Source organism: Desulfobacterales bacterium, assembly GCA_030066985.1.
In the GTDB taxonomy this organism is placed as follows: Bacteria; Desulfobacterota; Desulfobacteria; order Desulfobacterales; family JAHEIW01; genus JAHEIW01.
Map to the genome: position 1 here is coordinate 1 of JASJAN010000005.1, position 57,671 is coordinate 57,671.

The 57,671-nt window shown below is 48.1% G+C and carries 49 protein-coding genes and 3 tRNA genes (1 of these 52 running past the window's edge); 16 read left to right on the plus strand and 36 right to left on the minus strand.

Going from position 1 to position 57,671, the window contains the following annotated elements; translation table 11 throughout:
* The 8 genes from QNJ26_03910 to QNJ26_03945 all read right to left on the minus strand — a co-directional run.
* A partial coding sequence (locus QNJ26_03910) for a hypothetical protein (protein MDJ0984669.1) occupies positions 1-803 on the minus strand: 803 nt, incomplete at its 3' end.
* A 187-nt stretch (positions 804-990) separates the two neighbouring features.
* Complete coding sequence (locus QNJ26_03915; GenBank protein ID MDJ0984670.1) at positions 991-1,503, minus strand: HAD hydrolase family protein; 513 nt, start codon at positions 1,501-1,503, stop codon at positions 991-993.
* A gap of 45 nt (positions 1,504-1,548) precedes the next feature.
* On the minus strand, positions 1,549-3,312 hold the full coding sequence (locus QNJ26_03920; GenBank protein MDJ0984671.1) for an ATP-binding cassette domain-containing protein: 1,764 nt from the start codon (positions 3,310-3,312) through the stop codon (positions 1,549-1,551).
* A gap of 117 nt (positions 3,313-3,429) precedes the next feature.
* Positions 3,430-5,214, minus strand: a complete 1,785-nt coding sequence (locus QNJ26_03925; protein ID MDJ0984672.1) for an ABC transporter ATP-binding protein — start codon at positions 5,212-5,214, stop codon at positions 3,430-3,432.
* A gap of 52 nt (positions 5,215-5,266) precedes the next feature.
* Positions 5,267-6,463, minus strand: a complete 1,197-nt coding sequence (locus QNJ26_03930) for an aminotransferase class I/II-fold pyridoxal phosphate-dependent enzyme (protein ID MDJ0984673.1) — start codon at positions 6,461-6,463, stop codon at positions 5,267-5,269.
* Positions 6,464-6,546: 83 nt separating this feature from the next.
* Entirely contained in the window at positions 6,547-6,792 is a 246-nt protein-coding gene (locus tag QNJ26_03935; protein ID MDJ0984674.1) for a phosphopantetheine-binding protein, read from the minus strand.
* A 134-nt stretch (positions 6,793-6,926) separates the two neighbouring features.
* The gene (locus QNJ26_03940) at positions 6,927-7,871 is read right to left on the minus strand and encodes an SDR family NAD(P)-dependent oxidoreductase (protein ID MDJ0984675.1); all 945 of its coding nucleotides are present in this window, start codon (positions 7,869-7,871) and stop codon (positions 6,927-6,929) included.
* Between the two features lie 145 nt (positions 7,872-8,016).
* Entirely contained in the window at positions 8,017-9,798 is a 1,782-nt protein-coding gene (locus QNJ26_03945) for a fatty acyl-AMP ligase (protein MDJ0984676.1), read from the minus strand.
* An 839-nt stretch (positions 9,799-10,637) separates the two neighbouring features.
* Between QNJ26_03945 and QNJ26_03950 the strand changes: the two genes are divergently transcribed.
* Together QNJ26_03950 and QNJ26_03955 are read left to right on the plus strand one after the other, a co-directional pair.
* The gene (locus QNJ26_03950) at positions 10,638-11,765 is read left to right on the plus strand and encodes an N-acetyltransferase (protein MDJ0984677.1); all 1,128 of its coding nucleotides are present in this window, start codon (positions 10,638-10,640) and stop codon (positions 11,763-11,765) included.
* A gap of 23 nt (positions 11,766-11,788) precedes the next feature.
* A complete protein-coding gene (locus QNJ26_03955) occupies positions 11,789-12,595 on the plus strand; it encodes a nucleotidyltransferase family protein (protein ID MDJ0984678.1) in 807 nt (268 codons plus the stop codon).
* A 66-nt stretch (positions 12,596-12,661) separates the two neighbouring features.
* Here the strand turns inward: QNJ26_03955 and QNJ26_03960 are convergent, their stop codons facing one another.
* The 3 genes from QNJ26_03960 to QNJ26_03970 all read right to left on the minus strand — a co-directional run bounded on the left by QNJ26_03960 (position 12,662) and on the right by QNJ26_03970 (position 16,375).
* Positions 12,662-14,131, minus strand: a complete 1,470-nt coding sequence (locus QNJ26_03960) for a hypothetical protein (GenBank protein MDJ0984679.1) — start codon at positions 14,129-14,131, stop codon at positions 12,662-12,664.
* Between the two features lie 160 nt (positions 14,132-14,291).
* Complete coding sequence (locus tag QNJ26_03965) at positions 14,292-15,236, minus strand: sulfotransferase (protein MDJ0984680.1); 945 nt, start codon at positions 15,234-15,236, stop codon at positions 14,292-14,294.
* Positions 15,237-15,442: 206 nt separating this feature from the next.
* A complete protein-coding gene (locus tag QNJ26_03970; protein ID MDJ0984681.1) occupies positions 15,443-16,375 on the minus strand; it encodes a metallophosphoesterase in 933 nt (310 codons plus the stop codon).
* Positions 16,376-16,619: 244 nt separating this feature from the next.
* On the opposite strand from QNJ26_03970, the gene QNJ26_03975 reads away from it, so the two are divergent.
* The 4 genes from QNJ26_03975 to QNJ26_03990 all read left to right on the plus strand — a co-directional run bounded on the left by QNJ26_03975 (position 16,620) and on the right by QNJ26_03990 (position 21,241).
* Positions 16,620-17,597, plus strand: coding sequence for an acylglycerol kinase family protein (locus QNJ26_03975; protein MDJ0984682.1), 978 nt, complete (start codon positions 16,620-16,622; stop codon positions 17,595-17,597).
* A gap of 2 nt (positions 17,598-17,599) precedes the next feature.
* A complete protein-coding gene (locus QNJ26_03980) occupies positions 17,600-18,550 on the plus strand; it encodes a hypothetical protein (GenBank protein MDJ0984683.1) in 951 nt (316 codons plus the stop codon).
* A 122-nt stretch (positions 18,551-18,672) separates the two neighbouring features.
* Positions 18,673-19,665, plus strand: coding sequence for a hypothetical protein (locus tag QNJ26_03985; GenBank protein ID MDJ0984684.1), 993 nt, complete (start codon positions 18,673-18,675; stop codon positions 19,663-19,665).
* A gap of 118 nt (positions 19,666-19,783) precedes the next feature.
* Positions 19,784-21,241 (plus strand): potassium transporter TrkG, encoded by a 1,458-nt coding sequence (locus QNJ26_03990; GenBank protein ID MDJ0984685.1) that lies wholly within the window; start codon positions 19,784-19,786, stop codon positions 21,239-21,241.
* 175 nt (positions 21,242-21,416) lie between these two features.
* On the opposite strand, the gene trkA (QNJ26_03995) is transcribed toward QNJ26_03990, so the two are convergent.
* The 14 genes from trkA (QNJ26_03995) to hemL all read right to left on the minus strand — a co-directional run bounded on the left by trkA (QNJ26_03995) (position 21,417) and on the right by hemL (position 37,680).
* On the minus strand, positions 21,417-22,823 hold the full coding sequence (trkA, locus tag QNJ26_03995) for a Trk system potassium transporter TrkA (protein MDJ0984686.1): 1,407 nt from the start codon (positions 22,821-22,823) through the stop codon (positions 21,417-21,419).
* Positions 22,824-23,090: 267 nt separating this feature from the next.
* Positions 23,091-23,168: transfer RNA gene (locus tag QNJ26_04000), tRNA-Glu, on the minus strand.
* A gap of 153 nt (positions 23,169-23,321) precedes the next feature.
* Positions 23,322-23,397 (minus strand) — tRNA-Lys (locus tag QNJ26_04005).
* 424 nt (positions 23,398-23,821) lie between these two features.
* A complete protein-coding gene (locus QNJ26_04010; GenBank protein ID MDJ0984687.1) occupies positions 23,822-25,270 on the minus strand; it encodes a TrkH family potassium uptake protein in 1,449 nt (482 codons plus the stop codon).
* Positions 25,271-26,635, minus strand: coding sequence for a Trk system potassium transporter TrkA (gene trkA, locus QNJ26_04015; GenBank protein ID MDJ0984688.1), 1,365 nt, complete (start codon positions 26,633-26,635; stop codon positions 25,271-25,273).
* A gap of 360 nt (positions 26,636-26,995) precedes the next feature.
* Complete coding sequence (locus QNJ26_04020) at positions 26,996-27,751, minus strand: energy-coupling factor transporter transmembrane component T (protein MDJ0984689.1); 756 nt, start codon at positions 27,749-27,751, stop codon at positions 26,996-26,998.
* Positions 27,739-28,488: an ATP-binding cassette domain-containing protein gene (locus QNJ26_04025; protein MDJ0984690.1), complete on the minus strand. Its 750-nt coding sequence runs from the start codon at positions 28,486-28,488 to the stop codon at positions 27,739-27,741. Before QNJ26_04025 ends, QNJ26_04020 begins: the two co-directional genes overlap by 13 nt.
* Positions 28,489-28,572: 84 nt before the next feature.
* Positions 28,573-29,136 carry a biotin transporter BioY gene (locus QNJ26_04030; GenBank protein MDJ0984691.1) on the minus strand — a complete coding sequence of 188 codons (564 nt, stop codon included), beginning with the start codon at positions 29,134-29,136 and terminating at the stop codon, positions 28,573-28,575.
* Positions 29,137-29,377: 241 nt separating this feature from the next.
* A complete protein-coding gene (locus tag QNJ26_04035; protein MDJ0984692.1) occupies positions 29,378-30,304 on the minus strand; it encodes a biotin--[acetyl-CoA-carboxylase] ligase in 927 nt (308 codons plus the stop codon).
* Between the two features lie 235 nt (positions 30,305-30,539).
* A complete protein-coding gene (locus QNJ26_04040) occupies positions 30,540-31,361 on the minus strand; it encodes a lysophospholipid acyltransferase family protein (GenBank protein ID MDJ0984693.1) in 822 nt (273 codons plus the stop codon).
* Between the two features lie 167 nt (positions 31,362-31,528).
* A complete protein-coding gene (gene mpl, locus QNJ26_04045; protein ID MDJ0984694.1) occupies positions 31,529-32,950 on the minus strand; it encodes a UDP-N-acetylmuramate:L-alanyl-gamma-D-glutamyl-meso-diaminopimelate ligase in 1,422 nt (473 codons plus the stop codon).
* A gap of 108 nt (positions 32,951-33,058) precedes the next feature.
* On the minus strand, positions 33,059-34,972 hold the full coding sequence (locus QNJ26_04050; GenBank protein ID MDJ0984695.1) for a PAS domain S-box protein: 1,914 nt from the start codon (positions 34,970-34,972) through the stop codon (positions 33,059-33,061).
* Positions 34,973-35,287: 315 nt separating this feature from the next.
* Positions 35,288-36,280 carry a cyclic nucleotide-binding domain-containing protein gene (locus QNJ26_04055; protein ID MDJ0984696.1) on the minus strand — a complete coding sequence of 331 codons (993 nt, stop codon included), beginning with the start codon at positions 36,278-36,280 and terminating at the stop codon, positions 35,288-35,290.
* Positions 36,281-36,393: 113 nt separating this feature from the next.
* Complete coding sequence (gene hemL / locus QNJ26_04060; protein MDJ0984697.1) at positions 36,394-37,680, minus strand: glutamate-1-semialdehyde 2,1-aminomutase; 1,287 nt, start codon at positions 37,678-37,680, stop codon at positions 36,394-36,396.
* 329 nt (positions 37,681-38,009) lie between these two features.
* Here hemL and QNJ26_04065 point away from each other — a divergent pair, with 329 nt between their 5' ends.
* A complete protein-coding gene (locus QNJ26_04065) occupies positions 38,010-38,771 on the plus strand; it encodes an RNA 2'-phosphotransferase (protein ID MDJ0984698.1) in 762 nt (253 codons plus the stop codon).
* Between the two features lie 330 nt (positions 38,772-39,101).
* Positions 39,102-39,178: transfer RNA gene (locus QNJ26_04070), tRNA-Lys, on the plus strand.
* A gap of 110 nt (positions 39,179-39,288) precedes the next feature.
* Here the strand turns inward: QNJ26_04070 and QNJ26_04075 are convergent.
* Entirely contained in the window at positions 39,289-39,507 is a 219-nt protein-coding gene (locus tag QNJ26_04075; protein ID MDJ0984699.1) for a VanZ family protein, read from the minus strand.
* Between the two features lie 234 nt (positions 39,508-39,741).
* Between QNJ26_04075 and rpsF the strand changes: the two genes are divergently transcribed.
* The 7 genes from rpsF to QNJ26_04110 all read left to right on the plus strand — a co-directional run bounded on the left by rpsF (position 39,742) and on the right by QNJ26_04110 (position 46,296).
* Complete coding sequence (gene rpsF, locus QNJ26_04080) at positions 39,742-40,296, plus strand: 30S ribosomal protein S6 (protein ID MDJ0984700.1); 555 nt, start codon at positions 39,742-39,744, stop codon at positions 40,294-40,296.
* Between the two features lies 1 nt (position 40,297).
* The gene (gene rpsR, locus QNJ26_04085) at positions 40,298-40,573 is read left to right on the plus strand and encodes a 30S ribosomal protein S18 (protein MDJ0984701.1); all 276 of its coding nucleotides are present in this window, start codon (positions 40,298-40,300) and stop codon (positions 40,571-40,573) included.
* A gap of 58 nt (positions 40,574-40,631) precedes the next feature.
* A complete protein-coding gene (locus QNJ26_04090; protein MDJ0984702.1) occupies positions 40,632-41,555 on the plus strand; it encodes a DUF2232 domain-containing protein in 924 nt (307 codons plus the stop codon).
* 86 nt (positions 41,556-41,641) lie between these two features.
* On the plus strand, positions 41,642-42,085 hold the full coding sequence (rplI, locus tag QNJ26_04095) for a 50S ribosomal protein L9 (protein ID MDJ0984703.1): 444 nt from the start codon (positions 41,642-41,644) through the stop codon (positions 42,083-42,085).
* A 112-nt stretch (positions 42,086-42,197) separates the two neighbouring features.
* Entirely contained in the window at positions 42,198-43,577 is a 1,380-nt protein-coding gene (gene dnaB / locus QNJ26_04100) for a replicative DNA helicase (GenBank protein MDJ0984704.1), read from the plus strand.
* Positions 43,578-43,868: 291 nt separating this feature from the next.
* A complete protein-coding gene (gene hflX, locus QNJ26_04105; GenBank protein ID MDJ0984705.1) occupies positions 43,869-45,524 on the plus strand; it encodes a GTPase HflX in 1,656 nt (551 codons plus the stop codon).
* Positions 45,514-46,296: an inositol monophosphatase family protein gene (locus QNJ26_04110; protein MDJ0984706.1), complete on the plus strand. Its 783-nt coding sequence runs from the start codon at positions 45,514-45,516 to the stop codon at positions 46,294-46,296. Before hflX ends, QNJ26_04110 begins: the two co-directional genes overlap by 11 nt.
* A 449-nt stretch (positions 46,297-46,745) precedes the next feature.
* Here QNJ26_04110 and dnaA read toward each other — a convergent pair whose 3' ends face one another.
* Entirely contained in the window at positions 46,746-48,089 is a 1,344-nt protein-coding gene (dnaA, locus tag QNJ26_04115; protein MDJ0984707.1) for a chromosomal replication initiator protein DnaA, read from the minus strand.
* A 535-nt stretch (positions 48,090-48,624) separates the two neighbouring features.
* Between dnaA and uvrA the strand changes: the two genes are divergently transcribed.
* Positions 48,625-51,435 carry an excinuclease ABC subunit UvrA gene (gene uvrA, locus QNJ26_04120; GenBank protein MDJ0984708.1) on the plus strand — a complete coding sequence of 937 codons (2,811 nt, stop codon included), beginning with the start codon at positions 48,625-48,627 and terminating at the stop codon, positions 51,433-51,435.
* A gap of 2 nt (positions 51,436-51,437) precedes the next feature.
* Here the strand turns inward: uvrA and QNJ26_04125 are convergent, their stop codons facing one another.
* The 9 genes from QNJ26_04125 to QNJ26_04165 all read right to left on the minus strand — a co-directional run.
* On the minus strand, positions 51,438-52,298 hold the full coding sequence (locus tag QNJ26_04125) for an HDOD domain-containing protein (protein MDJ0984709.1): 861 nt from the start codon (positions 52,296-52,298) through the stop codon (positions 51,438-51,440).
* A gap of 235 nt (positions 52,299-52,533) precedes the next feature.
* A complete protein-coding gene (gene atpE, locus QNJ26_04130; GenBank protein ID MDJ0984710.1) occupies positions 52,534-52,821 on the minus strand; it encodes an ATP synthase F0 subunit C in 288 nt (95 codons plus the stop codon).
* 68 nt (positions 52,822-52,889) lie between these two features.
* Positions 52,890-53,579 (minus strand): F0F1 ATP synthase subunit A, encoded by a 690-nt coding sequence (gene atpB / locus QNJ26_04135; protein ID MDJ0984711.1) that lies wholly within the window; start codon positions 53,577-53,579, stop codon positions 52,890-52,892.
* 2 nt (positions 53,580-53,581) lie between these two features.
* Entirely contained in the window at positions 53,582-53,968 is a 387-nt protein-coding gene (locus QNJ26_04140; protein MDJ0984712.1) for an ATP synthase subunit I, read from the minus strand.
* Positions 53,969-54,000: 32 nt separating this feature from the next.
* A complete protein-coding gene (locus QNJ26_04145; GenBank protein ID MDJ0984713.1) occupies positions 54,001-54,219 on the minus strand; it encodes an AtpZ/AtpI family protein in 219 nt (72 codons plus the stop codon).
* 231 nt (positions 54,220-54,450) lie between these two features.
* Complete coding sequence (locus QNJ26_04150; protein MDJ0984714.1) at positions 54,451-55,257, minus strand: dihydroorotate dehydrogenase electron transfer subunit; 807 nt, start codon at positions 55,255-55,257, stop codon at positions 54,451-54,453.
* Positions 55,258-55,368: 111 nt separating this feature from the next.
* Positions 55,369-56,187, minus strand: coding sequence for a peptidoglycan editing factor PgeF (gene pgeF, locus QNJ26_04155; GenBank protein ID MDJ0984715.1), 819 nt, complete (start codon positions 56,185-56,187; stop codon positions 55,369-55,371).
* A gap of 254 nt (positions 56,188-56,441) precedes the next feature.
* Positions 56,442-56,927, minus strand: coding sequence for a D-glycero-beta-D-manno-heptose 1-phosphate adenylyltransferase (gene rfaE2 / locus QNJ26_04160; GenBank protein ID MDJ0984716.1), 486 nt, complete (start codon positions 56,925-56,927; stop codon positions 56,442-56,444).
* A gap of 98 nt (positions 56,928-57,025) precedes the next feature.
* Positions 57,026-57,671 carry the 3' portion of a ComF family protein gene (locus QNJ26_04165; protein MDJ0984717.1) on the minus strand. Its footprint extends 212 nt past the window's final position, so 646 of the gene's 858 nt are visible here — the last part of the coding sequence; its start codon lies off the right edge, out of view; its stop codon occupies positions 57,026-57,028.

The window sequence follows — 57,671 nt, forward strand, 5'->3', positions numbered from 1 at the left end:
GGGCCGAGGAACCATCCGCGCGGCACTCCCACCGCAAGCTGAACATGCAAGTCGCTTAGCGCTATTCGCAACTCCTGAAAAAAACAGGTCAGGTATTCTCCTAAGAGGTCGCGCCATCGTTGTAAATCAAAATCTTCTGTTCGAATGTCGCTCCCATAGCGTCTTAAAAATTCGCTCTGAATGGGGTCATTAAACCCGTATTGATCCGCATGTTCTGCAGGCCTGGATTGTGAGCGCAGGCAGACGAACAATCCATCAAATTCCCCTTTTTGCAGAAGTCGAAGGTATCGCCGAATCATATGTTTGCGAACTTCAGCGTACGCCAAACATAACACTCCCCATTGCTTCTGATGCAATGAGCGATCAACCACCGTATATTGGGGATTCTTCCTGCTAAAATCGCTTTGCCAGCTCACATGTTGACAATGCATCCGATTGTGATAGCTAACCTCCCTTGTTTTTTTAGGTAGAAGTGGCCAGCCTTCATCAAACAAGGATACATATAAGTACACCTGCATGCCATGCTGGTGGGCGATTTCCGGTACGACCTTGAAATCATCCCAATCGACTTGCGATTTGGCAGCCGTATAAAAATGTTTGTAGCCCCGGCCCTGGTAAAATCGGCCATTTATTCGATCCCGAGTGCAGCGCCAGTGGATAATGTCAACATTTAACGCCTTTTGCCAGCATTTCATCCGCCGGGTTAGTGCTTCTACGGTTCTTAGCCGGCCATCGCCTTCTCCGAAAATTAGATGATCGCCCCATGAAACGCTGACGATATTGCGACGTTCAGCCGTTCGCATGCAAATCCTTTAACATAGAGAAACGAAACACTCTTCAAGAAAAGAATTCATCACGAAAGCACGAAAGTAAGGAAACACGAAACAAAAAATGTTTTCGTGCTTTAAGTGTTTCGTGTTTTCGTGAGTCATATTTGAATTCTCATCATTTAAATTATAAACGATTATTTAGGATCTAATTTCTAATTCTTCATTTGGCCAGCACTTGTTCAAATAGATCGCAAATCTCACGCACGGCGCCATGCCCGCCTAAATTTTTGGTCTGATAGTGTGCCATCGAGACCACATCCGCATGCGCATCTTTGACAACAATAGGCAGCCCCACATGTTTCAAGCACACTTGGTCATTAACATCATTGCCGACAAATGCGATCTCTTCCAATGAGATGCCGAGTTCGTGGGCAACGCTTTTTAGTTTCTGAAGTTTATCCTCACAATTTTGGTAACAGCGGATTTTCAGTTTCTGCGCCCGGGCCGACACCACCGGGTTGGCTTCGGTTGAAATAATAACCGTTTCGATACCCATTTTTTTTAATTTCTGCAAACCAATCCCATCACTGCGATTGCAGCGCACCGCCTCCGTGCCATCCTGCAAAACATATACCATGTTGTCGGTAAAGACGCCGTCAAAATCAAGTGCCACTAACCGAATCTGACGTATCGCTTCCTGTAAAACAGGATCAATGTCTTTATAATCAGTCATTTTTACAAACCGTTTACGATCGCCACCGTTTTGCAGGTCCAAGCACTAAACGATGGCCGTGGTGCCATCCAATTCTTGAATGTCGGTCGTCAACAAATCCGGTACCAACGCTGCTTTTCCGTCGATCAGGCGATACGCCCGTTCAGCTACGCCCAATATAGCCGGTTGGTGGGAAATGGCTAAGATGGTCAGTTGCCCTTTAAGCTTACGCAATGTTTCACAGATAATGGTTTCATTTTCCGGGTCAAGGGCGGTTGTCGCTTCATCTAGAATCAGCAACTTGGGTTTATGTACAAGTGCCCGGGCAATTGCAATGCGTTGCCGTTGCCCGCCTGATAGCTTGTGGCCGCGCTCACCAACTTGTGTAGCTATGCCTTTTGGAAGTTCTTGAACGAAATCCCAAGCCCCGGCAGCTTGCAAAGCGACTTTGGCATCTTGAAATTTGAATTCTTGTTCACCCAGCGTGACATTAACGAACACACTATCATGCAGCAACAGAGTTTCCTGGGGTACGTAACCGATCATCTTGCGCCAGTTTCTTAGATTGATTTCAGATAGAGGGATACCATCAATTAATATTTGGCCCTCTTGTGGCTGCAGCAATCCAGTTATCAGATCAACGACTGTTGTCTTACCGGCTCCAGAGGGTCCCACAATCGCTGTGAAGGAATTTGCTGGAATATCGAACTCGGCCTCTGCGAGTATCCAGCGTTCTGTGTAGGCGAAGTGAACTTGCTCCAGGCGAATAGAATGATTCAGAGAGGGTCGTCGTTTACCGGAGGTCGTTTCTTTCTCTGCTAAAGCACTTTTGAGTTTAGTCTCATAAGACCAATAGGCCGCTTCGGAGGCAACCACCTGCTGATACAGACTTTGGACCTTCTGAATTCTTTTCATCAACTTGGAAAACATATAAACTAAAACCAAAACGCTTGCTAAAGGCATTTTCCAGACAACTAGAACTGCATAAAGACCTACAGCCGTCAATGCCACCGTTGAAGGTTCTTGAAAGGCCGACAGCGCAACCTTGTTCAATACCTGCTTTTTGATGGTCCTTTTTAACTTTTCGGTTTTCTTTTCCAATGCAGCACGGGCCAGATGCTCGCGGGCCATGGTTTTCAGTGGTTTGATCATGATCAAGCTATCGGCCAAGTATTTCATTAATGATTGAGATATAGCGACCATACGCTGGCCTGCACGTTTTGACCTCCCAATGAAAGGTCGCACAATCAACGAGATTAAGATGCCCGCTATTATAGCCACCACAGTTGCCTTCCATGAAACCAGAGATACAATTACTCCGTAAACCACCGCTTGCAGGGCCACCGCCATCATTGTAACGCCGTTTAGATAGGCTCTTGCAGCTGATGCAGTCTCGCCTCTAATAGAATGGAGAATACTTCCGACCGGTTGGCGTATAAAAAATTCCCAGCGGGAGCCGAAAAGTGCTTGGAGCAATTCTAAGCGCAAATCGGTGCCGACTTGTGCGACCATAAAACCAACCCGCCTGTTCATAATCAGAGTAAAAAGTGCTTTTAGGGTCATGCAAACGACAAATATAATGAGCAGAATGCCAATTGTCGGCGTGATGTCGATCGTTTCAAATATATTGTAAACAATTTGACTAAGCTTTGAGCCAGCGCCACTAGCAATTTCGCCGCCCGTACCCGCGTTCACATCAGCAGCAATACTGAGCAACGGCAACAACATCGAAATGCCGACGCCTTCACTTAAACCGGCAAGAATTATGGCACCCAGTGTGATGGCACTTTGTATGGGATAGGCACGTAAAAATATGATTAATAAACGCATTCAAAAAGGTTCCTATTTGCTGTATCTGGGATTATCTCGCAATTTCGCCTGTTGTCTTAACCGTCAGCTTTCCGCCATCACCAGAACAATAATCGACAGACATGATGTTTAATACCGCTAATTGGGGTTATCGGCCGCTTTCAATTTTTGGTCCGTGCCCGACGCATTCTCCGCTAAATTCAGATTCGATGATGAATCCTCTTTGATAACCGGCACAGCTGAGCCATTTTGCATCTGATAAGCACGATCAGACACCTCTAATACTGCTGGCTGGTGTGAAATCGCCAGGATCGTTAAGCGGCCACGCAGCTCGCGCAGGGTATTGCAGATGGCCATCTCGTTTTCCGGATCCAAGGCGGTCGTAGCTTCGTCCAGAATCAACAATTTGGGTTGGTGAACCAGAGCCCGGGCAATGGCGATGCGCTGTCGCTGTCCCCCGGATATCTTACCGCCGCGTTCGCCGACAGTGCTGTTTATTCCTTGTGGCATTTTTTGTACGAAATCCCAAGCACCAGCAGCTTGCAGGGCCTGGATGGCATCTTCTGTCGACAGTTCCGGATCACCCAGGGTGACGTTGTTCAGCACGCTATCGTGCAGCAACCAGGTCTCTTGCGGAACGTAGCCGATCATGTGTCGCCATTTTCGCACATCGATCTGATCCAGCGGAAGATCATCAATCAAGATTTCACCCTGCTGGGGTCTCATCAGGCCAATGACGAGATCCGCAACTGTGGTTTTGCCCGAGCCCGATGGGCCCACAATGGCCGTCATCAATCCGGCCGGAAAATCGAATGACGCATTTCGCAACACCTGTCTACTTTCATAGGCAAACGAAATCTGACTTAGCTGAATCCCTTTATCCAAAACAGGCAATTGCGTGCCGAATTCAACTTCCCGATCTGCCAAAGCCTCATTGATCTTATTTCTCAATGATGAGTAGGCACTCTCGTAGGTGACCATTTTCTGGTATTCATCCTGCACTTTACCCAGCTGCATCAGAATGCGGGCAATCAAAAAGATAAACACCATCAGGGTTGTCACCGGCAGCTTCAGGTATTTAAAGGTAAAATAAAAGCCCAGCAGCAGGAAAATAAATCGCAACGGCTCGGAAAAAGCGCGCAAATATTCCTTGCTGAGAACTTGCTTGCGAAATGTTTTGTTGAGTTTGTTGGTTTCTTTGGCCAGCACCAATTCAGCCAATTTTTCAAGTGCCATGGCTTTCAGCGGCTTTATGGATTGCAAACTGTCAACCAGTTGCCCCACCAATGATTTCATGACCTTGGTCTGGCGCTTGCCGGCCCGTTGCGCCTTTTTGATCAAACGCTTCAACACAAAAAAAATAAAAAAGCCGCCTGCCAAAGCGGCTAAGGTTGCCTGCCAGGAAACCAAAAAAGACACAATGGACAGGATGATCACCTGAATTAAGAAGATGATCATGGAGGCACCGCTCAGATACGCTTTGCTGGTTCGGCTGCTTTCGGTTGTCATGGCATTGGCCAGTGCACCAACGGGTTGTCGCAGATGAAACGCCCAGCTTGAGGCCAGCAAAGCCCGCAGCAATTCCAAACGATAGTCGGTTGCCACCTGAGCAACGGTGTAGCCCACCTGTTTTTTGGCCAGTAAGATAAGGAAACATTTGATCAAAATCGCAAAAAAAATGACCAGCATAAGAACTTCTAATGTCGGCGGAAGACCCAACTCCTCAAGGCCCTGTCTGACAATGCGTTCGGCCGCTGGACTCGTGCCGTCACCACCGCCGGCCTCGCTGCCAACAGCCGTACTCAGCAGGGGCAACATGGCAGATAAACCGATTCCTTCCGCCACGGCAGCCACCAGCATGGCAAACAGCATCAAAATGCTTTTTATCGGATAGCGTCGAAATAAGGAGACAAGTATATGCATCAGCGTTTCACATCATGCCCTTTATGATCGGGCGTTTTTAAAAACCCGCGTTTTAAACGGTTTCGCCCTCCAAAACAACTTCTTTGAGCACTGCAAACGCAGCACCAATTTGATCAATCTGCTCTGTACTGTGGCCGGCGCTGACACTGCAGCGCAGCAAACAGCCCCCATCCGGCGTAGCCGGAGGTGTCACCAGATTGACATATACACCGTTTTCTAAAAGGCCCTTCCACAGGGCGACGGCCTGTTCGACATTGGCAACCCGCACGGCAACGACCGGGCTGATTTGCGGGCCAAGCTGAAATCCAAGCCCTTGCAGCTTTTGGTATAAACGTTGGGCATTACCCCACAATCTTTCGCGCAATTCGGGTCGTGCTCTTAATACCTTCAACGCTTCGCGGGTTGAGGCGATGGTTGAAGGCGATGAGGAAGCGGTGAAAATGTAAGGCCGTGCCGCCAGGGGAACCAAATTCATCGCTGCCTGGTTGCTAACGCAAAATCCACCGATGGCCCCCAGGCTCTTGCTGAAAGTGCCGACAATAAAATCAACGTTTTGCTCTACACCAGCCTCTTCGGCCAACCCGCGGCCGTTTGAACCCAAGACCCCCAGCGAATGTGCTTCATCAACCAGCAGACAGGCACCGTATTGTTCTTTGACCCCCACAATTTCGGCCAACGGAGCGCGATCGCCCATCATACTGTAGATGCCCTCCACCACAATGAGTGTATTGGCTGTGCGTTCACCCAGCCGCTGAAGTCGTTTGGCCAGATTGTCTGGATCATTGTGCCGAAATCGGATAATTTCAGCGCCGCTCAGACGGCAGCCATCATAAATGCTGGCGTGGCTGTCGGCATCAATTAATAGGACATCACCCGGACCGGTGAGCGCTGATAACATGGCCAAATTCGCAATGTAGCCGGTCGAAAAGACCATACCGTATTTGCAGCCGAAAAAATCGACCAGCTCTTGCTCCAATTTTACGTGCTCTGAATAGCTGCCATTGGCCATTCTGGAGCCAGTCGTTCCGGTGCCTTGTTCTTTGACGGCCTTAGAAGCGGCCTCGATACAATCCGCATCAAATGTCAGACCCAGGTAATTGTTGGTTCCGGCAAGGATCACAGTACGGCCGTTAATAATCGCCTCTGTGGATGAGACCACTTTTTCCATGATCACGTTTGATCGTATCCCTTTTTCAACCAATGACCGTCGCGCCGCCGCTATCTGCTCAAATTTATCAAAAAGGCTCATTCTCTAACTTCCTTCGTGTTTGGTATTTGGTATTTAGTGTTTAGTGTTGGGGGTTCGGTCTTTTACTAAACACTAAATACTCCCTATGGACTCACTAATTTTTGAAGTTGCATGACAAAATCTTTAATTGTTTGTACATCGGGAAGAATATTCAAGGGTATGGATATATCATACTCATCCTCAACCTGTTCCACCAATTTCATAACTTTGAGCGAATCAAAATTTAGATCAGCCACAAAATCTGAATCTTCCCGTAAAGCAGTTCCTTGTTCAACAAAGGGAACCAACAGTTCACAGACGCGCTTAAGTAAGCTTTCGTAGTCCTGCATAGGCTTCATCTCTTTGCGATCCGTTTTTAGTAAGGTTTCACGCAAAGACGCCAAGGCGCCAGGTGCAATTAGTTCTTAACACAAAATCTTTGCTTGGCGCGCTTTGCGTGAGGATAACCGTATCATTACCTTTTCTAACAGGCATTCGTTTTGTTAAAACCGAGTGTTCTCTTGAGGCCGTCTGCAAGCGATACCCGAGGTGTCCAACCGATTTCGCGCGTAATCGCTACATTCTCACACACCCAGTCGGGATGTGTGAGTTCCCGCAGCTTTGCCGGTGTCAACATGGGTTGATAACCCCATAACCGGGCAGCGATAAGATTCAGCGCTGCCACCAGCCGAACTCCTGCAACGGGCACGTGAACCCGTCGCACACGATTGACGCCTAAATGATGAAACGTTTCAATGACATCCTGCCACGAGTAGCCATTGGGGTGCCCATCATGAAGTTCGAAGACCTGGTTTTTAGAATTGCAATGTCGCAACCAGTGTTGAATGGCATCGGCCAGGTCGTCAACATACAGCATTGAAAACCGGGTGTCACCGGTCCCTAGGATGAACGCAAAACCGCGTGCCATCCACTGCATCAACGGAAGCATCTCGCGATCTTCAGGGCCATATACGGCCGGAGGTCTGAGGACCGACCAGGGGATCTGTCCACTGTGAGTGGCCAAAACAACCTCGCCCTGCCGCTTGCTGGAAGCATAAAGTGAAAGATCGGGTTCCCGGGCTGCCAGAGACGATATCAATAAAAAACGCGGCACCGGGTGCTGTTCACTGACTGCCTGCACCAACCGAGCCACGCCATCAACATTCATACGATCAAAATGGGCCTGAGTCGCACCACGAACAGCGCCGGCACAATGAACCACAGCATTCGCGCCGTTCACCAGACGTTTCAAGCTATTAAGGTCTTCGAGCGCACCTTCGACCCAATGAATATTTAAATCTAATAGACGGCTTCGATCCGATGTGCTACGGGTCAGCGCCTGGACTTTGCATCCATCCGCTATAAGCCGCCGGGCTACGCTGCTGCCAATAAAACCCGTTGCCCCCGTTAAGGCGATTGTGTTTTTCATGAAGTTGCTGCGGATACCTTTTTTAACCAGGGGAATGTCAGCTGATGGCCGTCTCGCCCAATTTAACGCTATTGGCTACCCGGTTGGTTTCCGCTGCCACCTATCTATTTAGAAAATTAAAAGGGAATCGACTGGCATAAAACAATTAGCCCGCCTGTACCCGTCTACCCGTAAAAATTAAAGGGCGGCGTGATGACGGCTGTCGTTCCCTTTCAGTCCGCTTTAAAAATTCTTTTCGGGCCTTCGATCGGGATAGCTTACCGGAAGTGGTGCGGGGCAATGTATTGCGCGGCACCAGATCGATATAGCATTCAATCCCGAGCTCCTGATAAATCAAGCGCTGTATGCGCTCCCGCAACTCGGCGCGTTCTGGATCGCTGTTCACCCGGCACTGGACCATCATCACCGTCTTTTCCTGTCCATCCGGTCCCGGTACGGAAAAGGCCGACGCATCCCCGGTGCGAACCTCAGGCTGCTGTTCGGCGGCAAATTCAAGATCCTGCGGCCATATGTTACGACCATTGATGATGATCATATCTTTTTCGCGGCCGGTAATAAAAAGGCCGTTTTCAACAAAATAGCCCAAATCTCCTGTGTTAAACCACCCATCGTCGGTTAACACTTCTTGGGTTAATTTTAGATCACCAAAATAACCGGACATAACGCTGGCCGCTTTTACATAAATGGTGCCCACATGTCGCTCAGGCAGCTGATGGCCGCTACCATCGCGAACTTCCACCTGGTAATCCGGCAAAGGTGTGCCGCAATCCACAAACCAGCTCGATCGAATTTCACTTTCAGGCATGTGAGTTGCCACCGGCAAGGCCTGACGGTGTTCAGAAAGATAATCGCCATCTACGGCGTCGATGTTTAACCCATTGCTGAGTGGTGCAAAGCTGACCGCCAGCGAGCATTCGGCCATTCCGTAACAGGCACAGAATGCCTCTTTGTTAAATCCGCAGGGCTCCAGCATTTCAGCAAACTTGAATAACGGCGCGGGTCTTATGGTTTCAGCGCCAACACCTGCCAGGCGCCAAGCGCTCAAATCAAATTTTTCGATATCACTTTGACGCAGCCGCTGCTGGCACAGCTCATAACCAAATGGAGGCCCAATTGAAATCGTTGCTCGATTCTCGGTCATCAATGCCAGCCATAATCTGGGACGCATGGCAAAATCACGGGTTTTCAAATAATCAACCGATAATTGAGCTGCCAGTGGCGCCAGAACAAGCCCCACCAAACCCATATCATGGTAAAACGGCAGCCATGAGGCCCCTCGATCACCCGGTCGAATCTTGCAACCCGATTTAACGATGGCGGCCAGATTGTTTAATACCGCCGACTGGGTAATCATAACCCCCCGGGGAAATTTGGTGCTGCCGGAGGTGTACTGGATGTAAGCCAGCTCTTTGGGCCCCAGCGGGCTTAGCGGAATCGATGATTTGGCAAGTTCGTCGAACGCTTGAGGCGTTCCGCAAAATCGGAGGTCAAGACCTTCGGCGGCTTCATTCAAGAATGGAAAATAATCATCCGTTGCCATGGCGGCATTGGCTCGGCAGCTGATCAGCAGACGATGCAACTGGTCCACGTATGTTTTACGTCCGCCCATATGAATGGATGCCGGCAACGGAACGGGAATGAGGCCGGCATACTGACAGGCAAAGAAAAATCGGATGAAATCTGGATGGGTATCGGCTACCAGCGCCATGCGCGCACCGCGTTCAAGGCCCAGGCCGATGAGCCGTTGAGCCAGCTCTTGGGCTTCGTCACGCAGTTTTGAATACGGGAGAACGGCAGATATTTTGCCGCGCCCATCGTAGAAATTGTAACCGGTTTGACCCTGAGCCGCATAATTGAGCGCCTCAGGCAAAGTAGAAAAGTCTCCAGCTCGTAAGGGTATATTACTTCCAGTCGGCGTTGCTTCCATAGTCACTTCATCCATCTCCTCGTTTGATATTCCAGTTTTTCCAGACAAGTTAAGTCAACAAAATGCAGCGCTAACTTAATTCATCGAAAACAGGGTGTCGCTTCCTTTATCTGCAGCCTAAAAACTTGGTGAAGCAATTTCTTATATAGAAACTTATCTAAATAAAAAATGGATGTCAAATAATTTATTATAATTTTACTAACTTACAGCATTTTGGCGTTTTCTGAGGAGTCATTTTTTGGCGACAGCAACCCTAAAATCACAAAATTTCACGCTTAAGGCCTTTAGCTCACTAAACACCTTAATTTATTATTTTTTTATGAATAACCAGCCCAAATATTGAAAAATTTGTCAAATACGAAACTTGGGGGTGTGTCCAATCCGACACACAATATGAAGGATATGTGCCCATTTTGAAACATTTGATCAAATCCCATTGTTTCAAAAAAAAATGTCAATATTGGCCTTATCACCCCATTTTTTGCCAAATCGGCCGACGATGGGTGCAAAAATAATGTTGGCTTTTGAATCCGCATTGTTGGAAATGGACTTTAAAATGAGAAAGTCACGTATGGCAAAATACGGGTCATTCCCTAACGCATATAGTCAATGCAGTTATTTTAAAAAATTAAGATGACTAGTCATCGTTTCATTTCAATTCGTGCGTTAAACCGTCTCCTTACTGCTTCAAATAAGCGTTGAATGACCCGGAAAGATAATGCTTGATAAAACATTTAACATTTGACAAAGTCGCGGGGGTATTTGATGAGCGCGGTGGCCTCTTTTACTGGGCCTAACGTTAAACCGCAAATCGATCTTTCAATAAAAGAGACCATCTTATGCTGCACGTCAATCGGGTCAAAACCCGGCATCAGTTACGACAGTTTATCCGGCTGCCCTGGTCTATTTACGCAGATGATCCCGCATGGATTCCGCCATTGATTCTGGAACGAAAAGAACTTTTGTCGCCGCGAAATCCTTATTTTGAGCATGCCCGTTTTCAATCCTGGATCGCATATCGCAAAGAGGCGCCGGTGGGTCGCATCAGCGCCCAGATCGACCAATTGCACCTTGATCAGCATCAGGCAGATGAAGGTTTTTTCGGAATGCTTGAATCAGAAGACGATGCTGAAACGTTTGCAGCACTTTTCCAAACTGCTGAGCGTTGGTTGCGTGACCAGGGGATGCACCGGGTTCTAGGGCCCTATAATTTATCGATCAACCAGGAACCGGGATTGTTGGTGGACGGCTTTGAAACGCCCCCCTATTTTTTGATGGGGCATGCGAGACCTTATTATGCGATGCATATGGAAAAAAATGGCTTTCAGAAACAAAAAGATTTATTGGCCTATCGCGTGGCCGTTGATGATTTTACACTGACACCGGCCATGCAGGCGGTCACCAAAAGGGCAAAAAAACGGGTCAAGATACGCTCTTTGCGAAAAACAAATTTTGACGAAGACCTGCAGAATATCGGCGACATTTTTAATGACGCTTGGTCGCAAAACTGGGGATTTATTCCCTTTACCCCAAAGGAGTTTAAACAGCTGGGCAAAGAGTTTAAATTGGTGTTGAAATTTGAAATGGTCAAAATTGCTGAAATCGACGGTAGACCAGCGGCTTTTATGGTGATGGTGCCCAATATCAATGAAACCATACGTGATTTAAACGGCCGATTAATGCCTTTCGGCTGGCTTAAGTTACTGTGGCGTTTGAAAGTCAAGTTTCCACAAACAACGCGCATCCCATTTATGGGGGTTCGACAGCAGTATCAGGATAGCCTCATGGGGGCGGCAATGGCGCTGATGATGATCCAGGCGTTATATCCTCCGGCAATCAAACACAGGGTAAAAGATGTCGAAATGTCCTGGATATTGGAAGATAATAAGGGCACGCGAGATATCATTGAAGGGATCAAGGGCTCGGCATACAAGCGCTATCGAATATATGGTAAAAACTTAATCTAAAACCATCCTGATTTAGGAGACCGATGACGGCACAACAGACAAGCCGATTTAGCGCAATCATTCTTGCCGGAAGCCGTCCGGGTCAGGATCCGGTGGCTCAGGCCGCCGGAGTGACCTGTAAATCATTTGCGCCCATCGACAATCGACCGATGGTGCATCGGGTCTTAGATGCCTTATCGGCTGCCCAGCAGGTTGACACCCTGATCTTATGCGGACCCTCCCGGCCTTTAGTTGAGCGGGAGCCTGAACTACAAGCCCGTCTCGATAAAAATGAATTCAAATGGATTGCCAGCCAAGCGACGCCCAGTTTGAGCACCTATAATGCCCTGCAAGCTTTCCCGGATAATAAACCAATGCTGGTCACCACTGCCGATCATGCACTCTTAACCCCACAGATCGTAGATTTTTTTTGCAACGCAGCGTATCAACTAGAATGTGATGTCGCGGTCGGTCTAACAGCATATGAGGGTGTCATAGCCGCATTTCCTGAAACCCAACGCACGGCCATAAAATTCAAAGATGGGGCCTATAGCGGCTGCAATCTGTTTGGTTTTCTCAACTCTCGTTCTGATCAGGCGGCTCAATTCTGGCGCCGCATAGAACAGGAGCGCAAAAAACCGCTGCGCCTTATGCAGCTCCTGGGTTGGTGGACCGTGGCGCGGTACCTGTTAGGCAGAATCTCGTTGAAGGATGGTTTAGAAACGCTTTCAAATAAGATGCAGGTTCGCCTGCTTCCTGTGCTGCTGCCCTTTCCGCAGGCGGCTATAGACGTTGACAGCGTCGATGACTGGGAGTTCGTGCAACGCCTGACGCAAAAGCAGGCTTTTTAAACAGCCGGTTTGCGGCGAAAACGTTGCATACGTTTAAATCGTCTTCTTCTCCCCGGCAAAGGATCCTCATTCAAAATACTCATATATGGCTTTAGCCAGATTCATCGCATTTTCTTCAGGTGAAATCAGCCCCATCTGCTCATATACCGGATCGATGTATCCCCTGTAAGAGTTTTGCTCCACAACATGCGCAAAACATTTGATCTCCTCAGGATCAATTTTAAACCCATTATTAATGGTTTCAATCGCTGATTGACAGTCTTCAATCGAATGGGCCATAAATACGCCCTTGCAAGCGCTAAACCAGCTTTGGCCAAAAAGCAGCACTGGTTTGCCCCTTACCAGGCTTTCCCACCCCACGGTGCCCGCAACCGTTACTGTCGCTTGTGCATGATCGATGAGTTCAAATGACGATGTGTCTAACGATACCAATTCTACATTCGGCATACTGGCAAGGTATTCATAAGATTCAACGGTCTTGGAGCGCTCTGCTGATTGGTATTTTTTAAACTGAGATCGATGTTCTTTAACATAAACTTTCCAGCCCTGCGGCACCAGCTTGGACAGCAGGTCGACCATCAAATATTGGTGTGTAAACACCCCCCCCACCGGGCAGGATTGGCGTTCAGGCTCACACTGCAAAGCGACAAAAATATAGGGGACGTTTAAATCCACGCTGTTAGCCAGCTGATGGTAATGCGCCTGGAGCTTTTTGCGTTTGATTTGTCCCAACCGATTGTGGAATTTCATTTTGCGATACTCACTGTCCCATTTATCAAACAGCGTTCCTTTGACCTGATCGTATATTAGACGCCATACGATTCCAATAGAGGCACCGAATTCACCACCGCTGTATCGTTTCTGCTTGTATTGCTCATGAAATGGCATGGCCTGCTCGTAGGGTTTGGCCAGTTTTTCCAGATGAGCAGAGACTTCAGGCGACACTGAGATAACCGCCCCACTCTCCCTTGCTAAGCACTCAAGGTATTTTTTCTTGATGACCGGTGATTGATCCTCAAAAGATCCCACCGGAAATACCAGACCGGGAATCGTCGGCCTTTCAAACATTAGGGTGTCGATCCCCATAACGCGGCAGAGTGAATATAAGACATAATCATGGCACATATGCGGTGCCATCCGAAACACCACCAAGTCCGGTTTAAAGTGTTCGATAACCCCATTCCAGTACATTAGTTGCTTGTGGTATGTCGCAATGCGCTCTTGGTAGCTTAGTGTCCGGTTATAGTTAAAGCGATCCATCATTTTGATGTATATCGACTCATTCGAGGACAAAGCCGTGATTAAATTTTTATCCAATGGTGACGGTTTGACTGCCTCGCATCCCTTGGGTACCCGAATGCGTTTGGCGTCAGCATGGGAGTGAAATATGGCTTCCGGAAAATGCTTTTGGGTTTTTTCTTGATGGGTTCCCCCAATGAAATAGCAGATTTCCCAGCCATAATCGTCCCGCAGCCTTATGGCAGCGTCATCCCAGAAGGTCCAACCGGCATGAGCAAATATCACTTTTTTAGACATACAAAAATTTCTCCAAATAGCGTCTCTTTAGGCTGACCACCCTGCATTGAGCACAGAATTTCAAGGCAGAAAGATGAACGAAAATTAGCATATTTTAAGCGTTTATTGAATAAATTTATAGGCCGGCCATGGGTCGAGTTGTAATTGGATGATTCAGTAACTATGGGAACCGCCACTCATCAAAGGAACGATCCAAAAGTTTTTCGAGAGTGGCAATATGCGGCGCATAGCGGTCGTTTAGTCTTTGCCGGAGCGTTTCGGGCAACGGCACCCGCCGCATTGATTGACGAAAAGGCTTTTGTAGAAAATTGCGCAACAGTCGTCGGGAATCCCTTGACGGGGTTAGTACTCTGGCAAGTGCGTTGGTCAAACTCTCATAACCACTCACCACAGGCGCTATTGCCGAGTGATGGGTCCACGGTCGCGGTATAGTGGCCCAACCTTTATTGCGACGCGATTCTGACTGTTGATGCCCCAGTTCCGGGTCTACACCCACGAAGCGATAAATTTTTTCTAGTGTTTTACGTGGCTGGGCGATTTTTTCTTCAAGTGTAATGACCAGCACCTGCTCAGGTGGAATGAACTTGAAGAACCGCTGCAAGTTTTGATCATAAAAACCGCGTGCCAAATAGGAAAGATGGTAGCCGGCCCATTTGTTTTGTTTGGCGCGTTCTTCCTCTGCGTCCAGAGCCGCCTCGAAATCAAGCGTTTCCCGACCTTTGGCACGTTCAAACCAATAATGCGACCAAGCTCGATTGACCGGATTTCTTAACGAAAAAATGAAGCGCGCCTTGGGCACAAACCGGGCAATGCGTTCATGCGCTGGCTGCCAGAAAAGCAAATCGGCACCCTTGTGGCCAATGGCGCGAGCACGTATGTCAACTGGAAAAAGAGCGGCGTAATCATCTACAGTATGCGATGTGTCCCAATGATCTGGCGCATCGAAATGGTCAGGCCATTTGCGCCCTTTAACATCTTTTTCCACAAAGTAATTGAGTTCAGAATGCGGGTAAAGATAGATTTGCGGGTGCTCATTGATGGCGTAATACAACGAGGTAGTCCCACCGCGCCGGACGCCGCCTATGATGAAGGTGGGCAGTGGCATAATAATGTTCACATATCGGCAGCAAGTAGATTTTTTGCTGAAACGGTTATTATCGAATAGACCTCAATCATGAAAATATTGCCCCCATTTGTGGGGACTTGAATCGTTTGCCCCAAATGCGGGCCCTCCCAACGGCCCGACGGGGCCATCTTACCTAAACATCTGGTTGGTCGTTGTCAATAAAAAAAGAAACCCGTGTTTCATCGCTAGGTTGTTAGATGATATTCATCCTCGGTCTCGAAACGGTTTTCGTCAGAGCGATAACACCGCACACATACCCGTATATCGCATCCACCTGATGCCGGCGATAGGGTGTAAAGATGATAGCGAGCACGACGACTGAGATTCTCGCCGACTGCTGATGCTGATGGAACACCGATCACCGGGATGCGGCCATCAGTCGTATCCAGATAGGACTGGGATGGATGGTGGGAGTGGCCATGCAGAATCAATTCTGCCCCACAATCATACAATAGCTTTTGAAATGATCGGGCATCGGTGAGTCTTTTGCGCCAGCTGACCACACCGGATGTTGGGGGGTGATGAATCAAAACGACTCTCAACAGGTTCTTTTGACCGGTTTCGAGGAGTATCTTTTCTAGGCGCTGCAATTGTTCATGACCGATGCAGCCAACCGCCAGAAAAGTCGAACACGGTTGGGCCGTGGAGATACCAATGAGCGCCACGCCATTGCGTATGCGCAAACTTGGAAATATGGCATCTTCATCGCCGGGGCTATCATTGCACGTCTTGACCCCATCGCCCACCATATAATCCGCCCATTCAACCAAGCGGCAATCCAGAGCCCCATCAACATAAGCATCATGATTTCCGGGGATGATGGTCACCTGAAATGCGGAACCAAGGGTTTCCAGCATTTTCTTGGCTTTGGCATATTCGGCTGGCAGACCCAGGTGAGTCAGGTCCCCGGTAACAACGATATGATCGGGCTGAGCGGACAGGACGTCATCGATCATGCTGGTCAGAACGAGGTCATGGTGCTCAGACTGGCGTTTTAGACGCCACTTTAGATACCCGAAAAAGCGTTTGTTTAAAAAATCGGATAATCGGCTACCGCCGGGATGCGCCAGGTGAGGGTCTGAAATGTGCGCCAAGGTGAACGGTTGGTTAGGATTCATCAGTTTGGATTTCAGATAACCGGTTTTAGAAACTCGGATTGGGTTGACTTTACAAAAAGACAATATCTCGTATATAATAGCAAACACTTTTTTGCAATGACGTCATTGACCAGTCGGTTATCCCGTTTGAATAAACGCATGTTTGGCAGTGTAAAATAATGCGGGCAGATCATCCGCGTGACATTTCACATCAATCGACTGGTTGAAAAACCCAACATTATATTGAGACTATTGTTGTAATTTTATGGCACCCAATTCAACAATACGGATGGGAATGCTGCACAATCCATTGAGTGGCGGCAACCGCAATGGTTTGAAAAAAATCCGTGCGGCGGCCGCAGCGCAAACCGGGGTGCTGCAGCGCGAAGTTCAAACCCCAGCGGATGTGTCTGAGGCCCTGGCGGACTTTGCCCGTCAGGAAGTTCATCTTCTAGTGGTCAACGGTGGAGACGGGACGGTCCAGGCCGCTTTAACGGCGATTTTTAACAACCGTTTTTTCGAAACAAACCCGCTGCTGGCTGTTCTACCGTCTGCCGGCACCACCAGTATGATTGCCGGTGATGTGGGTTTGAAGGGATCTCGCTTAAGTGCCCTTCAAAGACTTTTCAGCTGGGCACGTACATCAAACAACAGCGCCACCAGCATCCATCGGCCGGTATTGAAGGTCCAGATGCCGTCGCTAACATCGCCGGTCTATGGGATGTTTTTCGGAGCAGCCGCCATTTATCAGGCAACCCATTTTTGCTTTGAAAAAGTTCATACACGGGGCGTGCGTGGTGAATTCGGCGCCGGTGTAGCCCTGGCTCGATTTTTATGGGCGGTACTATCAAAAGACCGCAAGGTGGTATCCTCCGTGCCCATCAGTATCAGTTTAAATCAAAATGCCGCGCAAGAACAAAAATACCTTTTGCTTTTGATCACATCTCTGCAACGCTTGTTCTTGGGTCTGCGGCCTTTTTGGGGTGTGCAAGCCAAACCGTTGCATTACACGGCTGTGAGTGCCAATCCCCGTCATTTTCTGCAAGTGCTTCCGGCTGCGATGCGGGGTCAACAAAATCGTTATAACAAACCAGCAAACGGCTATGTCAGCCATAATATCGAAAAGGCCCATCTGACCCTGGACAGTGGGTTTAATCTTGATGGTGAATTATACAATCCTGACAGCAAACTCGGTCCTGTCGTGGTCGGTTGCGGCGGACAGGCCTCTTTTCTGCAAGTATAACCATGCCCACAGACACCAAAATTTTTGATCAGATTGCCCAACAGGCTTTTCAGCCGGCCTCACCGGCGATACACGCTCTGGCAGATCGTCTTTTAACAGATTATGGAGCAGCCATCGAAGCCATTGTGTTTTACGGTTCATGTTTGCGAACCGGCGAAGATCGGGGTGGATTGGTTGACCTTTATGTATTGGTGGATCGGTATCGTGACATTGAAGAGCGTTGTCTGCTGGCAGCCCTGAACAAAATGCTGCCGCCCAATGTATTTTATATCGAAGTGCCTTTTGAAGATCGCGTCGTGCGCGCCAAATACGCCGTGCTGTCACTCAATGATTTTAGCGCGGGTGCGGCCCGCTGGTTTCACTCCTATATCTGGGGAAGATTTGCCCAACCGGTGGGATTGATATATGCCCGCAACGATCAAATTGTCGAACGGATTCAATCCATTTTGGTACAGGCGGTATTGCGATTCGTTACCCGCGTGCTGCCGCGAATGCCGGCCTCTTTTAGGACCCGCGAGTTATGGCAACTGGGATGGACCCTCAGTTATCGGGCTGAACTTCGCGCTGAGCGACCGGAAAAATTGGCCGGTCTATTTGAAGCCGCACCGCAATATTACGAGCAATTGACCCGGACCGCGCTAGAAAATCTATCCTATCCTATTGAAACTCACAAAAAAAATGGCACATATCGCTATACGATATCAATTCCTGAGCGTTCTCGTCGCATGAGTCGTTTGGACTGGATGGTGCGGTCATGGCAGGGCAAATTGCTATCTGCGTTAAGGCTGTTAAAGGGTCTGTTGACATTTCGTGGCGGGATCGATTACATCCTTTGGAAAATCGAGCGCCACTCGGGTGTGAAAGTCGAAGTGCCCTTGAAGCTAAAACGGTATCCGCTGCTGGCCACCTGCGTGATTTTCTGGAAGCTGTATCGCAAAGGGGCATACCGTTGAAATTATTTTAAATTCATCCGTTGACACCTTTACTTTTCTCTGTTACTGAGGGTGCAAATTTCCGTCATTGTAAAATTCAAGGGTCATATTCCCTTTCAAAATGCACCTGAAGAACGACGCCAATGACAAACCACAACAATACATCCAATAGTCATCATATTTCCCCCTTGACGACCCGTCGAAATCCCTTGAAAACTAAGGTTGCCAGAATACCCAGATCACATCTGATGGGAATGGGCACATTCATTGGCAATCTGTTGTATCGTATCGCACCAACGCAGCGATATATCGTGCGGCGCAATTTACAATTTTCCCAGGTCCTATCATCGCCGGAGCTAATCCAGGCTATGTCGAAACAGGTTTTTCAGCATATCGGGATCACCTTAGTAGAGTTTTTGCAAATGGGGTGTTTAACACGACAAGAACTCATTGCAAAAGTGCGTATCGAAAATGAAGACACCTTAAATCAAGCGCTGGCCAAGCACAAAGGAGTTGTTATCGTTACGGCCCATCTGGGAAACTACGAAATGGCGGCGCAAGTCTTCCCCTGTCTTTTAGAGGTGCAAATGGCCAGCGTCGCCAAAAAAATGCGAAACATTTATCTTAACCAGCTGATCCACAATTTGCGCACGCGTTTTGGCAACAAGATTATCTATAAGAAAGGTGCCCTGCCGGAAATGATGCAAACGTTGCGTCAGGGGGGGATGGTCACCATACTGATGGATATCAGCCGGCGATTTGAGGGTGTTGAGGTCAGATTCTTTAACCGCCGGGCAACGGCCACACCGGCGGCCGCCCTGCTGGGTCTTCGCTGCAAGAGCCCGATTATTCCCGGGTTCTGTCATCGCAATCCACAAGGCGAACTGATTGTGCAAATTGAGCCCCCTGTTGAAATGCAGAGAACCAACGACCTGCGGCTCGATTTGCAAATCAATACCCAGCGAATCACCGACTGCGCCGAGCTCGCGATTCGAAAACATCTGGGCCAATGGAATTGGATGCTGAAACGTTGGAAAGATTTTTATCCAGATCTTTATCCGGAAACAGAAAGACGCCTGAGGAGCATTAAACGAAAAGAAAGAAGGGGAAAGAAACCCGTCGGTCCGAGCAGATAATTTTAGCCGGTACGGTTTTGCGAGTGACCATCACGAACAAAGGTGCTATCAGCAAGTGGCTTCTTCGCAAGACCAACATTTCTAGAAGGATACGATGACGTAACTATTCAAATTAGATATGAATTATTCCTCTATCGCAAATGTCCTTGGAAAATTATTAATTGTCACCGGCTTCTCGATGGTGTTTCCGGTCATCTGCTCACTGTATTACCAAGAAGATGATCTGTTTGCGATCGCCATCACGGGAGTCATCTCCATCGCTTTGGGTGTGCCCCTGTGGCGATTTTTTCGCCGGTCCCACCAATTAAATCTGAAAGACGGCTATTTCATCGCCGTCTTCGGATGGGTTCTGATCTCCGCGATTTCCGGTCTGCCGTTTATGTTCCACGGCGCCATCCCCGCTTTTACCGATGCTTTTTTTGAGATGATGTCCGGCTACACCACCAGCGGTGCGACCATCCTGACGGATATCGAAGTGGTCCCGCACGGCTTGTTGTTCTGGCGCAGCCAGACCCACCTGCTCGGCGGAATGGGATTTTTAACATTAACCGTTATTTTTCTGCCCCACGGCATGGGGGGCTTGCGCTTATTTCGCGCCGAGTCCAGTCCCGGGCAGGTGATCACCCGCGAAAAATTCATTCCCCGCAACCGGGATACCATGATCTGGCTGTGGGGCATCTATATGACCCTGAACCTGCTCGAAACCCTTTTGCTGTGCCTGGGGGGCATGTCCCTTTTCAGCTCATTATGCCATTCCTTCGGGACCGTATCGACATCTGGCTATTCACCCTGGAATGCCAGCATTGGGCACTACAACAATGCTTACTTTGACTGGGTGATCATCGTTTTTATGTTCCTAGGCGGCATGACGTTCATGCTTTTTTACCACATGCTGCTGGGTAATTGGCGGGTCGTTAAAATCAACACTGAATTCCGCTGGTATGTCGGATTCATGCTCTTCTTTTGCGGCATGGTGTCATGGATTTTGTGGAAGGAGCAAACCTATCCCAGCCTGATGGAATCGATCCGGTTTGCCACTTTCCAGGTTACCTCACTTCTGACAACCACTGGATTCACCACAGCTGATTATGAGCAATGGCCGCAGGCGGCACAGATGTTTCTATTTGCGGTGTGTTTTATCGGCGCCTGCGCCGGATCGACCACCAGCGGTATTAAAGTCGTTCACTATGTCCTTATCTGCAAATTTGGCGTCGCAGCCATCAAGCGCATCTTTTTCAGGCCCATGGCGGTCATGTCCATTCGATTGAACCGGCGCCCGGTGGAGTCTCAAATCGTCGATCTGGCCGTGTGTTATTTTATCGTTAACATTTTCCTGATCCTGGCCGGGGGGTGCTTTATGGTGATCGTGGACCAAATGGATTATCTGACCGCCATGAGTTCTGTCATCGCCACGCTGATGAACATCGGCCCAGGATTCGGTGGAGTGGGCCCGTCCCAGAATTACGCCCATATTTCAGATGTGGGCAAATGGTTTTTATCCTGGAATATGCTGGTGGGTCGTCTGGAGATGTTTTCAGCGCTGGTTATATTCTATCCGTCATTCTGGAAAAGATAAAAGCTATCCCCAAAATGCATCTTACGTCCAATGGCTGCGTTGCGATTTGGTTTGCAATGCTCACGTACGAAATGTACGCTCCGCTTACAAACAAAATCGACGCCTTGCCCTTGAACGTAATCTACTATTTTGTGGATAGCTTTTGTCTTTTCAAAAAAAGGTGGTCTAAGTGGTTTCAGGCTGAAAATAAGGTCTGGACGTCTTTTAATTGCGGTGACAGACAGACTGCAATCACGCGCTCATTTTCTTGAATATGGGTGTCGCCGACGGCGACTTGCCAGACGCCATCACGATAAATGCCCCCTATCATTAATTTTCCATAATAGAACGGGTCCAATTTGGAGAGAGGTTTGCGGGTAATCGGTGAATCCGGAGCAGCGGCGATCTCAACCACTTCGGCATCAAATCCGTGCAGGTGCGCCACGGATATCAACTCGCCACGACGGATAAACTTGAGAATTTCATTGGCGGCCAAAATTTTCTTGTTCAGCGCAATATCGGATCCCATTGTCGCAGCCAGTACCAGGTAATCTTCCTTATTCACCAGGGCAATACATTTTCCCTGCTTGCCGCGCAGTTTGCCGTTCGGTGAATTCATCAGGTGCTTAGCCAGAACACAGCTCATGATATTGGTTTCGTTTTCACCGGTGGCCGTTATAAAGGTGTCCATTTCAAGCAGTCCCGCTGACACCAGCACATTTGAATCCGACCCATCGCCATGCAGAACTTCGGTATTCGACAGCTCATAGGAAAGTTCCTGGGCCGAGCGTTCATTTTTTTCGATCAACCTGACCTCCACCGATTTGTCGAGCAGCTCTGCCAGACGCCGTCCCACCAGGCCGCCGCCCAAAACCATCACCCGATGGCGTTTCTGCTGCTCAACGCCTGTCAGACCCATCAGGCGGGGCAGATTCTCGTTGCTTGCCATAAAAAAGGCTTGATCCTGGGGTAACAGCTCATGCTCACCACCGGGAATCAAGGTCGTAATTCCCCTTGCAACCGCCACGACCCGGAATGGAAACTCACGGTGCTCTTTGGAGATATCTTTCAGTTTGCGATAGGCCAGCGGCGATTTTTCATGAATGCGGGTGGCCATAACCTGAATTTGTCCTTCGGCCACATCGATGATTTCGTTGCCGGCTCTCAATTTAATCAATCGGTATATTTCCTGGGCCGCCAGCTCTTCTGGATGAATGATCAAATCAATCTTGAGGTCGTCGGTTTTAAGAAAAGAGTCTTCGCCACCCCACTCCAGCGAGCGGACGCGGGCTATTTTGCGCGGTATGCCAAAACGGTCGGCAATCAAACAGGCCATCATATTGACGGCATCGTTATTGGTGACCGCAATCAGATAATCCATCTTAGTGGCTTCGACCTCTCGCCAGCATTCAATGCTCATGGCATTGCCTTGAATCATGCGGGCATCTAAAATCCCATCGGCCTGCCGAATCATTGCACGCTCTGACTCGATAGTGGTAATGGCATAGCCTTCATGCACCAGGCGTTTGGCCAGATAATAGCCAATGCCGCCCAGCCCCAGGATTAAGATGTTCGTCGATTTTGCCGGTTTATTCCCATTCATGGCTACAATAGTCACAAAAATAGAGCGTTATGAAATGCTTTTAAGGTTTCAAATTATCAGCATATAAAGGGCAGGATGATAAACGAATCGGCCTCCACTCCGATCTGGGCAATGATAATGAAATACTCAATGCAGCCCTATTTGTCAACTTCACAGGTCTGGGGCATCACCTGTTTTCGCATCACAAGTTAAACTGAATACGTGATCCCAACAAATATAAAGAGAAAAGGGCACCGGCCTGTGCCAGTGCCCCTCTGTGATAAATGATGGCGTCCCCAAGGGGATTTGAACCCCTGTTGCCGGCGTGAAAGGCCGGTGTCCTGGACCAGGCTAGACGATGGGGACGCAATTGAAACTGGGCATCTTTTTTTGATATCGGCGTCCCCAAGGAGATTTCCTTCGACAAACTCAGAGCAGGTAAACCCTGTTGTCCCGCATGCAATGCGGGATGTCCTGGACTAGACTGGACGATGGGAACGCAACAAACCAAAACAGTTATGGTGGGCCGTGCTGGGCTCGAACCAGCGACTCTCTGCTTAAAAGGCAGATACTCTACCGACTGAGTTAACGGCCCGCTAAAACCATCTTATCTAAACATTTGGTCTAGAGTTGTCAACAAAAAACTGAGGCCTTTGAAAAACATCCCCTTTTGCCCTATTTCAGTGTTCGGCATAAATTTTAATCCTCTAAATACTTTATGTATGCCTGTGGTTAAAATTTATGCCTGCCTTGAAATAGAGCAAAATTGAACATTTTTCAAAGGCCTCAATCATGTAAACGCCAAACAGAATCTACAGAAAATTTTTAAGTCTTATGAAATTATTTAAAAATTAATATATTTTGGATAGTTATATTAAAACTTTCTCAAAAATAGTAGATTACGCTCAAGGGCGCGACGTAAACCGATTCGAAAACGGAGCATACACGCTAGTATTCGAGTATTTCGAATCGGTTTACAACAAAGCCCTTGGGCGTAAGATGCATTTTCGAGAAAGTTTTTATTTTCTCCAGAATTCCGGTACCACCAGTATAATAACCGTAAAAACTTCCAATCGGCCGAGTAACATACACCAGATGAGCAACCATTTGCCCAGATCCGGTATTTGAGCATAATTGCCCGCCGGTCCCACCAGACCGAAGCCGGGGCCAATATTGCCGATGCTGGCGGCGATGGCGGCAAATGATGTTGTAAAATCCACCCCCAAACCGGCCAAGGCCACCGAACTCAGGGCAAACAATCCCATATACAGCGCCAAAAAGCCGACCACGCTGCGCATGACATCATCCGGCACAGTTTGGCCGCCGATTTTTATCGGCGAAACCGCCCGGGGGTGAATCAAGCCAAACAATTCCCGATAACAAAATTTAAAACACAGCATGATTCGCAGGCATTTCATGCCGCCGCCTGTAGATCCAGCGGATGCGCCGATAAACATGCACAGCAAGAGGATCAACTGCGACATGGCCGGCCACAGGGTATAATCGGCTGTGGCAAAACCGGTGGTCGTAATAATGGATACCACCTGAAAAGTTCCATAGCGCAGTGCGTTGCCGATGCTGGTGTATACCGAGCCGTATAGGTTAATCGTGACGACAATGGTCAGGAGCAGGACCGCCCCCAGGAAAAAACGGCACTCCGAGTCCCGCCAGAATGCAAGTGGTTTGCCCTTTAAAAATTGATAGTGCAGGGAAAAGTTAATACCGGCCATCAACATGAAAAGAATAAAAACACTGTCAAAATAAATACTGTCAAAATGGGCTATGGATACATTTTTAGTGGAAAATCCGCCGGTGGGCATGGTTGTAAAGGTGTGGCAGAAGGCATCATATAAACTCATGCCCCCCAACAAAAGCAACACCGTCTGCACCAGTGATATCAGGGCATATACCTTCCACAGGATCATGGCCGTTTCGCGAATACGGGGCTTGAGTTTATCCGGAACCGGGCTGGGGACTTCGGCTTTGTATAGCTGTATGCCCCCGACTCCTAAAAAGGGCAAAATGGCGACCGACAGTACGATGATACCCATGCCACCGAGCCACTGGATAAAACTGCGCCAGAAAAGAAGACCTTTTGAAACCGATTCAATGTCGGTCAATACCGATGCCCCGGTGGTGGTAAAACCTGAGACCGATTCAAAGACTGCGTCAACAAAACAATCGAGTCCACTGTCAAAATAAAACGGCAAGGCCCCGAAGAGTCCTACGGCGGTCCAGCCGATGGCGACAATGGCCATGCCTTCCCGCTGACTGATGACCTCGGCTTTACTACTTCTAAAAATGAGGTGAAGACCCAAACCGCTGAACACGGTAATGCCAATGGACTTCAGCAGCGGCGCAACGCTCTGATCGCGGTAATACAGGCCAACGACAAGGGGAATCAACATCGTTAGCCCGAAAAAAAAGGACATCACCGCAACGGTGTTGAGGATATAGCGCCAGCGCATCTAAAAATACTCCAGCTTCACGGAAAGAAGTTTTTCAATTTTGGGGATAGCTTCTTTTCTGGCAAAAATAATGACACGGTCATTGGGCTGGATGATGCTCTCGCCGGTTGGAATAATGATGGCGTCTTTGCGAATAATACCGGCCAGCATGGCCCCTTTGGGAAAGGCAATGTCACGCAGCGGTTTTTCAACAATATCAGATGTCTCCAAGGCAACCGCTTCAATGACCTCCGCCTGCTCCCCTTTGATGGAAATGGCGGATAGCACCTTGCCTTTGCGGATGTGCTGCAAAATGGTGTTGATGGCGGACAACCGCGGGCTGACGACCTGTTCGATACCAATGGCATTGGTCAGCGGAAAATAGCTGAATTTGCTGATACGAGTGATGGTTTTGCGCGCACCCATGCGTTGCGCCAGCAAAGATGCCAAAATATTGGTTTCCTCATCATGGGTGAGGGTAATGACGATATCCATATCTTGGATATTTTCCTCTGAAAGCAGTTCTTGATCTGAGCCGTCTCCACTGAGCACGATCGCCTTGTTCAGACGTTCGGCCAGGTAGGTGCACCGCTCCGGGTTTCGTTCTATGATCTTGCAGTAAATTGAATGTTCTTCCAATAACCGCGCCAGCCGATAACCGATACGTCCCCCCCCAACAATGAGGGCCCGCTTCAGGGGCTGGGCAATTTTATTAAAAAGCGAAAGCGTGTCTAATAGTTTGTCTTCTTCACTGATGAAATAGACCAGATCCCCGGCCTTGATTTGATCGTCGCCTCTGGGGATAATAAATTCGTCTTCGCGGACCAGAGCGGCGATCAGCGGTCGGTCATCTCCAAGGATCTTTGGCAGGTCTGAAAGCCGCGCACCGGCCAGCTCTGAATCATCTTCTAAGTTGACACCCACAAACTTAAGGCGGCCATCGGCAAACTCTCCGATATCAACTGCGCCCGGTACGCTCATCATGCGGTGGATGGTCTTTACCACTTCAATGTCCGGATTGATAATGGTGTCAATGTGCGGCGCAACCTCCCGAAAATTTCGGTGATAATTATCAAAATCAGCGTCACGGATTCTGGCCAGTTTCTTGGTAGAAGGTGACACAATATTGGCCACCAGGCAGGCTACCAGATTCGTTTCGTCACTATTGGTGACCGCCAGCATGATTTCAGCGTTTTGTATGCCGGCCTCTTCTAAAACAACCGGGCTGCTGCCCGAGCCTCTGATGATCTGAACATCGAGATTATCAGAGACCCGTCGCAGTGCGTCCGGGTTTTTATCGAGGACCACCACATCCTTGTTTTCCAACGCCAAATGACTGGCAATGTGAAATCCGACCTGCCCTGCGCCGACAATAATAATCTTCAAGAAGTACCTCCCCGCGTTAGTAAGGATGGTAAAGTCGATTAAATCTCAAACAGCCGGAAATTAAAATAGTAAGTTCCAGGCTTAAAATGACGATTCGGCCTGAGCTCCTCGCAGGCCAATCAATTCAGCGGCTTACGCCTTACACTAGTGTTTTGTACCTGTCAATTATGTGCCGGTTTGGTTGCCCTTGTCAAACCGTTTGCCAAAAAACAAAAGCCACTTTAGCTTTTCTTCTTTAATCGACCAGTATAGAATCTATGGATTGTCAGAATTTAGATCAGTGAGGCAAAAAAAATGATGACAGGCAGGTATTTAAAATTTCATCCAGTCGTCGGGGCCGACTGGCAGCGTCAACACATCTTAGAGGTGCAAAACCGAGCCGCTGATGGCGATCAGGACAACAAGGGCTAGCCAATCTTTTCGGGTTGCACATAAAATGGGGTCTGTTCGATCTTCAGAATAGCAGCGGGCCTCCATGGCAACGATTAACCTGTCGGCCTGCTCGAAAGTTCTGCGGATCAGGGGAATCCCCAAGCGTATCAGACGAGATAACGGATTTTTCCTGTTTTCCGAACAGCGGGCCCGCTGGGCTTCAGCGGTTTCTTTGGCCTGGTTAAAAATGACGGGTATAAATCGGACAATTAATCCCATCATGGTGGCAATATGTTGGGCCGGTATAAGTCCAAACGGTTTCAGAAACCATTGCACGGCCGCTTTGATCTGCGAGGAGCGAGTCGTCAATACAAAAAGGTATCCCAGCAGTGCGATTGTGATCAGCCGCCAGCCAATGCGCAGACCCGCCACCAGTCCCTGCCGGGTAATTGCCACGGGCCCAAATTCAGCTAGGGTCATCCCGGGCGTGGTGAGCATACGGGAAATTAAGATCAACAGCAGCAAAATTAAAAACCAGCGAAACTCTTTAATCGCGGAGCGAAACGGCAGTCGCAAATGAACGCTCAGCGCCGTCAACAGAGTCGTGAGAATACCCAGTCCGACGAATCCAGCTCCTAAAGTGGCAAGGCTGATCAGGATCAAAAAAAGAATCTTAAAGCGCACGTCCAATTGGTACAGCACTGAAGTCCCAGCTTGAAAGCCAAAACTTGTCAGTTCAGCCATGAACGAACCTCCAGGCCCAGATGAGAAGCACAAGGTGCCCTGACGCCATAAGTTTCAATGTCGCCAAGGATTTCAGCGGGTGCCCCATCTTTTACAATTTTTCCATTCTGCATAATCACGAGGCGGTCGGCGTGGGCAAGGACCTTTTCCAAATCATGGGTAATGACTATAATGGTGTGACCGCCTTGATGTAAGGCCAAAATCTGCTTGAGAACCTGTTTCACGCCCGGATAATCCAAACTGGCAAAGGGTTCATCAAAGACGATCACTTTGGGTTCCATTGCCAGAATACCGGCAATCGCCAGTCGCCGTTTTTCGCCGCCAGACAACATATGGGGTCGCCGATTCGCATAATCTTTCAGACCGACGGCCTCCAGTGCAGCAGACACGCGCGCATTGATTTGATCGACATCCAGTCGCAGATTTTCAGGGCCAAATGCCACATCGTCACGAACCGTTTCACCAACGATTTGGCTGTCAGCATCCTGGAACATCATGCCCACCAGGCGTCTGGCCCGCAACAGATCTTTCTGAACCGAAACCCCCTCCACAAAAACGCGCCCAGACGTAGGCTGCAGCAGTCCGTTTAAATGCCGGATAAGCGTCGTTTTACCGGAACCATTGGGACCAGCAACCACCACAAAAGCACCGGCTTCAATATTCAGGTTAATCTGATCTAACCCCAGGGTACCATTTGAAAAACGGTGCTGAAGATTTTCAATTGCAATAATGTCCATTTTTCCATTCCGAGTTGCGGGTTACGGGCTGCGAGTTACGGGTTACGAGTTGATGGATGCGTTTTTTGAATATCTGAATTCGACTTATTCTGAACTCGTAACCCGCAACGCGGAACCCGTAATACTGATGACCGGCCGCAAGGCTTTGGCAATAGCGGCAGCAGCAGCAATTTTTAGCGCATCGCCAATCAAAAAGGGATACATGCCCAGCACCAAAGTTTTTGCCAAAGACATTCCTGAGACGACTTTCAACCACAAAACGCCGCAGGCATATAATACCAGCGTTCCGCATATCATGGCCACAACATCGGTCATCCATCGCGGACGAGCATTATGCGCAATTTTGCCGATGATAAATACTGTCGGCAGATATCCGATCAGATAACCACCGGTCGGTCCAATCAAACGACCTACGCCACCGAGCCCGCCGGCAAATACCGGCAAGCCGACAGCACCGGCCAGCAAATACACCCCCACACTCGCCAATCCCCAACGACTGCCCAGTAGCAGGCCGGCCAGAAAGACAAACATATTCTGAAGTACAATGGGAACCGGACCGATGGGAAGCGCTAAAAAAGCGCCCACTGCAGTTAACGCTGCAAATAAAGAGGCGTAAACCATCATGCGTAGTTGGTTCGATGCGCCCATAATCACCGTTCCGTTTTATAGAAATACTATCCGAAGATGCCTTAAAATGAATAGTGCCTAAAATGACTAAAATGATCTAAAATGCCTAAATTTAAAGTGTCGCTACGCTCCATCTGTTTAATAAAATGGACAGAATTCCTCAATTTTAGGCATTTTAGATCATTTTTAATTTTAGCTCATTTGTTGTTACTTGTAACTTTACCGGCAATGATTCCTCCGCGGAGGCTGATTTAAATAGGTTCTAATGACTTTGATGGAAACAGTCTCCGTAGTGGATCGTCTTTAGGGAGCCATCAGAACATTTCAAAATCAATGCACCGGTCTCGTCAACATCGACTGCCTTTCCGGTATAAATGTCACGGGTGGTTACCACCTTCACATCACGATTCAGGGTAACTGCCATTTGCTTCCACCGCTCAATCACATCCTCATGGGCCCCCGCTTGCATTTGCGCCTCAAATGAATCCAGGTAGCGGGACAGGATCTCTTTTTTGGATACCTTGTATCCTAAAATCGTTTTAAGTGATGTCGCCGCCGGCTCTATTGGTGAAGGATCATTATTGACGTTCAGACCGATCCCAATATTGATATACGACACCCGATCCGCCTCGGCATCTATTTCAGAAAGCATGCCGCAAATCTTGCGCTCATCGACCAAAAGATCATTAGGCCATTTGACCCTGACATTTACCGCGAAAATGTCATTTATTACTCTGGCAAGGGTTAGTGAAGCTAAAAATCCAACCCTGAAACTTAAGACAGGCGGCAGTTCCGGCCGTAATACCATCGTAAAATACAGACCGCCCTTATCCGAAATCCATTGCCGGCTCAGCCGTCCCCGGCCGCTTGTCTGACAACCGGCAATAACAGTTGTGAATTCAGGGCACCCCTTACGGGCAAGGTGTTTGGCCGCATCCATGGTAGAGGGCAATTCGGCATGATAAACTATTTTGTCTTCCCGACCGGCAAACTCCCATGGATAAGGCACATCAGGTGAATGATTCAAGCGGTACCCTTTGGCAGACGAAGTGATGTCATATCCGAGTGCTTGGAGCTGCTGGATATGCTTCCAAACAGACACCCGCGTTATGCCCAGCTGTACGCTTAAGACCTGCCCCGAAATGGGACCCTCTTCTTTTTTCAATTTGGCCAGAATGCGCTTTTTCATATTCGTTAGAATAAATGGTTAACTATTTAAATTGGGCAGGTTAACGAAATTAATACGGCGTGTCAATCGGAATGTGATTAGTAGGAAAGTGTTCAGGTGTCAGGGAATCTAAGATTAAAATCAGAAAACAACGAATACAATCGACCGTTATGGCTGATGAGTTGCAAGTGCTGAAAACTGGCCGCCGATGGCCTGACACCTGACACCCGAAACCTGAAACCTAAAGAAGGAGCCGTCAATCAGAATGAGTGCGAATCTCAACGCCCCAGGACGCTAAATTCTGAGCGATAAATTCAACCACGCTGTTATGGGCGGCCTGCCCGTTGCCAACAACCGGGATGGGATTACCAAATTTAAAAAATATCGGCCGCTCGGGATAAACCGGACCGATATCTTTTACCCAGCGGCCACTGCCGTGAAAATCTGTTTTAAGCGCGATTGGTACCACCGGCACCCCGGATTTGCGCGCCAATTTTACGCCCAGCGTGTTAAATGATTTCACGTCGAATGTGGTACTGCGGGTGGCCTGCGGAAAAACCACCACCGAGCATCCCTTCTGAATACGGCGTTGGCCTTCGTTCAAAACGATTTTTAGATCTTCGCGGGGATTTTTACGGTGGACGGCGATAAAATCGAGGGCTTGCATCACCCAGCCGATGACCGGATAGTGCCGCAATTCGTCTTTGATGATAAAGGTGATGTCGGTATAAGGTAAGGTTAATGAAGGCAGAATAACGGTTTCAAGAATGCTCATATGATTGGCGATAAAGACCAGCGGGCCCTTATGGGTACTCAGGCCTTCAAGACCCGATACGGTCAGTCTTCCACCGGCGGACTCGGCGGCCTTCATACAGCTCAACGATGCGCGCAGCCATCTTTCATTATTTAAGGTCCCGCGTTTGCCCGCCAGGCCTTCTTTGAGAAACGCCAGGGCAATGCGCGCATAAAAAATATAGACCGGCCATCCCGGCACGTGTTTTGCCAACAAACGCCGTCGAAGCGGTGTCCGATAGCCGTGTTCGGTTGCGATCATCTGCCGGAATAAAGTTTCGTTCATTGGTGTTGGATTTTAAATACGGTGTTGCCCGAAAGCGCAAATCGTTTTTGGCCCCAAAAAGAACTCAGCGCTTCTGGCCGTCAGGATGTGTTTCGCTTATCCCATGTTCAGGTAGTGTCACCGTAATGGAAACAGCGGGGGAGTGTCAATTGAATATTTCAGAGAGGCTATAATCGGTCAAGCAGCTTGTCATGGATATTGTCAAAGCCGCCATTGGACATCACCAGTATAAGGTCGCCGGGAAGAGCACGCTGCACAAGGAATTCAATAATGGATTCTGTATCTTTGAAATAATGGGCATCCTGGCCGCGCTGCCTTAAGTCGGCAACAAGTTTTTCAGATGAAAATCTTTCAGCAACGGGGATTTTTTCCAATAACGGCGGTTGGCGAATACAGATCAGATCAGCAAAATCAAATGCCAACGGATAGACATCCTGAAAAATATCACGCATACTTGAGTTCGTGCGCGGCTCGAAAACGGCTATCAGGCGTGGGGGGCAATGAAATGATTTGACAGCAGCAACGGTTTCACGCACGGCCGTCGGGTGATGAGCAAAATCATCCATTACTGTTATTTGATTTTTGCGACCACGGATTTGCTGGCGGCGTTTAACACCTTCGAAGCTCTCCAGGGCCGCAGCCATGTCGGCAGGCGACATTCCCAAATTATCTGCGATGGCAATAACTGCCAGGGCATTGTACAAATTGTGATGGCCGACCATTTGCGTTTTAAAACGGCCAAAGGGATATCCGGCTTTCAGTACTTCAAATTTGCTCCAGACACCATCCCTCTGAATATCTCCCAGACGCCAGTTGGAACGATCGTCACTACCATAATATTCGATTCGGCACTGGGCATCGGTAATAATGCGGCGGATATTTTCATCGGCATCAAATGCGAGCAGCAGACTGGCGGGTTTAAGCTGCGACAGAAATCGGCTAAATACCGCTTGAACATGATCAAGATCGCGGAAGATATCGGCATGGTCAAATTCGACACTGGTCAACACGGTTGCCGCCGGCTGATAGTGCATGAATTTGGGACCTTTGTCGAAAAAGGCCGTGTCGTATTCGTCGCCTTCGATAATGATAGTGTCGCCTTCACCCAATCGGTAGTTGCTTGCAAAGTTCTGCAAAATGCCGCCGATCATAAACGACGGATCCAATCTGCCTTCATACAGCATCCAGGCCAAAATAGAAGCGGTGGTTGTTTTGCCGTGGGTTCCGGACACCAGAAGGGTTTTTTTATCACCAGCGAAAAAGTGGTTCAAGGCCTGGGGCATGGAGCAAAAGGGGATTCCCATTTGCCTCATTTTCTTCACTTCCGGGTTTTCGCGGACAACGGCGTTACCTACAATGATCAGATCCGGCCCATAGGCGATATGGGCCGCATCGAATCCATCCTTTATGTGAATTCCCTGTTCTCGCAAAAAATCACTCATAGGCGGATAGACTTTTTGATCCGAGCCAGAAATTTCAAATCCCAGGCGTTTAAGCATACTTGCCAGCGCACCCATTCCGGTACCGCAGACGGCAATCAGATGGATTTTTCGCACGTGCTCAGGAATAACATTTTGACTTTCAGGCATCGATGGGTTCCCTCTCAATGGTAGATGAACCAGCGACCTGGGATGGTTTTTCTACTGGCGAGTTGACGGTATGTCAAAGGCAGGTCAAACCGTAACAGCAAACAGGGTCTATTTCCCTTCCAATATCGCCCTTATATTTTGTGACAGGTTTTGCAAATTAAACGGTTTTTGAATAAATCCGTTACACCCCCGATTCAATATTTCAGAGGCCTGGCCGTTAATGCTAAAGCCGCTGGACAATAACACCTTGGCATCGGGTTTGATTTGCTTTATGCGGTCGTAGGTTTCACCGCCCCCCATCTTCGGCATAATCATATCCAATACGACCAGGTCAATGTCCGGGTGCTTTTGGAAAATCTCGATGGCCTTATTACCGTCTCTGGCAATAAAGACCTGATAGCCCAGCTTTTTGAGCATACGCCGACCAACATCAATGATCATGTCCTCATCGTCCACCAGCAGGACTGTCTCTTGGCCCTCTACAAACTTTTCTCTGGCTTTTTTAGGGGGTGGCACGGTTTTACCCGAAGCCGGCAAATAGATCTCAAACTTTGTGCCCTGCCCCTTCTTACTAGATACGTTAATAAAACCTTCATGATTTTTGACGATACCATACACCGACGCCAATCCGAGCCCGGTCCCACGCCCCATTTCTTTGGTCGTAAAAAATGGGTCAAAAATACGTTGCTGAATTTTTTCATCCATTCCGACACCGGTGTCAGCAATGGTTATTTTGATGTAATTGCCAGCTCTGACAAAATAAGGACTGTATTGGTCCCTATCGATGGTGACGTTTGCAGTTCGCGTGGTTAGTGTGCCGCTGCTCGGCATGGCCTGCAGCGCATTCAAATAAAGGTTCATTAACACCTGCTCGATCTGACCGCGATCCGCTTCGACGCTCCACAAATCTGGTTTGGCTTCATTTTTGAAAATAATATCCTTGTTGGTGCGCCCAAACATAAGATTCTGCTCTTTGATCAATTCATTTAGATTGAGCAAGCTGATTTCGTATTTGCCCCCCCGGGCAAAGCCCAGCAATTGCTTGGTCAGATCCACGCCATTTTGAACGTATTGTTCTATTTTTTTCAGATTCTTGACCAGCGGTGAGTTGGGCTCAATATCCAATAAGGACAGCGAAATATTGCCTTGGATGCCCATGAGCAGATTGTTAAAGTCATGGGCGATCCCGCCGGCCAGGGTGCCGATGGCTTCCATTTTCTGGGCCTGACGCAGCTGCCTTTCCAAACGGACTTCATGCGAAACATCTCGTTGAACGCTAACGTAATTGGTAATTGCCCCGGATTTGTTCATGATCGGGGATACCGTGGCTTCGGTTTCGTAAAGCGAATGATCTCTGCGTTTGTTAACGATTCGGCCTTTCCATATGTCTCCCTGCTGCAAGCTATCGATAATCGAGCTGAAAAAAGCCTTCGTGTGCTGCCCACTGTCGAGTAATTCGATGTTTCCACCCAGAACTTCGTGGCGCGAATAGCCGGTTATTTTTTCAAAAGCCGGATTGACATATTCGATAATCCCTGCTGGATCGGTGACGATGATGGACTCCGCCGCATGTTCAACCGCTGTGACCCGCTGCGTTTGTTCTTCAAGGTTGCGTTTGAGCCCGGAAACATCAATACCAAAAACAGCCAGTCCGCTGTCGGTGGCCGATGGGTCAAGCGCGGACACGCTCAGCTGTACCGTTGGTGTCGGTCCCATTTTGCATCGGGCTGTGGTTTCAAAAGTCAGCGGGGTCTGGCGTGCCAGACACTGCGCAATCGATGATTGCTGCTCGGCAGTCAGATCAAACAAGATGTCAAGTGAACGCCCAATCATGTCAGATTGATCCAGACCGCTGATCTGAATGGCAGCTTGGTTGGCGAACACAATCCGGCCGTGGCGGTCGGTGGTGACGGCAAAACCGCTGAAATGATCTATCAGGGATGTCGTTGCACCGGTTGAGTTGGCATGCAAAAAATGTGGCTGCGGCGATGCAGTTTTATTTCCGGGGGTTAATTTGGCCATAAGGTCATCGGCTCCGTTTCTTCCTCCTGGCGTCAAACCGGTCTGGATTTTATTCAACCGGATTTTAAGTTACCGTGGTTGAACGACCGGTAAGCCTTCAGGCCCAAACCTCGTAGAATAAATGCAAAGACCTTACGCGAAACTGCGGGCTGGCACCCGCACATCAACCCCCCTCTTGGCCAATTGCTTTAGTTCATTATGGCAAATATTTGCATATAAATCAATACATTTGAATCAGCGGCCACCCACTTTGCATGCAGCCATAATTTTTCCGCCATCGGCGCTAAAAGACAGCGGCGCGCAGTGCTCCAACCGCTAAGCAAGTGCCTTGATTCTTTCCATCAAGCTGTCGTCGAGTGGCTGTTCCCATTTTACATTGATAAAGTATTCGTTAAACAATTGGCCATGCACACCGATGATACGGCCTTCTTGATCGACGCTAATTTCCGGAAAAACACCGTGCACGGTAAATTTCAAATTCAGACGACGCCCCAGCAACGATTCAGCCGCAGTGGGGGATGTATTCATGATGAAAGATACCCCGCTAACAGAAATATCTGAGAGTTCGCCCTTAAAAGCCTTAGTGCCCTGACGGTCCAAAATTTGAATCACAGCACTGCCGGCAATCTCATAGCGTGGATGCGCCCGACGCTCGAGCTCTTTCTTATGAAGCAGATCCTTAACTGATTCCAGCTCGTTGCAGTAATCCAGCAGTTTATTCGCCAGATTGGGTTTTTCAGCCCGCCATTTCTGCAAAACAGCCTTTTCTAAAATGTTTAATTTGACTGTCGAATCGGCCATTACGGATATCGTACAGGTTGAATTGGTGAAAAAGGTATCCGCACCTGCAAGGTCGCCGGGTCCCAGAGTGTGCAGCAGAATGGCATGTTTGTCTGTATGATAAAACATTTTAACCTGGCCGGCATTGATGAAATACAATGTGGGGTTCATGTCGCCCTGCCGAAAAATAATCTGCTCTGATTCATAGACGGCCGGTTGCAACCCATAGTAAAGGTCAATCGATTCATCCTTTGTGAAACGTTTGTAAAGCTGAGACCAGGTTTCCATATGCGCCGGATCCATGGCACTCAATTTGGCATTTTCGATGACGTCAGCCGATTTGACAATTTCATCTAACGCCATGGAATCGACTTGAAATAGCTTTTCGCGCAATGATTCGGCTTTAGCAAAATCCTGGATTTGCGCGTATTCGACAATCAGATTAAACAATAACTCAACGGCCTCATCCTTTTTATCGTCCTTTAAGTAGGTCTCAATTAATTTTTCCTGAGAACTGAGATCTTCCATTTATGCGCTCTCCTCTTTGGTCAATTTAATAAAATCAATGCCATGCTGCCGCATTGCTAGCCCAGTATTCATTTGGTAAGATGGGCGGACAAATCCTGGTTCAAAGTCCAAAATCACTTCAGTTGTGAAAGTACACGCTCAGCTGCTGCAATAGTCGCTTCGATGTGCTCGTTCTGATGTGCTGCCGAAACAAACAAAGCTTCAAACTGAGAGGGTGCCACGTAGACACCTGCTTGGCGCAATCCGTTATAGAAAGTGGAAAATTTTTCTAAATCGCTGGTTTTGGCATCATCGAAATTTTTAACGGCACGGTCGTTAAAAAAGAATCCTAGCATAGAGCCGACCCGCTGCGCCTGTGCCGGTATGCCGGCTTTTTGGGCAGCTTCTTCCAGTCCTTTCAGCAGGCGATCGGCTGTCTGGTCCAAGGCCTCATAAAAACCCTCTTTTCGAATTTGGTCAAGGGTTGCGATGCCGGCTGCCATGGCCACCGGATTGCCGGATAAGGTGCCGGCCTGATAGACAGATCCCCGGGGTGCAACCTGGCACATCAAATCTTGCTTACCTCCGTATGCGCCCACCGGCAGTCCGCCGCCAATGATTTTGCCAAAGCAAGTTAGATCCGGATAGATACCATACAGGCTTTGGGCGCCCCCATAGGCCACCCGAAAACCCGTCATGACTTCATCAAAAATCAAAATCGACCCGTGTCGGTCACACAGCTGCCTGAGCGTCTCCAGAAAACCTTTGTCCGGACGCACCAGACCCATGTTGCCCGCCACAGGTTCCACAATAATGCCGGCGACCAATTCTCCCTTTTCAGACATTACCCGATTGATGGCGTCCACATCATTATAGGGAAGTGACAGCGTGTGCTGGGCAATGGAATCAGGAATTCCCGGACTGCCAGGAATGCCCAATGTCGCCACGCCCGAGCCTGCCGCAACCAACAGCGTATCGGCATGCCCGTGGTAGCAGCCATCAAATTTTATAATTAATTCCCGCTCTGTGACCCCCCGTGCCAGCCGCACCGCGCTCATGCTCGCTTCAGTACCTGAATTGACCATGCGCACAATTTCAACTGACGGAACTGCATCAACGACCATCTGCGCGAGCTGCACTTCCAAATCAATCGGTGCGCCAAAGCTGGTTCCGCGTTCCAGCACGGCGCTTACCGCTTCAATTACCGCCGGGTGTCGGTGTCCAAGAATCATTGGCCCCCATGAACCGATGTAATCAATATACCGGTTACCGTCAGCATCAAATATAAAACAGCCCTCGGCGCGATCGATGAACAGTGGTTCGGCACCCACTGATTGGCATGCCCGCACAGGACTGTTGACGCCTCCGGGAATTAACTTTTGCGCACGATCAAACAATTTTTTTGACTTGGCAGAATCCATTCGATTGACATCCTTTCATTTAAAATAAACCTCCGCGCTCTGTGGCACGATTTTCGGCCGCTTAGCGCCCCGCAACCACCGATACCGATGGCCATGGGTTATGCAATGTTTCGGTGAGCCTTCAATCGCGGCGACAAACAACAAAAACTTGACATTTCTAATGGTTATGAAAAATATCAGATAGAATAAAACAAATCAAGATGACATCTGCGCTTAGTCCGTTCGGTGGTGTTACCTGTAGCGCCGTAAAAGGCTGCCAAAGAAGAAACCGCCGATTAGCTGGTTTGCAACTTTATGCAACAAAAGGCCGTTTTCGCAAGAAGGAAAAGATGACCAAAACCAAGACGCCCCAGAGCCTTGCAAAATATCTGGTTTACATCCTTGAGCGCCGGCCCGATGAATTCGGGTTGGTCACAGATAAACAAGGTTATGTTAAAATCAAGGAACTGTTAAAGGCCCTTAAGGAAGAAAAAGGGTGGAAGCACGTTCGCCGATTCCATCTAAATGAGATCCTATACAGTATTCCCAATCCAGCTTTTGAAATATTGGACAACCGCATTCGCGCCAAGCGGCGTGAGCATTTGCCCCGTCCTAATGCGGACCCGCATCTGCCTAAACTTTTATACACCTGTGTGCGCAGGAGGGCCTATCCCCATGTGGCGCAAAATGGCATATCCCCCAGCGGGCATCAACAGGTCGTTTTATCGGTCAAACAAGACATGGCGGAGCGAATGGGCAAACGAGCCGATTCTCAACCCATAATGCTCACCGTGCATGTACAGGCCTCAGTGGAGCATGGCGTGTTGTTCCAGCAAATCGGCGAATTGCTTTTTGTGGCCCCATTTATTCCCACAGACTGTTTTAGCGGCCCTCCCCTGCCTAAGGAAAAACCTCGGGCCAAAACCACCGAACCCCCATCTAAAGCTGAAAAGCCAGGGCAAATGGGCAGTTTTGAAGTCCAGCCGGACAAAGTGGCCAATCAATTCGGAAGGTCGGCCAAATCTCAAAAAACAGCATCCGGGTGGAAAGGCAAAAAGGAGCGCCGTAAAAAAATGAAACGCAAACGGGAACGCCCCCCCTGGCGCAAATAAAAGGACGCCCGTAGCGTCCTTTTGTTAGAACGTATCTCAAAAATGCATCTAACGCTCAATTACTGCGTTATAAACCGATTCAAAATGCTCGAATACTATTCCGCCGGAGGCGGACTCCACTTTTGAATCGGTTTAAGCCTTGTACTTGAGCGTGATCTGCTATTTTTGAGACACGTTGTAGTTGTTATTGGTTATTTGTTAATGGATATTGAAATGATATTGTCAAATCAGGATGACCGGAGGACTTTGTTCTTGATCTGCAAAAAAAAAATTGACATCCGACAGCGAACTTGTTACCAAAATTTTCCGATTGGCCAAAACGGCACCCGCGGGCCACTAGCTCAACTAGGCAGAGCACCTGACTCTTAATCAGTAGGTTATAGGTTCGATTCCTATGTGGCCCACCAGAACAATAAAGGGGAATTAGAATACGGTTCTAATTCCCCTTTCACATTTGCTAATTTTAAGGTTTCAAGAGCAATGCCAGATCCGCTGGCTCAGACTTGATTGCAGGATTTTATACGAGGCAAAAGCCCAGGAGTGTCCCTACCAAGCCTACCAGTATATCGGCTGCATCTGGTGTTCGATGCGGCATAAATAACTGAACCCCTTCAATAACAAAAGGATGGATCAATATCAGCGCTAAATAAGGATATTTAAAGCGCTTAAAGGTTGGGTATGACAGCGCCATCATCATACCTAATATGAAATGTTGTAGCGTTGCTTCATCGATCATGGGTTTTACTTCCTCATATTGAACTTGGCCTGGGTATTTAAATAGTACAAAAACCGACCCTATGACAAGCTTTAAATCAGCTTTTTGGAAAGATATGATTTTTGGCTGAAATTCGGCTTGACACGGTCATTTTATTAATGTTAATAAGTTAGTTTTTAATTTCAATGCCATATAACGGCGTCACTTTCCTTGCTCTGGAATAAACCAGGGCTTTATTAGCCACAAGGAGGTTTTATGCGACGATACGAAACCATTATTATCACGGATCCGGATTTGTCAGCGGAACAGCGTGAGCCGATCCTAAAAAGGGTTGGAGATGTCATCAGCCAGGAAAACGGTTATCTGGCGTTAATTGATGACTGGGGTGCCCGCAAGCTTGCCTATGAAATAAAAAAGAAACCACGCGGATACTACACCCGCTTTGACTTTTGCGGAACAGCAGCGGCGGTAGATGAAATAGAGCGGTTTTTTCGCATCGATGACCGCGTGTTGAAATATATGACCGTTTTGCTCGATAAGACCGCTGATATCGAAAAAATCAAAGAAGAGATCGCCAGCACCCAAAAAACGGTTGAAACACCTGCAATAGACACTCCTGTAGAAACAAAAGCCTCACAAGAGACAACTGATACGGCCGAATCAAATGCACCGGACGCACCTTTAGCGTCGGCTGAAGAGCCGGTCGCATCACCTGAAGAACCGGTTGATGCGGAACCATCGCAGGCACTCGAATCTAAGACGGATGAGAGCCAAGCCACTCCAACTGAAACCAAAGAGGAGATTAAATAAAATGGTTGCCAATAAGAGCAGAACCGGACGACGGCCAAAGCGGAAAAAACGTATCTATCACCGGCGCAAAGTCTGCCGCTTTTGTGCGGATACCAGTCTGGTCATCAATTATAAGGACCCTAAATCGCTCAAGCATTTTATCACCGAGCGCGGCAAAATTATTCCCCGACGGATATCCGGTTGTTGTGCAAAGCATCAACGGTCGTTGACACACGCTATCAAGCGCGCGCGGACGATCGCGCTGCTGCCCTATGTCGGATCGATAGACTTGCATTGATACGATCACTTTCGATACGGGAAAGATAGGCCTTAAACGTCTGGGGTATGCCAGAGACATGTTAAAGGATATCGCAAATGGTGTTCTGATCACCTGCCTGATTTTGGCTGCTTCTGTTTTGCTTCCGATTATCGGAATTTTTTGCAGCCTGCTGCTTCCTTTGCCGACACTTTACTATCGAATTAAACTGGGCAGAATCTTCAGTACTCTGATCCCCATCATCAGTTTGGTTATATTGATGATCGCAATGAGGGCCTTTCCCTTTGATATTGTTTTTGTTGCCGTACTGCTGATCATCGGATTCAGTTTAGGGGAACTGCAGGAGTTAAAATTCTCTATCGAAAAGACCATGCTGCTGACCTGTGGTCTGGCTTTTTTGGGCGGCGCGGTGAGTCTGATTCTATTCAGCGCGTCCACTGGTCACAGCCTGTTGGCTGATTTTTCCCAGTCGGTGGCCCATAACCGCGAATTTCTGCTGCAATTGTACCGCAGCATGGGTATGCCCGCTGAAAGCATCCCGGATTTTGAACGCTTTTTAAATGAGATTCAAAGTATAGTGATCAGAATTCTGCCGGCTCTGATCATAACGACCACGCTGTTTGTCATCTGGATCAATATACTGCTGGGCAGGTATCTGCTAAAAAGCAGGAACCTCGGATATCAAGCGTACGGCAAGTTGAACTTGTGGCAGGCGCCGGACTATTTGATTTGGGGCGTTATTGGGTTTGGTTTGTTGATGCTTATCCCCGATGATTTATCCAAAACGATCGGGCTCAATGGTCTGATGACCATGATGATGGTTTATTTCTTCCAGGGCGTGGCCATTGTTTCATTTTTTTTTGAAAAAAAACAGGTCCCGCAGTTTGCAAAAATTATGCTTTATGCGCTACTCATTTTGCAAGAAGTTTTACTGGTGGTTATTGCAATTGGTTTTATTGACGTGTGGGCCAATTTCCGAAAATTAGAACCATCGACATCTTGAATGAACGGGTCGGTCAAGACCTGAACCGAACGTTAAAATAGTGCATCAGATTCACCCGCATTGACACGTGACATGGAGGTTAGAAAATGAAAGTCATTTTAAAAGAAACGATAGATTCTCTGGGTATCATTGGCAGCGAAGTTCGCGTGGCAGACGGTTATGCCCGCAACTACCTTTTGCCCCAGAACAAAGCCGTTCCGGCAACGCCTCAAAATCGCAAGATGCTAGAGCGCGACCGTGCCAAATTCGATTTGCAAATCGCCAAGGAACGCAAAGTGGCCGAGGAAATGGCTCAGCGACTGGAAGCCGTAGCAGTTACCATTGCCGCCAAAGTAAGTGAAGAGGATCGGCTATACGGTTCTATTTCAGTGCGCGATATCATCGATGCGCTGGCCAAACAGGATATCGTTGTTGAAAAACGCATGGTCCTGCTAAAAGAACCCATCAAAACCATTGGGACGTACAAAGTTCCGATCCGGGTTTACAAGGAGGTTGAACCCGAAATTAGTGTTGAGATTGTCTCGGAATAAATTGGCGTTTACAAACGATTCGAGAGCGTGTAGAAAGATCGTTATACGCGTCAGCATGCATTATGACGTCATTTAACAGGGCTGTGCCCCTTTACACCACTGGTTATCACCTATGGCGGACCAACAATCGCAAAGCCAAAAAGATCCATCGCTTCTGCACTTGCCCCCCCAAAGCATTGAAGCTGAAGAATCCTTGCTAAGCGCCATCTTGGTCGATAACAATACCCTGCTCGATGTTGTTGAAATTCTCTCAGCAGCCGATTTTTATCGAAGTGCCCATCAAAAAATATTTGCAGCCATTATGGATCTCTTCGATCGGGGCGAGCCCGTCGATCTGGTAACCCTGGCCAATAACCTAAAAGAAAAGGGCCATTTGGATGCCATCGGGGGTGCGAGCTACCTGGCCAGATTAGTTGATGCCGTACCGGTGGCTGTCAATGCTCAGCATTATGCTAAAATCGTCGCCGATAAAGCCTCCCTAAGGCGTCTGATTGAAAAAGCCAACGCGATCACCAAACGCTGCTATGAAGATCGTGGCGATGTCGACAATGTCATTGACTATGCTGAAACCTCTATCTTTGAAATTTCAGAACGAAAGTCCAATCAAGGGTTTTACCCGCTCAGTCGGCTGATCATCAGCAATATCGAAACACTGGAAGAAAAGCAGGGCAATAAAAGTTTGGTGACCGGCGTACCAATGGGCTTTGGGCAGTTGGACAACCTCACCTCCGGGTTGCAAAATTCCGATCTCATCATTCTGGCAGCCCGCCCGAGCATGGGCAAAACAGCGTTGGCCTTAAACATCACCCGAAATGCTGCTGTTGATGCCAATGTTCCGGTGGCCTTTTTTTCCCTGGAAATGTCAAAAGAGCAGTTGTCCCTGCGAATGCTGTGCGCAGAGGCTCGTCTGGATTCATCCCGCATGCGAGGTGGTTTTTTCAGCATGGATGACTGGCGCCGCTTAACCGATGCGGCCGGCATTTTATCGGAAAGCCCAATTTATATAGATGATTCACCCAGCCTGACAGCCATGGATATACGCGCAAAAGCGCGGCGGCTTAAAATGGATAAAAATATCGGGCTCGTTGTTATTGATTATTTGCAGCTCATGCAGGCCCGCGGTGGCGTTGAGCGCAGGGATCTTGAAATATCGGAAATGTCACGATCGCTGAAAGCATTGGCCAAAGAGCTTGAAATCCCGGTCTTGGCGTTATCTCAGCTCAACCGGATGCTTGAACAGCGCACGGATAAGCGTCCCAAACTATCTGATCTGCGGGAATCCGGTGCGCTCGAGCAAGATGCGGATGTGGTCGCTTTCATTTACAGAGACGAGATCTATAACCAGGATGAAAATAACCCCCTCAAAGGAACAGCCGAAATCATATTAGCCAAGCAACGCAACGGCCCCACCGGTAAAGTCCTGCTCACTTTTCTGGATGCATACACCCGTTTTGAAATTATGGCGTCTGAGGATATGGTCGACAATATGTAGGTTTCAGGTGTCGGGTGTCAGGTGTCAGGCAGCCGGCTTTTGATCGCTGGCAATCGGCTATTGGTTTCTTGTCGTTTGTTTAATACAAAGTCCTTAACATTCGGTCTTTATTATTTCTGACACCTGAAACCTGACACCTGACACCTCAATCGTTAGGCTTTGCTATTCGGAGCATTTTCGGCACACTGCATACCGGGGTACCCCGCTAGTCCCCTTAAGAATCGGAACTACCAATCCGGTCAGACTTGCAACAGATATTGAATTGACATATTATCTGACCTGGATGTTGTCATGAAAAGACTTTATGGAAATACCGTCGGTCTTAAAGCCAACCAGATTCGGCGACTTGAAAACCTTTACCGCCGCCGCATTCAGCCCCAGTTTTTAATCAGTGCGGAGCTGGCGCGCGACCTGAAGCTGTTGTCCGACGAAATTCGGCGACAGATCGGCTTGCTGATCAATCGTCAGGGCAAGGTGGTTTATGTTATTGTCGGCGACCACAAAAAGATCGTTATTCCTGCTATCAGTGAGTACCGAGCGGCACCCGGCCGCTTGAACGGGCTGCGATGTATTCACACCCATTTGACCAATGAACCGTTGACCGATGACGATCTGACCGACCTGGCTTTGCTAAGGCTTGATATGATGGCAACTGTCGCCGATGGCACAACTGAATCTCGCCCTCATATCCATATCGCTCACATTCTTCCCAAAAACGCGAACAATCATCCCTACCGCATCCTAGATCCGCTAACACCTTCGCAACTTGATATCAACTGTCTGGAAATGATCCAGGCCCTGGAGGCTGAGCTGGCGCGGTTGAGTAAGGGCTACAGCCCGGATTCTGGTAAAGAGAGAGCATTGCTCGCAAGCGTGTCCTCAACATCAAAACGCAAAGCGCTCGAATCGCTTACCGAATTGAAGGCTTTGGCAGAATCCAGCCAAATTGAGATTGTTGACTCTCTGGTTCAACAGCGCAAATCCAAAAATAAACAGCGGTTAATCGGACCGGGAAAATTGCAGGAACTTGCGATTCTGGCATTGCAGGCGGCGGCAACTGTCATCATTTTTGATCAGGAATTGAGCCCATCGCAGATTCGTATCATAACCGATCAGATCGATCTGAAAGTCATCGACCGGACGCAATTGATTTTAGATATATTTGCCCAGCGCGCCAAAACACGAGAAGGCAAATTGCAGGTTGAACTGGCACAATTGAAATATTTGCTGCCGCGCTTGATCCTCAAAAATACAGCCATGTCGCGTCTCACAGGTGGCATCGGTGGACGTGGACCCGGTGAAACAAAACTGGAGATAAATCGAAGACGCGCACGAGACCGAATTGCACGTCTCGAACAAGAACTGTTGGCAGTGCGCAAACATCGCAAGCAACAAAGGGCGCAACGCCAGAAAAAAGGGCTGCCGATTATTTCCATCATCGGTTATACCAATGCGGGCAAATCCACATTGCTCAACACCCTAACCCGCAGTAATGTCCAGGCGGAAAGCCGACTTTTCGCTACCCTGGACCCATCTAGCCGACGGCTAAAATTTCCCAAAGACAGCGAGGTCATTATCACTGATACAGTCGGTTTTATTAAGGACTTGCCGGAAGACCTGTTGGTCGCTTTTCGCGCCACGCTTGAAGAGCTGGAAAGCGCTGACCTCCTGTTGCATGTTATCGATATCAGCAACCATCAATATGAGTCCCAGATTGATTCGGTCGAACGCATTCTCGCCGATCTTAAACTGCAGCATATCCGAACCATTCGGGTGCTCAATAAAATGGACCGCGTCAATCCCAACAACATTCAACATCTGGCGCGAAAACTTGACGGAATGGCCATTTGCGCTAAACAAAAATCGACACTATTGCCGCTCATTGATCGAATGGAGGCGATCTTGTTTGAAAAGCCAATCTTAAAGGCAGACGCTTATGGATCTTGAACATGCAAAAAGAGTGGGTATTCAGGCGGCTTATAGCGGTGCAAAGGCACTGAGAGATCGTTTTGGTCATATATCGCAGATTGGTCAAAAAGGCGCCTTTGATCTTGTGACGGAAGCGGACACCGCTTCTGAAAAAATCATCATACAAACGATACGCAATGCGTTCCCAGACCATGCCATTCTGGCGGAAGAAAGCGGTGTTAATCATGGAAATTCTGAATTTCTATGGTTTATCGATCCCCTTGATGGCACAACCAATTACGCCCACCAGTTGCCGATTTTCTCCATCGCCATTGCATTGGCCATACGGGATCAGATGATGCTGGGATTGGTGCTCAATCCAATGGATGGCGAACTTTTCGCTGCCGTTAGCGGGAAAGGCGCTACGCTTAACAACACGCCCATCCGTGTATCGGAAACGACTTCTGTTCACGAGAGCTTGCTGGTAACCGGTTTCCCTTATGATTTCAGCGAAATCATTGAGCCGGTAATGAAACGATTCAGTGTTTGTCAGGATTCATCACAGGGCGTGCGCCGGCTGGGTTCGGCTGCCCTTGATATTTGCTATGTGGCCTGTGGTCGCTTCGATGCATTCTGGGAGCAGAACCTTAAACCCTGGGATAAAGCGGCAGCGGCAGTAATCGCCACAGAGGCTGGCGCGGTGATTACCGATTTTGCAAACCGACCTTTCGCCATAGATCAAAAAGAAATCCTGGTCAGCAACGGCGCCATCCACCAGGAAATGCTCTCCCTGCTTGAGCTATCAGACTAGCGCGTTCCCTTTAGTTTCATTTGTTTCACCTTAACCGGTCATATCAATTCCTGATAGGCGATATGAATTTTATGTCGCCGATGGCCAAATATTTGGGATAAATCTCACGCTATGGCTTAACTTAAAGGCCAAACTGCCTATCATCCCAAATATCCGGCCATATCATCTCTTCTATTAGCCCATCAACATATCGCCTATCAGAAAAAAATATGCCCGGTTCGCGTTGAAACGCTTCTACCTATTGAATGACTGTTGACTATGAGCAATGAAGTACGCCGAGAACTGATCGGTTGAAACAATATTTTAAATCCCATCGTAAAAGTGTGGATAAGGGTTCATGGCAAGGCGCGGATCGGCGAAAAAGCGGAGCATACACGATAGTATGTGAGCATTTTGAGGTGATCTGCAACGCCGCCATGGGCGCTTAGACGCGCTTTTACGATGGGATTTTAGAATTTGCCCGATTCAAGTTTCTGATTAAAGAATTCAACCTGCTTCTGAATCGCACTGTTTTCTTTTAATCCCCGTTCAATCGAATGAATGGAATGGAGGGCGGTGGCATGGTAGCGATTAAAGGCCTTGCCAATACTTTGCAGAGGGGCATCCGTATAGCGACGCGATAGATATATGGCCATTTGTCTGGGCCTGACAAGATGTTGCTTGCGCGAGCGCGAAACCATATCTTTAAGGCTGCAGTTATAATATTTGCATACCATCTTTTTGATCGCTTCAATGGTGATCTTTTTGCGTTGACGGACCATGTTTTTGACGACGCTTTCTGACAGGTTCAAATCAATCGGAGCGCCGAGTAAGGATGATTTGGCAGCGACACCATTTAAACCACTTTCAAGTTGCCGGATGTCCTCTGTCAGTTCGCCGGCCAGATATTCGATAATGTTGTCGGGTACCTGATAGCCATTGCTCAGCGCTTTTTTTCTTAAAATCCGGACCCGTGTCCTGAAATTAGGCGATTCGATTCTGGATATCAAGCTGCAGGACAGCCGCGATCTCAGTTTATCATTTAATTTGGGAATATCGCCGGGCAAATAACAACTGGAGAAAATAATTCGTTTGCCGGCTTCAAACAGCGAATCCAATGTCAATGCCAGCTCCAGTTGCGTCCTTTGCTTGCCACTCAGGTAATGGATATCTTCCAACAGCAGAACATCACAGTTATTTCTATATTTTCCTTTAAATTTATTGATGGAATCTTGGCGAAATGCCTGTACCATTTCATTGCTGAAATCCTCGGCCGTTATATAGTAGACGCGCTCGTCGGGATATTCGGACAGGACATGATGGCCAATTGCCTGGGAAAGATGACTTTTTCCCATGCCGGTATTGGAAAGCAGCAATAGCGCATTTTGCTGATATTCTCTACGTGAAGCCAGCGACAAAGAGGCTGAATAAGCAAAATCATTGTTGGCGCCCACAACAAATTCATCAAATGTGAATTCCCGGCGCAAAAAACGACCGCTGTGAGGTCGAATAGAGGCGTTTGGAAGCGATAATTGGGGATTCAAAGATTTTTTATTTCTGGAATCCTTGTATTTTTTTACACCGACTTTAAAGGATAGCTGGCACACATTTCCGGTTACTTTTTTCAATTCGGAAACGAGCAGTTTGCCATAAAGATCGTTGACCCGCTTTTTAAAAAAGAAATTTGGACACGCCACGGTCCAGTTATTGGAATCGTTTTTTAACAATTCCAGCGGCTCGATCCACATTTGAAAACTGTGTTTCGGTATCCGATCTTTGATAACGGATTTAACTTTTATCCAGACGGCTTCCATCGGCTTTTAGATAACCCTGTTTAACACAAAATGAGCAATGAAGCTATTTTAGAAAGAATTTTAATGAAATAGGTGTCGAAGCTAAACGGTTCGGAAGGTTTGATTTTGATTTTTTTACAATCAAAAAACAGGAGCATATTTATGGCATGAGATAGATTCAGTCAACTCTGATAAAAGCTGTTTTAGAGCGCATCATGAGGCGGTTTTGAACAATTTATATCTATTTGTTATCATTTGACTAAATAGTTAACAAGCGTCAAGTATCGTTAAACACGACCTTTGTAAATGAAGGGTATTTTTAAGTATTTTAAGTATATCCATATTCTGCACAAAGTTATGAACAAAAAATTTTTCTTTGAAAAACATCTATTTTCTTCTATTATCTTTGATTTTTGAAAAAAATATTTTTCCTTTTTTAAAAATATTCTTGAACGATGGAATACCAGGGCTTTACCTCCTTTCCAGAAATATGTTTGAATTTTTTTTTTATGCCAGCTAAACTCAAAACAATAAATTCACCAGAAAATTGACCATTATGGCAAATAAAATAATCATCCGGGGCGCCCGGCAGCACAATTTAAAAAATGTCGATGTTGATCTGCCGCGCGAAAAACTGGTGGTGATCACCGGTCTTTCCGGCTCGGGCAAATCGACACTGGCATTCGACACCCTGTATGCCGAGGGCCAGCGCCGCTATGTTGAATCGCTGTCCACCTATGCTCGGCAGTTTTTGGAGCGCATGGAAAAGCCCGATGCCGAATTGATTGAGGGCCTTTCGCCGGCGATCGCCATCGAGCAAAAAACGGCCGGGCACAACCCGCGTTCAACGGTTGGTACGGTTACTGAAATCTATGATTATCTGCGACTGCTGTATGCACGTGTCGGCACCCCGCATTGTTATCAATGCGATCAGGAAATTAGATCTCAAACGCTGGATCAGATTGTAGACCATGTCATGTCATTGGGCGCCGATACCCGAATCATCGTTTTAGCCCCTCTGGTAACAGATCAGAAAGGAGCGCATGAAGGCCTATTAAAAGGACTCAAAAAGGACGGTTTTGCCCGAATCCGCGTAGATGGTGAGATGTTTGATATTGAAGATGTCAGCCGACTGGATAAAAACAAAAAGCATTCGGTGGATGTCGTCGTCGATCGGCTCGTTATCAATAGTAAGATTAAAAACCGTTTGGCGGATTCACTGGAATTGGCCATGGCGCAATCCAATGGTCAGGTGAGTGTTGACACGCAAGCGCATGGCACCATCCTTTTTAATGAAAAGGCGGCCTGCAACCGATGCAAGATCAGCTATCCGGAATTTACCCCTGCCAGTTTCTCATTTAACTCGCCCCAGGGCGCCTGCTCCGATTGCGACGGGCTGGGCGCAATGACGGCATTTGATTCGGCCCTTATCATTCCCAATCCTGAACTGACACTGCGCGAAGGCGCCATTGCCCCGTGGGCCAATCGAAATAGTGTCCATTTCACAGAGTTTCTGGACGCCCTTACCCGGCAATATGGCACCGATATTTACACCGCATACAAGGACTTGCCGGAAGAATTCAAACAGGTGTTGTTATACGGTTCTGGCGATACGCCGATAACCTTTTATTTTGAAAATGATCATCGCCGCATCAGCTATCAAAAACCCTTTGAAGGCATCATACCGAATCTGCAGCGCCGCTACCACGAAACCGGCTCAAGTTGGTCAAGAGAAGAAATAGGGCGCTACATGAATTTTCAACCCTGTCGGCAATGCAACGGTGAGAAGTTAAATCGCGCTAGTCGATCCGTCAAAGTGGGGGGGCTGACCATTTCGCAGTTAACCGCCTTGTCAATCGCCAAGCTACGTTCCTTTTTTCTGGATTTGAGGCTTGACGGCAAAAAAGAGATCATTGCCCGGCGCATCCTCAAAGAGATCGTCGAAAGGCTGGGGTTCCTGGATAATGTCGGACTTTCCTACCTAACGCTGGACCGTTCAGCCCAATCGCTTTCAGGCGGTGAAAGTCAGCGGATTCGTCTGGCCACGCAGATCGGGTCCAAATTAACCGGTGTACTGTATGTGTTGGATGAGCCCAGCATCGGACTGCACAGGCGCGATAACAAGCGCTTATTGGATACCCTCATACAGATGCGTGATCTCGGAAATACGGTACTGGTAGTTGAACATGATGAGGAAACCATCCGGGCAGCCGACTATGTCGTCGATATCGGACCGGGGGCCGGCATAAATGGCGGTCGTATTATCTTTGCCGGACCGCCATCAGAATTGTTTAACCATCCAACCTCACTGACGGGCCTATATCTTTCGGGTCGTAAACAGATTGAGGTGCCTGCCGCCCGGCGGCACATTGGGGACAGCCATTTAATCTTAAAGGGGGCTTCAGCTAACAACTTAAAGACGATTGATGTTACATTCCCACTGGGCTGTTTTATCTGTGTAACGGGCGTATCTGGTTCAGGCAAGTCCACCCTCGTTCTTGAAACGCTTTATCGAGCGCTGATGCAAAAGTTGTATCATGCTCGAGTGCCGGCCGGCACCTACCAGCAAATCGATGGGGTAGAAAACATCGATCGCGTCATCCACATCGATCAAAGTCCGATCGGCCGAACCCCCCGTTCAAATCCGGGCACCTATACGGGCGCTTTTACCCATATCCGCGAACTTTTTGCGCGCACGCCCGAAGCCCGGATGCGGGGTTACAAACCCGGTCGCTTTAGCTTCAATGTTAAAGGCGGTCGCTGTGAAGCGTGCCAGGGAGATGGTATCATTAAAATCGAAATGCATTTTCTGCCCGATGTTTATGTCACCTGTGATGTCTGTCAGGGCCGACGCTACAACCGGGAAACCCTTGAAGCCCGCTATAAGGGTAAAACCATTGCCGAAATTCTAAACATGACCGTCAACCAGGCGCTCTCTTTTTTTGGGCGGATCACTAAAATTCAGACGATCATGCAAACCTTAGTGGACGTCGGCTTGGGCTACATCGAGATTGGTCAACCGGCAACCACGCTATCTGGCGGTGAGGCACAACGTGTAAAACTATCAAAAGAACTCAGTAAACGCGCTACCGGAAAAAGCGTATACATCCTGGATGAACCTACGACCGGATTGCATGCCGATGACATTCAAAAGCTGCTGCGGGTCCTTAATATGCTGGTTGAGCAGGGCAATACCGTTCTGGTGATCGAACATAACATGGATATTATTAAAACCGCAGATTACATTGTAGATTTGGGCCCGGAAGGTGGAGATCAGGGCGGATACATAGTGGGGTGCGGAACACCTGAGGCGGTAGCTGAAATGAAAAACTCCTACACCGGCCAATATTTAAAAGCAATTCTGTAAATCTAGATATCGGCTTCCAGAAAAAATGAATAGGCCGCTTCGATTTCATCGGTCAATCCTGTATACCAGTCACCGACATCTTCCATCATATCCATCATAAATTTGATCACATCAGGATGCATGGTTGAAAGGTCCAATCGCAGCTCCGGATCCAGATCATAGGCATTAACGATGAAATTGGCCAGATAAATATTTTGGACAAAATTGGCACTTTTGCTTTCGGGTTTAAAATCATGATGCCATCGAATGGCTTCAATCAGGTCCGCGGGCAGTTGCCATTTAGTCACCAGATGAGCACCGATGACGGCATGATCGATCGGCAACTTTTTCTTCTCGGCTTGGTAAAAAGTCAAATGTTCGTTTTGCAGGGTTGACCATACGTTTTCAAACAGTTTCGGAAAATATTGCGCCAAGATGACTTTACCGACATCATGCAGCAAACCGCCGACAAAACAATTGTCCGGTGATTCTTTTTTGGATAGCTGCGCAATGTTCATACTGGTGACCGCCACCGCCAGGGAATGCTTCCAAAACTGGGAGATATCAAAATCCATTAATTTGACGCGTTTGGGAAAAGAATTAATCACCGATATTGAGACGATGGCATTGCGCACCGCGTTATAACCCAACAAGACGACGGCATTGCGCAGGTCGCTGATTTTGCTTTTAAATCCATAAAAAGCGGAATTGACCAGTTTTAAAATCTTCAGCGTGATGGCCTGATCTTTTTCGATGGTGTCACAGACGGTTTTAATCGAGGTATCCGGGTCCCGTAAGTATTTATTGAGCTCAAATACAATCGTGGGTAAGGTTGGAATTTCTCTGATACGGTCAATTTTAGTTAAAATTTGCTGTTCATTCATTAAATCTCTCCTGTAGTCGGTGTCGCTGCGATGTCGATCTGAGTTCGGTATATAATAATTGTAACATAATTGAAAGCATGAGATGAATTTTACAAGCAATTCAGGTGCCTTAAATGATTCCATAGCCCGAATTTGCAGCGTTTGCGGCGGCCATCGCAAATAAATAAAAAAAACGGGGCGCAACCGAAAATCCGGTTCGCCCCGTTTGGGGGTAAAAAATGGAAAAAGGAATCGACTAGCCGCCTTGCGCAAACAATGCGGCAATCGATGCTGCCTGCGGATGGGCAAAGATCAGGATCAATGCAACAACCAGTGCGTAAATACACAACGATTCGATCAGCGCCAAGCCGATAATCATGGTAACGGTTACCTTACCCGAGGACTCTGGATTACGCGCGATACCTTCAACTGCAGACCGCAGACCGATACCCTGGGCAATACCACAGCCAAATGCCGCGATGGCGATTCCAAATCCAGCTGCTGTAACGCAGGCAATAAAAAACTCTAATGCTTTAGCTTCCATACGATCGTCTACCTCCTTTTCTGAATATATTGTTGGGCTTCTTCTGTTATCCCATTAACAGCAAATTTTTAGTGGGCGTGTTCCATGGCTCCCGAAAAATAAATAATGGACAGCAGCAGGAATACGAAAGCCTGTAGCAATGCCACGAAAATGCCCAGCGCCATGATCGGCAAGGGCGCAAAAAATGCACCGGCCAACAAAAATAAAATGCCCAGCACCAGTTCATGGCCGGTGATGTTGCCAAAAAGACGAATCGACAATGACAGAATCCGTGCAAAATGGCCAATGAGTTCAATGATGAATATTAACGGTGCCAGCCACCAGACTGGCCCCAAGAAATGTTTGATATACTTGGCGCCATGAAATTTGATGCCGATCACATGTGTAAAAACAACCACTGTCAGCGCACATGACAATGTGGTGTTAATGCTTGCGGTTGGCGGATAAAAGCCGGGAATTAGACCCAATAAATTGCAGGTGGCAATGTAGAGAAATACTGTGGCGATAAGCGGAAAAAACGGACGCCCTTCTTCGCCGGTAATTTCGACCATAAACTCTTCTATTCCCGAAATAAGGATCTCAAACACATTTTGCGCTCCGGACGGAATCATGTCTATTTTACGTACCGCCAAGAAGGCTAAGACAATCAGTATGATCATCACAAACCAGGAGTAAATCACCCAGGGATAAGCATGGGCAAAATGCCCAAATCCGATCAACTCAAAAAATTTAACAATCAACAAATAGGGATGTTCCATCCTTAGACAGCCTCCTTAAATAGAAGTTTCTTAACTTCACATATGGTTGCTAGAATAATACTGAAAACGACAATCGAAAGACCGATAACCAACCCAACAGGATGTACAATGTGGCCGGCAATCAACAGGAAGATGATAAAACCGCTGACCATGAATCGGAGATAGTATTTGGCCAGTACGACGTTATGAGAGGCGAGGTGGGGTGGTGTCAGCGCTTTTCTTAGTGTTTTGGCCAACAAATGGAAATTGATGGTGACCAGCAGGCCGCCAAAAAGAATACCAAAGGCAACGCCCCGTGAAAACATCGCGAAGCCGGCAATGCTGGCTACCGCGAACAATATCCAATTGGCTCGGGTGACAAAATGAATGATGCGTTGCTGAATATCCAAAATGGTTTTCCTGTTATGTTGTCGACGGCCGATTAGAATTTTCTTGATTTGCGAATAACAATCGCAATATTGCGAAAGCCTGCGATGATCCCAAGGACCAAAAAAATGAGGGTACACCACGGCGCAGTTTCAAATCGGCGATCCAGATAAATCCCCACAGCTAGACCGATAAAAATGGCAAGGGCAACTGAAAATCCCAGACTGCTGTAATACGACAGCTCCCTTAGCATCCGTTTTGTTTCTTTTTTCATGGAAATCAAGCAGCTTCCATCCGGGCAGGAAGGTTGCCGCCAAACACATATGAAGATTGAGCAACTAACATAGGATCACGCCCAAGTCAACGTTAATTTTGCTCTAATTTATTATAAAATATGGATGAAATGGTAGAAACCGCTTACCGCATTATCACCACAAAAGACCACATATGGCTACCCCTCTTATCCACTGTTGGGCCGCAGATGGGTTTTCTGCCGGGCCCCAATTTAAATGTTGAGATCACGGGTATCGAAAACGGGACCATCTTTACAGGCGTGCAAAAATCGATCGGGGCTCCTTCGGCTATGCACGGCACATCCCAAACATGCCCCCATGCCACAAGCCATCATGGTTTCAATCGAAACCTGGCAGTCAATGTGGTGTCTTTTTGCAATTCCAGCAACACAGGCCAGCATCTCCATAGGGCCGCAGGCAAAGATCATATCCGCAGGATTTTTCGCTACTGCCGCATCCAGCGGGTCTGTGACCAGACAATGATCGCCGGAGCTTCCGTCATCGGTGGTCACATGGACCGGCAAACCGATGGCCGAAAATTCCGACAGACATAAGACATCTGCTTTGCTTCGACCGCCGATATAAACCTCGACTGATGCTGGTTTGGTCTTTGATTTGCTCAGTGTTTGGGCCAAAAATACCATCGGGGCCACACCGATACCCCCAGCCACAATTTTGGCACTTGCCATCTGCGCCGGAATTTCAAATCCTTTACCCAAAGGCCCGGTAAGGCTTAACAGATCCCCGGGCTGCTGCAGCGAAAGCGCCTGAGTGCCTTTTCCGACCACCTTATAGAGCAGTTCCAGCGCTTCAACCAAACCTTTATTTTTGATGAGTTGATGAATCGAAAACGGACGCGGCAAAAGCGGGTCATTCTGCTCTCCAGTGCGAACCATGACAAATTGACCGGGAACCGCATCAGCATAATTTCGCTGGCAGCTTAAACGGATTCGATGAATCCCATTGCCCAGAGCAACGTTGGACTGCACCTCAACGGTTTGATATCTCATCAAGATCATATTGAAACTCTTTCAAATAAAATTTTGGTTGTCACCCAACAGGTATTAATCCCAACTCCTCTCAAGCGACCCCTTTGATTTGAGCTTTCGAAGTCAGGCAGATGATAGGGTCTACGGCATCCGTTTGGACGCGTTGTGTCCATTGCCAGAAGATGACGGTTGCAAACCGATAACCGAAGCAAATCGCCCCGTCTGCCCTTCTGCACGGTAGGAGAAAAAAAGGGCTGTGTTGCACCGTGTACAGATGTTGCTGATTTCAATGTTTTCCAGCGAAATTCCCGCATCAGCCAATTGATCGCGACTGATAGCCCAGAAATCAAAATGATTATTGGCCCGTTTGTATGACCACAACATCTTCGGAATCTCCTTGCGATAATGAACAAATTCAGCGCAACAGGGGCCCAATGAGGGCCCGATTCCGGCAAAAAGATGCCTCGGATCGCTATGAAAGGTTTCTTGCATTGCCGCCACCGTTTGTCCGGCAATATTGCGAATACTTCCGCGCCAGCCCGAATGGATGTTGGCCACGACCTTTCGGGTCGCATCATACAATAAAATGGATTGGCAATCTGCCAGCTGAACCATCAAAAATTTTCCGGTGGTCGCGGTCACCAAAGCGTCACCGGTTCCCAAAAGACCATCACCGGCAGCGCATCCATCAGATTGATCCGGATCCAAAATGAGCACTTGATCGCTGTGGACCTGCTCTGCGGTGATTAGAACATTGCCGCCGATTGCGCGTGCGATGGCCTGGCGGTTATGCTTTATATGCGTATCTGCATCCCCCAGTCCGGCACTGACATTTAAACTATCAAAAGGGGCGGGACTGCATCCAAAATGGCGCGTGAAGACGCCATGCCGGAGATCAGAAAATTGCGCCAGGTTTTCAAATTGGTAAAATGATGCCCCATTGTTATGATTTAAAATCACAAATCCGTCTCCATTTTCAATCAGCAACCAGCTCACAGAATTGTGCCGTTCACGTTATCGGAGTTGAACCGCAAATGGTTTAACAACTGTGGCACAATGGGCACTTGAAAATCCCTGCCGTTTTTTCACCCTTGATAGCGGGCACCAGGGATTCCTATTTACGGCAGGCCGGAAATCAGGCTTTGCCGTCTGCGGGCCAGCAGTTCAGCATAAAGGGTGTCGCTGTGGGGCCCATTAAAAAAATCGATTGGCGGTTAACAAAAACGGTTAACGATTTTCTCAATAATGGTGCTGGTTGACACATCCTTAACCAACGGCACCCGCACCACACGGCCGCCTCTGGCTTTGACAATATCGGCACCGATGATCTCATCTGCGTCCCAGTCCGCACCTTTGACGAGTATATTCGGCTGAAGCAGTTGAATTAAGCTAAGTGGATCGGGATCGTCAAAATAAGTGATATAATTTACAACTGTCAGGCTAGCCAGGATTTCCGCTCTATGTTCCTGTGCAATGATTGGCCGTTGATGCCCTTTAATTGATTTGACGGATCGATCTGAATTTAGCCCCACCACAAGCAGGTCGCCCGCGTTGCGCGCAGCGGTCAGATAGCGGACATGACCGACATGCAAAATATCAAAACACCCGTTGGTAAAAACCACCTTTTTGCCGGTTTTTTGGAAACCTTCCAGTATGTCGGCCAACGGCCCAGCTTCCATTATTTTTGATTGGCTGCCCATCACGGGTCTGAAGTCCTTTTTTAGCTATTTTTCTGTCAAACAAACAATGGCATGCCAAATATTCATAACGCCCAATTGATATTAAATCAATTGGGAATCTAAACGGCGCGCGCCAGTGTTAGGACATCGACGTTTTCAGCACCTGATTGCAACAGCAAACGGGCGCATTCATTGACGGTGGCTCCGGTGGTATAAACATCATCGACCAACAATACTGTCTTGCCTGCTATGATCTCTGACCGCTGCACACTAAAGGCGCCCTCGATGTTTTCCTTACGCTCAGAGCGGCCGAGTCCGGTTTGGGGTACAGTTTTCTTATTTCTCAGCAACACATCCGTTCGCAGGCGTTTGCACAAATCGGCCGATATTTTTACGGTTGACATCTTTTGCCATTGATCGAGCATCAAATGCGCTTGATTGAAGCCGCGGCGCCGGAATTTTTGGTGATGCAGGGGTACCGGCAAAATGAGATCGATGGATTCAGGGTGCCAATACCGCAAAAAAGTGTACAGCAACAAAGCGCCAAAAGGCCCTGCCAGCTGTGTCTTGCCGGTATATTTGAATCGCTGAATCATCACCATCGATTGCGCGTCATAGGCGATGGCCGCCCGCGCCATCCGAAATTTATGAGGCTGCATCATACAGTCGCTGCAAAAGGCGTTGTCGGCTTGCGGCTGATTGAACATCATCCCACAATGCTTGCAAAAAGGTTCGGAAATGGCCGCTACTGCATTCAGGCAGCTC

Coding starts and splice junctions, on each gene's coding strand:
- QNJ26_03915 (MDJ0984670.1), bottom strand. CDS start 1,503: ATGACTGATTATAAAGACATTGATCCTGTTTTACAGGAAGCGATACGT.
- QNJ26_03920 (MDJ0984671.1), bottom strand. CDS start 3,312: ATGCGTTTATTAATCATATTTTTACGTGCCTATCCCATACAAAGTGCC.
- QNJ26_03925 (MDJ0984672.1), bottom strand. CDS start 5,214: ATGCATATACTTGTCTCCTTATTTCGACGCTATCCGATAAAAAGCATT.
- QNJ26_03930 (MDJ0984673.1), bottom strand. CDS start 6,463: ATGAGCCTTTTTGATAAATTTGAGCAGATAGCGGCGGCGCGACGGTCA.
- QNJ26_03935 (MDJ0984674.1), bottom strand. CDS start 6,792: ATGCAGGACTACGAAAGCTTACTTAAGCGCGTCTGTGAACTGTTGGTT.
- QNJ26_03940 (MDJ0984675.1), bottom strand. CDS start 7,871: ATGAAAAACACAATCGCCTTAACGGGGGCAACGGGTTTTATTGGCAGC.
- QNJ26_03945 (MDJ0984676.1), bottom strand. CDS start 9,798: ATGGAAGCAACGCCGACTGGAAGTAATATACCCTTACGAGCTGGAGAC.
- QNJ26_03950 (MDJ0984677.1), top strand. CDS start 10,638: ATGCTGCACGTCAATCGGGTCAAAACCCGGCATCAGTTACGACAGTTT.
- QNJ26_03955 (MDJ0984678.1), top strand. CDS start 11,789: ATGACGGCACAACAGACAAGCCGATTTAGCGCAATCATTCTTGCCGGA.
- QNJ26_03960 (MDJ0984679.1), bottom strand. CDS start 14,131: ATGTCTAAAAAAGTGATATTTGCTCATGCCGGTTGGACCTTCTGGGAT.
- QNJ26_03965 (MDJ0984680.1), bottom strand. CDS start 15,236: ATGCCACTGCCCACCTTCATCATAGGCGGCGTCCGGCGCGGTGGGACT.
- QNJ26_03970 (MDJ0984681.1), bottom strand. CDS start 16,375: ATGAATCCTAACCAACCGTTCACCTTGGCGCACATTTCAGACCCTCAC.
- QNJ26_03975 (MDJ0984682.1), top strand. CDS start 16,620: ATGGCACCCAATTCAACAATACGGATGGGAATGCTGCACAATCCATTG.
- QNJ26_03980 (MDJ0984683.1), top strand. CDS start 17,600: ATGCCCACAGACACCAAAATTTTTGATCAGATTGCCCAACAGGCTTTT.
- QNJ26_03985 (MDJ0984684.1), top strand. CDS start 18,673: ATGACAAACCACAACAATACATCCAATAGTCATCATATTTCCCCCTTG.
- QNJ26_03990 (MDJ0984685.1), top strand. CDS start 19,784: ATGAATTATTCCTCTATCGCAAATGTCCTTGGAAAATTATTAATTGTC.
- trkA (MDJ0984686.1), bottom strand. CDS start 22,823: ATGAATGGGAATAAACCGGCAAAATCGACGAACATCTTAATCCTGGGG.
- QNJ26_04010 (MDJ0984687.1), bottom strand. CDS start 25,270: ATGCGCTGGCGCTATATCCTCAACACCGTTGCGGTGATGTCCTTTTTT.
- QNJ26_04020 (MDJ0984689.1), bottom strand. CDS start 27,751: ATGGCTGAACTGACAAGTTTTGGCTTTCAAGCTGGGACTTCAGTGCTG.
- QNJ26_04025 (MDJ0984690.1), bottom strand. CDS start 28,488: ATGGACATTATTGCAATTGAAAATCTTCAGCACCGTTTTTCAAATGGT.
- QNJ26_04030 (MDJ0984691.1), bottom strand. CDS start 29,136: ATGGGCGCATCGAACCAACTACGCATGATGGTTTACGCCTCTTTATTT.
- QNJ26_04035 (MDJ0984692.1), bottom strand. CDS start 30,304: ATGAAAAAGCGCATTCTGGCCAAATTGAAAAAAGAAGAGGGTCCCATT.
- QNJ26_04040 (MDJ0984693.1), bottom strand. CDS start 31,361: ATGAACGAAACTTTATTCCGGCAGATGATCGCAACCGAACACGGCTAT.
- mpl (MDJ0984694.1), bottom strand. CDS start 32,950: ATGCCTGAAAGTCAAAATGTTATTCCTGAGCACGTGCGAAAAATCCAT.
- QNJ26_04050 (MDJ0984695.1), bottom strand. CDS start 34,972: ATGGCCAAATTAACCCCCGGAAATAAAACTGCATCGCCGCAGCCACAT.
- QNJ26_04055 (MDJ0984696.1), bottom strand. CDS start 36,280: ATGGAAGATCTCAGTTCTCAGGAAAAATTAATTGAGACCTACTTAAAG.
- hemL (MDJ0984697.1), bottom strand. CDS start 37,680: ATGGATTCTGCCAAGTCAAAAAAATTGTTTGATCGTGCGCAAAAGTTA.
- QNJ26_04065 (MDJ0984698.1), top strand. CDS start 38,010: ATGACCAAAACCAAGACGCCCCAGAGCCTTGCAAAATATCTGGTTTAC.
- QNJ26_04075 (MDJ0984699.1), bottom strand. CDS start 39,507: ATGATCGATGAAGCAACGCTACAACATTTCATATTAGGTATGATGATG.
- rpsF (MDJ0984700.1), top strand. CDS start 39,742: ATGCGACGATACGAAACCATTATTATCACGGATCCGGATTTGTCAGCG.
- rpsR (MDJ0984701.1), top strand. CDS start 40,298: ATGGTTGCCAATAAGAGCAGAACCGGACGACGGCCAAAGCGGAAAAAA.
- QNJ26_04090 (MDJ0984702.1), top strand. CDS start 40,632: ATGTTAAAGGATATCGCAAATGGTGTTCTGATCACCTGCCTGATTTTG.
- rplI (MDJ0984703.1), top strand. CDS start 41,642: ATGAAAGTCATTTTAAAAGAAACGATAGATTCTCTGGGTATCATTGGC.
- dnaB (MDJ0984704.1), top strand. CDS start 42,198: ATGGCGGACCAACAATCGCAAAGCCAAAAAGATCCATCGCTTCTGCAC.
- hflX (MDJ0984705.1), top strand. CDS start 43,869: ATGAAAAGACTTTATGGAAATACCGTCGGTCTTAAAGCCAACCAGATT.
- QNJ26_04110 (MDJ0984706.1), top strand. CDS start 45,514: ATGGATCTTGAACATGCAAAAAGAGTGGGTATTCAGGCGGCTTATAGC.
- dnaA (MDJ0984707.1), bottom strand. CDS start 48,089: ATGGAAGCCGTCTGGATAAAAGTTAAATCCGTTATCAAAGATCGGATA.
- uvrA (MDJ0984708.1), top strand. CDS start 48,625: ATGGCAAATAAAATAATCATCCGGGGCGCCCGGCAGCACAATTTAAAA.
- QNJ26_04125 (MDJ0984709.1), bottom strand. CDS start 52,298: ATGAATGAACAGCAAATTTTAACTAAAATTGACCGTATCAGAGAAATT.
- atpE (MDJ0984710.1), bottom strand. CDS start 52,821: ATGGAAGCTAAAGCATTAGAGTTTTTTATTGCCTGCGTTACAGCAGCT.
- atpB (MDJ0984711.1), bottom strand. CDS start 53,579: ATGGAACATCCCTATTTGTTGATTGTTAAATTTTTTGAGTTGATCGGA.
- QNJ26_04145 (MDJ0984713.1), bottom strand. CDS start 54,219: ATGAAAAAAGAAACAAAACGGATGCTAAGGGAGCTGTCGTATTACAGC.
- QNJ26_04150 (MDJ0984714.1), bottom strand. CDS start 55,257: ATGATCTTGATGAGATATCAAACCGTTGAGGTGCAGTCCAACGTTGCT.
- rfaE2 (MDJ0984716.1), bottom strand. CDS start 56,927: ATGGGCAGCCAATCAAAAATAATGGAAGCTGGGCCGTTGGCCGACATA.